At 75.3% G+C, this 55,569-nt stretch carries 53 protein-coding genes, 2 tRNA genes and 2 pseudogenes (1 of these 57 only partly in view); 25 read left to right on the forward strand and 32 right to left on the reverse strand.

What is annotated here, in order from left to right; translation table 11 throughout:
* The first annotated feature begins 19 nt into the window (after positions 1-19).
* Positions 20-95: transfer RNA gene (locus K353_RS12550), tRNA-Arg, on the forward strand.
* Positions 96-200: 105 nt separating this feature from the next.
* Here the strand turns inward: K353_RS12550 and K353_RS12555 are convergent.
* Together K353_RS12555 and K353_RS12560 are read right to left on the reverse strand one after the other, a co-directional pair.
* A complete protein-coding gene (locus tag K353_RS12555; protein ID WP_111553677.1) occupies positions 201-1,400 on the reverse strand; it encodes a globin domain-containing protein in 1,200 nt (399 codons plus the stop codon).
* A 10-nt stretch (positions 1,401-1,410) separates the two neighbouring features.
* Positions 1,411-1,827, reverse strand: coding sequence for a globin family protein (locus K353_RS12560; protein ID WP_158585397.1), 417 nt, complete (start codon positions 1,825-1,827; stop codon positions 1,411-1,413).
* 299 nt (positions 1,828-2,126) lie between these two features.
* On the opposite strand from K353_RS12560, the gene K353_RS36520 reads away from it, so the two are divergent.
* The 3 genes from K353_RS36520 to K353_RS12575 all read left to right on the forward strand — a co-directional run bounded on the left by K353_RS36520 (position 2,127) and on the right by K353_RS12575 (position 8,153).
* Positions 2,127-5,582, forward strand: a complete 3,456-nt coding sequence (locus tag K353_RS36520) for an Ig-like domain-containing protein (RefSeq protein ID WP_111553679.1) — start codon at positions 2,127-2,129, stop codon at positions 5,580-5,582.
* Between the two features lie 211 nt (positions 5,583-5,793).
* On the forward strand, positions 5,794-7,170 hold the full coding sequence (locus K353_RS12570) for an SPFH domain-containing protein (RefSeq protein WP_111553680.1): 1,377 nt from the start codon (positions 5,794-5,796) through the stop codon (positions 7,168-7,170).
* Positions 7,167-8,153, forward strand: coding sequence for a C40 family peptidase (locus K353_RS12575; protein ID WP_111553681.1), 987 nt, complete (start codon positions 7,167-7,169; stop codon positions 8,151-8,153). Before K353_RS12570 ends, K353_RS12575 begins: the two co-directional genes overlap by 4 nt.
* A gap of 72 nt (positions 8,154-8,225) precedes the next feature.
* Here K353_RS12575 and K353_RS12580 read toward each other — a convergent pair whose 3' ends face one another.
* Positions 8,226-9,182 carry an aldo/keto reductase gene (locus K353_RS12580; protein ID WP_111553682.1) on the reverse strand — a complete coding sequence of 319 codons (957 nt, stop codon included), beginning with the start codon at positions 9,180-9,182 and terminating at the stop codon, positions 8,226-8,228.
* Between the two features lie 150 nt (positions 9,183-9,332).
* Here K353_RS12580 and K353_RS12585 point away from each other — a divergent pair, with 150 nt between their 5' ends.
* Both K353_RS12585 and K353_RS12590 read left to right on the forward strand, forming a co-directional pair.
* Complete coding sequence (locus K353_RS12585) at positions 9,333-9,533, forward strand: hypothetical protein (protein WP_111553683.1); 201 nt, start codon at positions 9,333-9,335, stop codon at positions 9,531-9,533.
* Between the two features lie 104 nt (positions 9,534-9,637).
* Positions 9,638-10,486 carry a tyrosine-protein phosphatase gene (locus K353_RS12590; protein ID WP_111553684.1) on the forward strand — a complete coding sequence of 283 codons (849 nt, stop codon included), beginning with the start codon at positions 9,638-9,640 and terminating at the stop codon, positions 10,484-10,486.
* A gap of 42 nt (positions 10,487-10,528) precedes the next feature.
* Here K353_RS12590 and K353_RS12595 read toward each other — a convergent pair whose 3' ends face one another.
* The 7 genes and pseudogenes from K353_RS12595 to K353_RS12620 all read right to left on the reverse strand — a co-directional run bounded on the left by K353_RS12595 (position 10,529) and on the right by K353_RS12620 (position 14,920).
* On the reverse strand, positions 10,529-11,329 hold the full coding sequence (locus K353_RS12595; protein ID WP_233533561.1) for an RNA polymerase sigma factor SigF: 801 nt from the start codon (positions 11,327-11,329) through the stop codon (positions 10,529-10,531).
* A 247-nt stretch (positions 11,330-11,576) separates the two neighbouring features.
* A pseudogene (locus tag K353_RS12600) lies at positions 11,577-12,401 on the reverse strand (SigB/SigF/SigG family RNA polymerase sigma factor); the annotation flags it as partial.
* 203 nt (positions 12,402-12,604) lie between these two features.
* Positions 12,605-12,898 (reverse strand): Dabb family protein, encoded by a 294-nt coding sequence (locus K353_RS12605; RefSeq protein WP_111553687.1) that lies wholly within the window; start codon positions 12,896-12,898, stop codon positions 12,605-12,607.
* Between the two features lie 76 nt (positions 12,899-12,974).
* The gene (locus tag K353_RS34835; RefSeq protein ID WP_199528079.1) at positions 12,975-13,139 is read right to left on the reverse strand and encodes a hypothetical protein; all 165 of its coding nucleotides are present in this window, start codon (positions 13,137-13,139) and stop codon (positions 12,975-12,977) included.
* A gap of 500 nt (positions 13,140-13,639) precedes the next feature.
* A tRNA-Ser gene (locus K353_RS12610) sits at positions 13,640-13,729 on the reverse strand.
* A 10-nt stretch (positions 13,730-13,739) separates the two neighbouring features.
* Positions 13,740-14,330 carry a tRNA adenosine(34) deaminase TadA gene (gene tadA / locus K353_RS12615; protein ID WP_111553688.1) on the reverse strand — a complete coding sequence of 197 codons (591 nt, stop codon included), beginning with the start codon at positions 14,328-14,330 and terminating at the stop codon, positions 13,740-13,742.
* Between the two features lie 29 nt (positions 14,331-14,359).
* Positions 14,360-14,920, reverse strand: coding sequence for a hypothetical protein (locus tag K353_RS12620; RefSeq protein ID WP_111553890.1), 561 nt, complete (start codon positions 14,918-14,920; stop codon positions 14,360-14,362).
* Positions 14,921-15,609: 689 nt separating this feature from the next.
* On the opposite strand from K353_RS12620, the gene upp reads away from it, so the two are divergent.
* Positions 15,610-16,245, forward strand: coding sequence for a uracil phosphoribosyltransferase (upp, locus tag K353_RS12630; protein ID WP_111553690.1), 636 nt, complete (start codon positions 15,610-15,612; stop codon positions 16,243-16,245).
* A gap of 112 nt (positions 16,246-16,357) precedes the next feature.
* Here the strand turns inward: upp and K353_RS12635 are convergent, their stop codons facing one another.
* The 3 genes from K353_RS12635 to K353_RS12645 form a co-directional block, all read right to left on the reverse strand.
* A complete protein-coding gene (locus K353_RS12635; RefSeq protein ID WP_111553691.1) occupies positions 16,358-17,059 on the reverse strand; it encodes a LytR C-terminal domain-containing protein in 702 nt (233 codons plus the stop codon).
* 237 nt (positions 17,060-17,296) lie between these two features.
* Positions 17,297-17,593, reverse strand: coding sequence for a type II toxin-antitoxin system VapB family antitoxin (locus K353_RS12640; RefSeq protein ID WP_014136828.1), 297 nt, complete (start codon positions 17,591-17,593; stop codon positions 17,297-17,299).
* A gap of 133 nt (positions 17,594-17,726) precedes the next feature.
* A complete protein-coding gene (locus K353_RS12645) occupies positions 17,727-18,890 on the reverse strand; it encodes a hypothetical protein (protein WP_111553692.1) in 1,164 nt (387 codons plus the stop codon).
* Positions 18,891-18,984: 94 nt separating this feature from the next.
* Between K353_RS12645 and K353_RS12650 the strand changes: the two genes are divergently transcribed.
* From K353_RS12650 to K353_RS12665, 4 genes are all read left to right on the forward strand, one after another.
* A complete protein-coding gene (locus K353_RS12650) occupies positions 18,985-19,830 on the forward strand; it encodes an alpha/beta hydrolase (protein ID WP_111553693.1) in 846 nt (281 codons plus the stop codon).
* Between the two features lie 148 nt (positions 19,831-19,978).
* Complete coding sequence (locus tag K353_RS12655) at positions 19,979-20,500, forward strand: YbhB/YbcL family Raf kinase inhibitor-like protein (protein WP_111553694.1); 522 nt, start codon at positions 19,979-19,981, stop codon at positions 20,498-20,500.
* Between the two features lie 211 nt (positions 20,501-20,711).
* Positions 20,712-21,221 (forward strand): histidine phosphatase family protein, encoded by a 510-nt coding sequence (locus K353_RS12660; protein ID WP_111553695.1) that lies wholly within the window; start codon positions 20,712-20,714, stop codon positions 21,219-21,221.
* Positions 21,222-21,248: 27 nt separating this feature from the next.
* On the forward strand, positions 21,249-21,842 hold the full coding sequence (locus tag K353_RS12665) for a hypothetical protein (RefSeq protein ID WP_111553696.1): 594 nt from the start codon (positions 21,249-21,251) through the stop codon (positions 21,840-21,842).
* A 102-nt stretch (positions 21,843-21,944) separates the two neighbouring features.
* On the opposite strand, the gene K353_RS12670 is transcribed toward K353_RS12665, so the two are convergent.
* Together K353_RS12670 and K353_RS12675 are read right to left on the reverse strand one after the other, a co-directional pair.
* Entirely contained in the window at positions 21,945-23,057 is a 1,113-nt protein-coding gene (locus tag K353_RS12670; protein ID WP_111553697.1) for a PD40 domain-containing protein, read from the reverse strand.
* A gap of 212 nt (positions 23,058-23,269) precedes the next feature.
* Positions 23,270-24,118: an amidase family protein gene (locus K353_RS12675; protein ID WP_233533537.1), complete on the reverse strand. Its 849-nt coding sequence runs from the start codon at positions 24,116-24,118 to the stop codon at positions 23,270-23,272.
* 18 nt (positions 24,119-24,136) lie between these two features.
* Between K353_RS12675 and K353_RS34840 the strand changes: the two genes are divergently transcribed.
* Positions 24,137-24,685: a hypothetical protein gene (locus K353_RS34840; RefSeq protein ID WP_233533538.1), complete on the forward strand. Its 549-nt coding sequence runs from the start codon at positions 24,137-24,139 to the stop codon at positions 24,683-24,685.
* A gap of 43 nt (positions 24,686-24,728) precedes the next feature.
* Here K353_RS34840 and K353_RS12685 read toward each other — a convergent pair whose 3' ends face one another.
* Positions 24,729-25,703, reverse strand: coding sequence for an NADP-dependent oxidoreductase (locus tag K353_RS12685; RefSeq protein ID WP_111553700.1), 975 nt, complete (start codon positions 25,701-25,703; stop codon positions 24,729-24,731).
* Positions 25,704-25,809: 106 nt separating this feature from the next.
* Here K353_RS12685 and K353_RS12690 point away from each other — a divergent pair, with 106 nt between their 5' ends.
* Complete coding sequence (locus K353_RS12690) at positions 25,810-26,385, forward strand: TetR/AcrR family transcriptional regulator (protein ID WP_111553701.1); 576 nt, start codon at positions 25,810-25,812, stop codon at positions 26,383-26,385.
* A 102-nt stretch (positions 26,386-26,487) separates the two neighbouring features.
* On the opposite strand, the gene K353_RS12695 is transcribed toward K353_RS12690, so the two are convergent.
* Positions 26,488-26,868: a MerR family transcriptional regulator gene (locus tag K353_RS12695; protein WP_111553702.1), complete on the reverse strand. Its 381-nt coding sequence runs from the start codon at positions 26,866-26,868 to the stop codon at positions 26,488-26,490.
* A complete protein-coding gene (locus K353_RS12700; protein WP_111553703.1) occupies positions 26,865-27,851 on the reverse strand; it encodes a YafY family protein in 987 nt (328 codons plus the stop codon). Before K353_RS12700 ends, K353_RS12695 begins: the two co-directional genes overlap by 4 nt.
* 168 nt (positions 27,852-28,019) lie before the next feature.
* On the opposite strand from K353_RS12700, the gene K353_RS12705 reads away from it, so the two are divergent.
* The 5 genes from K353_RS12705 (at position 28,020) to gap (ending at position 32,672) form a co-directional block, all read left to right on the forward strand.
* Positions 28,020-28,652 (forward strand): DinB family protein, encoded by a 633-nt coding sequence (locus K353_RS12705; RefSeq protein ID WP_111553704.1) that lies wholly within the window; start codon positions 28,020-28,022, stop codon positions 28,650-28,652.
* Positions 28,653-28,836: 184 nt separating this feature from the next.
* Complete coding sequence (locus K353_RS12710) at positions 28,837-29,739, forward strand: sigma-70 family RNA polymerase sigma factor (protein WP_111553705.1); 903 nt, start codon at positions 28,837-28,839, stop codon at positions 29,737-29,739.
* 36 nt (positions 29,740-29,775) lie between these two features.
* Positions 29,776-30,447 carry an NAD(P)-dependent oxidoreductase gene (locus tag K353_RS12715; protein ID WP_111553891.1) on the forward strand — a complete coding sequence of 224 codons (672 nt, stop codon included), beginning with the start codon at positions 29,776-29,778 and terminating at the stop codon, positions 30,445-30,447.
* 131 nt (positions 30,448-30,578) lie between these two features.
* Positions 30,579-31,535 (forward strand): GlxA family transcriptional regulator, encoded by a 957-nt coding sequence (locus K353_RS12720; RefSeq protein WP_111553706.1) that lies wholly within the window; start codon positions 30,579-30,581, stop codon positions 31,533-31,535.
* A 138-nt stretch (positions 31,536-31,673) separates the two neighbouring features.
* A complete protein-coding gene (gene gap, locus K353_RS12725; RefSeq protein ID WP_111553707.1) occupies positions 31,674-32,672 on the forward strand; it encodes a type I glyceraldehyde-3-phosphate dehydrogenase in 999 nt (332 codons plus the stop codon).
* A gap of 116 nt (positions 32,673-32,788) precedes the next feature.
* On the opposite strand, the gene K353_RS12730 is transcribed toward gap, so the two are convergent.
* Entirely contained in the window at positions 32,789-34,045 is a 1,257-nt protein-coding gene (locus tag K353_RS12730) for a serine hydrolase (RefSeq protein WP_305000297.1), read from the reverse strand.
* Positions 34,046-34,271: 226 nt separating this feature from the next.
* Here K353_RS12730 and K353_RS12735 point away from each other — a divergent pair, with 226 nt between their 5' ends.
* Positions 34,272-34,850, forward strand: coding sequence for a SigE family RNA polymerase sigma factor (locus tag K353_RS12735; RefSeq protein ID WP_111553709.1), 579 nt, complete (start codon positions 34,272-34,274; stop codon positions 34,848-34,850).
* Positions 34,847-35,683, forward strand: a complete 837-nt coding sequence (locus K353_RS12740) for a hypothetical protein (RefSeq protein WP_111553710.1) — start codon at positions 34,847-34,849, stop codon at positions 35,681-35,683. The genes K353_RS12735 and K353_RS12740 overlap by 4 nt, the downstream gene beginning before the upstream one ends.
* A gap of 513 nt (positions 35,684-36,196) precedes the next feature.
* Here the strand turns inward: K353_RS12740 and K353_RS12745 are convergent.
* The 3 genes from K353_RS12745 to K353_RS12755 all read right to left on the reverse strand — a co-directional run bounded on the left by K353_RS12745 (position 36,197) and on the right by K353_RS12755 (position 38,723).
* Complete coding sequence (locus tag K353_RS12745; protein ID WP_111553711.1) at positions 36,197-36,973, reverse strand: ABC transporter permease; 777 nt, start codon at positions 36,971-36,973, stop codon at positions 36,197-36,199.
* On the reverse strand, positions 36,970-37,965 hold the full coding sequence (locus K353_RS12750) for an ATP-binding cassette domain-containing protein (protein WP_111553712.1): 996 nt from the start codon (positions 37,963-37,965) through the stop codon (positions 36,970-36,972). Before K353_RS12750 ends, K353_RS12745 begins: the two co-directional genes overlap by 4 nt.
* A gap of 89 nt (positions 37,966-38,054) precedes the next feature.
* Positions 38,055-38,723, reverse strand: a complete 669-nt coding sequence (locus K353_RS12755) for a DUF4097 family beta strand repeat-containing protein (RefSeq protein ID WP_111553713.1) — start codon at positions 38,721-38,723, stop codon at positions 38,055-38,057.
* Positions 38,724-38,976: 253 nt separating this feature from the next.
* Here K353_RS12755 and K353_RS12760 point away from each other — a divergent pair, with 253 nt between their 5' ends.
* Positions 38,977-39,753, forward strand: a complete 777-nt coding sequence (locus tag K353_RS12760; protein ID WP_111553714.1) for a helix-turn-helix domain-containing protein — start codon at positions 38,977-38,979, stop codon at positions 39,751-39,753.
* 375 nt (positions 39,754-40,128) lie between these two features.
* Here the strand turns inward: K353_RS12760 and K353_RS37165 are convergent.
* Both K353_RS37165 and K353_RS12770 read right to left on the reverse strand, forming a co-directional pair.
* Positions 40,129-40,488 (reverse strand): annotated as a pseudogene (locus K353_RS37165) (DUF6882 domain-containing protein); the annotation flags it as partial.
* 155 nt (positions 40,489-40,643) lie between these two features.
* Positions 40,644-42,617, reverse strand: a complete 1,974-nt coding sequence (locus K353_RS12770) for a lamin tail domain-containing protein (protein ID WP_233533539.1) — start codon at positions 42,615-42,617, stop codon at positions 40,644-40,646.
* A 272-nt stretch (positions 42,618-42,889) separates the two neighbouring features.
* Between K353_RS12770 and K353_RS12775 the strand changes: the two genes are divergently transcribed.
* Positions 42,890-43,816: a LysR family transcriptional regulator gene (locus tag K353_RS12775; RefSeq protein WP_111553716.1), complete on the forward strand. Its 927-nt coding sequence runs from the start codon at positions 42,890-42,892 to the stop codon at positions 43,814-43,816.
* A 7-nt stretch (positions 43,817-43,823) separates the two neighbouring features.
* On the opposite strand, the gene K353_RS12780 is transcribed toward K353_RS12775, so the two are convergent.
* The 3 genes from K353_RS12780 to K353_RS12790 all read right to left on the reverse strand — a co-directional run bounded on the left by K353_RS12780 (position 43,824) and on the right by K353_RS12790 (position 47,518).
* Positions 43,824-45,065 carry a metallophosphoesterase gene (locus tag K353_RS12780; protein ID WP_370447594.1) on the reverse strand — a complete coding sequence of 414 codons (1,242 nt, stop codon included), beginning with the start codon at positions 45,063-45,065 and terminating at the stop codon, positions 43,824-43,826.
* A gap of 155 nt (positions 45,066-45,220) precedes the next feature.
* Positions 45,221-46,411, reverse strand: a complete 1,191-nt coding sequence (locus tag K353_RS12785) for a hypothetical protein (RefSeq protein ID WP_233533540.1) — start codon at positions 46,409-46,411, stop codon at positions 45,221-45,223.
* 141 nt (positions 46,412-46,552) lie between these two features.
* A complete protein-coding gene (locus K353_RS12790; protein ID WP_111553894.1) occupies positions 46,553-47,518 on the reverse strand; it encodes a LysR family transcriptional regulator in 966 nt (321 codons plus the stop codon).
* On the opposite strand from K353_RS12790, the gene K353_RS12795 reads away from it, so the two are divergent.
* Complete coding sequence (locus tag K353_RS12795) at positions 47,435-48,313, forward strand: ketopantoate reductase family protein (protein WP_111553893.1); 879 nt, start codon at positions 47,435-47,437, stop codon at positions 48,311-48,313. The genes K353_RS12790 and K353_RS12795 overlap by 84 nt on opposite strands.
* A 331-nt stretch (positions 48,314-48,644) precedes the next feature.
* On the opposite strand, the gene K353_RS12800 is transcribed toward K353_RS12795, so the two are convergent.
* Complete coding sequence (locus tag K353_RS12800) at positions 48,645-50,063, reverse strand: DEAD/DEAH box helicase (RefSeq protein ID WP_111553718.1); 1,419 nt, start codon at positions 50,061-50,063, stop codon at positions 48,645-48,647.
* Positions 50,064-50,376: 313 nt separating this feature from the next.
* The gene (locus K353_RS12805) at positions 50,377-50,580 is read right to left on the reverse strand and encodes a cold-shock protein (protein WP_111553719.1); all 204 of its coding nucleotides are present in this window, start codon (positions 50,578-50,580) and stop codon (positions 50,377-50,379) included.
* Between the two features lie 450 nt (positions 50,581-51,030).
* Between K353_RS12805 and K353_RS12810 the strand changes: the two genes are divergently transcribed.
* On the forward strand, positions 51,031-51,252 hold the full coding sequence (locus K353_RS12810; protein ID WP_100837429.1) for a hypothetical protein: 222 nt from the start codon (positions 51,031-51,033) through the stop codon (positions 51,250-51,252).
* A 326-nt stretch (positions 51,253-51,578) separates the two neighbouring features.
* Here K353_RS12810 and K353_RS12815 read toward each other — a convergent pair whose 3' ends face one another.
* Positions 51,579-52,214 carry a TetR/AcrR family transcriptional regulator gene (locus tag K353_RS12815; RefSeq protein ID WP_111553720.1) on the reverse strand — a complete coding sequence of 212 codons (636 nt, stop codon included), beginning with the start codon at positions 52,212-52,214 and terminating at the stop codon, positions 51,579-51,581.
* A gap of 107 nt (positions 52,215-52,321) precedes the next feature.
* Here K353_RS12815 and K353_RS12820 point away from each other — a divergent pair, with 107 nt between their 5' ends.
* The gene (locus K353_RS12820; protein WP_111553721.1) at positions 52,322-53,008 is read left to right on the forward strand and encodes a hypothetical protein; all 687 of its coding nucleotides are present in this window, start codon (positions 52,322-52,324) and stop codon (positions 53,006-53,008) included.
* Between the two features lie 10 nt (positions 53,009-53,018).
* On the opposite strand, the gene K353_RS12825 is transcribed toward K353_RS12820, so the two are convergent.
* Both K353_RS12825 and K353_RS12830 read right to left on the reverse strand, forming a co-directional pair.
* Positions 53,019-53,348: a carboxymuconolactone decarboxylase family protein gene (locus K353_RS12825; protein ID WP_233533541.1), complete on the reverse strand. Its 330-nt coding sequence runs from the start codon at positions 53,346-53,348 to the stop codon at positions 53,019-53,021.
* Positions 53,349-53,700: 352 nt separating this feature from the next.
* Positions 53,701-55,569, reverse strand: partial view of a WYL domain-containing protein gene (locus tag K353_RS12830; RefSeq protein ID WP_233533542.1) — the 3' portion only. It continues 600 nt past the right edge of the window; the window shows 1,869 of its 2,469 coding nt (coding positions 601-2,469); its start codon lies beyond the right edge, outside the window; the stop codon is at positions 53,701-53,703.

The following is a 55,569-nucleotide window of genomic DNA, read 5'->3' on the forward strand; positions in this document are numbered from 1 at the left end:
TCCGCAAGGGGCCGTCCGAGCGCTCATAGCTCAACGGATAGAGCACTTGACTACGGATCAAGAGGTTGCAGGTTCGAATCCTGCTGAGCGCACCAGCCGAAGGCCCCGGGTTACCGCCCGGGGCCTTCGTCGTGCTTCCGGGGGGTGCCGCCGGTCCCGCCGCCCCCCGCTGTGGTGTCCGGGGGGCGGCGGGAGCGGCGTCAGCCGAGTTCGGTCCGGTTGATCCAGGGCACGTCGCGCTCTTCGAGGAACCACTCCGCGGGGGTGAGCGGGCGGCTGCGGTTGAAGGTGGGCGTGACGGGGTCGTGCCGGAGGAGGCCGGGTTCGGCGCCCTGTTCCAGGAGTTGGGCGCCGACGGCGGGGACGAGGTCGGGCGGGCCGGACAGGTGGATGTCGTGGCCGGAGCAGTCCCCGTACTCGCGCAGGCCCTCGCGCAGCAGCCGGGCGGCCTCGTGGCGGGAGGCGCCGGGGCCGGGCGCCGCGAGCACGGCGTGCAGCCAGGCGTGTTCCCCGACCATCCCGTGCACGGCGTCCAGGTCGTACTGGTCCTGGTCGCCGCGGGCGGCGACGAAGACCGTGGCGGGCCGTCCGCCGTCCTGGGCGAGTTGTTCCAGCAGGGCCTTGACCGGGGCCCAGCCGGTGCCGGCGGCGACCATCAGCAGCGGCCGGTCGGAGCCGGGGGCGAGCACGGCGTCGCCCAGCGGCGGGCCGATCCGCAGGCGCTCGCCGAGCCGGGCCTCGTCGACCAGCGCGGTGGACACCGCCCCGTCGGGGACCCGGCGGACGTGCAGTTCCAGGGTGTCGTCGGGACGGGGGGCGCAGGCGACGGAGTAGGGCCGCCAGACCTGGGGGCGGCGGTCGGAGCAGACCGTCAGGTACTGGCCCGCGGTGTACGGGTACGGCCGGTCGGGCCGCAGGGTGAGCACCGCGAGGTCGGGGGCGGCGCGGCGGTGGCCGGTGATCTCGGCGTTCCACCAGCGCGGGGTGGACTCCGGGACGGCCGCGGCGGCGTCGATCATGGCCTGGGAGATGGCCGTGTAGGCCTCGATCCAGGACTTCTCGATCTCGGGGGTCCAGTAGTGGCCGGAGAAGTGCTTGAGCGCGGCGATCAGGCTGGCCCCGACGGCGGGGTAGTGCTCGGGGGCGGCCTGGAACTTCCGGTGGTCGCGTCCGAGCGCCCCCAGGTAGTCGGTGAGTTTCTCCGGGTCCTCCAGCCGCAGGACGAGTTGGGTGAGCGCGGCGAAGAGGCGGTCGCGCTGTTCGGCGAGCCGGGCCGGGAAGAGCTCTTCGACACCGGGGTTGTTGGTGAACAGGTGGGCGTAGAAGAACTTGGTCAGCTGATCGGCGCGGCGCTCGACGACGGCGAAGCTGGCGCGGATGACCGCGGGGTCGAAGGCCACCGGGGGGCTCTCAGCCCTTGGCTTCTTCGGTCAGCGCCGCGCTCATGACCTCGGTGATGACGCCGTAGAGCGCCGTCCACGCCGCCTCGACCTCCGGGGTCCAGGCGTCGCCGGCGAAGTGCGCGAGCGCGGCGAGCAGGCTGCCGCCGACGGCCGGGAAGTGCTCGGGGAGGGCGCCGTAGCCGGCGTGCCGGCGGCCCAGGCCCTGGAGCACGTTGACCACGGTGTCGGTGTCCTCCAGCCGGGCGACCAGGGTGCCTATCGCGGCCCAGAGGCGGTCCTGCTGCTCGTTCATGTGCTCGGCGAACAGCTTGCGGACATCCGGGTTGTGCTCGAACAGGTGGGTGTAGAAGTAGGCGGTGACCTCGCTGCCGTGGGGCTCGACGACGGCGAAGCTGCTCTTGATGAGAGTGGGATCGATTGTCACGCCCGCCGACTCTACTGATAAACCCACCAATTCGAACAGAGATGGCTGACGGGAAGTCAATCAGTGGGCGGTAGTGCCCGATTGGTTCACGTTCGTGGGAGTTGACGGCGAGTCGGGCGGGTATCCGGATACTGCTGACCGAGTGGCCGCCGATCGGGTGGTGTCGGCGGAAATGAGCAGGTGTCGCGGTATGACCGAAACCAGATCGTGATTACCTTTTGTCGGATCGTCATGACCATTCGGGTGCAGGGCGATCGGACCGCGATTCCGGGGGGCGACGACACCGAGAGGAGAGCCGGATGTGCCGACAGTTCCCGCACCGGGCCCCGGCCCCCGACGTCCGCCCGGCCGACCGTGACCGGGCCCGCCCCCGCATCGGCCGACGCACCGCCGCCCTGATCGCCACCGGGCTGCTCACCGGCCTGGCCGTCCCGCCGACGGCCGCCCAGCAGACCCCGGACGCCTGGTCCGCCGAGCGGCGCGCCGTCCTGCCCTCCGGCCTCACCGTCCAGTTCGACTACGCGGCCGTCCCCGGCGTGAGCGTCGACACCGCCCCCGGCCGGCTCGCCGACCGCCCCGGCGGCGACGGCCCCTACACCGACGGCATCCGCCCCGGCGACCCGGCCGAGACCTTCCGGGCCGCCGAGCGCCGCCCCGCCGCCGACGGCTCCTGGCACACCCTGGGCACCCTCCAGCTCTCCTTCTCCCGCCCGGTCCGCAACCCCCGACTGCACGTCAGCGGCCTGGCCGGGAAGGCCACTTCGAAGGGCGGCGGCACCGGCACCAGCACCCGGCTGACCGTCACCGGCGGCAGCCCCGCCGCCCCCGCCCTGGTCGGCCGCACCGGCTGGCGCGGCTGGACGGTCGGCTCCGGCGAGCTCGCCCCCGCCCCCGACGCCGGGCCGGACGGCAGCGCCGACGGCACCGGCACCCTCGAACTCGCCGGCACCGTCTCGACCGTGTCGCTGCGGGTCGAGCAGCGCTCCACCGCCGAGAACGGCTCCACCACCCCGCCCGCCCCGCTCCGCCAGGCGTACACCGTCACCCTCGACGAGGGCCTCGGCAGCGCCCCGCAGGACTACGGGAACGTCTCCCACCTGGTCTCCGACCTGTTCCTCGGCCAGGACGCCGCGACCACCGCCACCCGGGCCCGCCCCGGGCTGGCCCAGACCGTCGAGCGGCCGCTCCAGCCCGGCCCGCCCGCGAGCCCGCCCCCGCCGGCGCCCGACGCCGGGCCGGTCGCCCCCAGCGTGGAGGTCGACGGCGGGGAGAGCCGCCGCAGCCCCTGGGCCAGCCCGCCCCCGCCGCTGCTCCAGCCCGGCCGCGCCGAGTACCAGGGCGCCGACCCCACGCTGAGCTTCCCCGCCGAGACCGCCGTCGGCCGCTCCTACCACCTGGACGTGCCGGTCAACGCGGGCAGCGGCCCCGCCGTCCTGGCCGGCTGGATCGACTTCGACCACAACGGCCGCTTCGACCCGCTGGAGCGGGTGCAGACCGAGGTCCCCGCCGGGGCGGACCGCGCCGCCCTGGAGTGGCAGGTCCCGGCCGGGGCCACCGGCGGCGACACCTGGGTCCGGCTGCGGCTGGCCCGCAGCGGCGCCCAGGTCGTCGCCCCCGGCGGCTTCGCCGACTCCGGGCAGGTCGTCGACCAGAAGGTCGGCCTCGCGATCGGCGCCGCCAAGCCCCAGGTCGGACTGCCCATCCCCGGCAGCACCACCCGGGAACCCCGCCCCGAGTTCCGCGGCGACGGCGCGGTCGCCGGGGCGGGCATCGCCGTCCAGGAGAACGGCGCCACCCTGTGCACCGCCAAGGCCGGCAGCGACGGTTCCTGGAACTGCCGCCCCGACCAGCCGCTCACCGAGGGCACCCACACCCTGGTACCGGTGGAGACCACCCGCAGCGGCATGGTGCTGCGCGGCGACGAGTTCCGGCTGACCGTCCGGACCACGCCGCCCACCGCCCCCGTCCTCACCCTGCCCGCCTACACCAACGACCCCGGCCTGCTGCTCACCGGCCTCGGCGAACCCGGCTCCACCGTCACCGTCACCGCGGGCATCCCCGGCCGGGACGGCGGCGAACTCTGCTCCACCGCCGTCGCCGCCGACGGCACCTGGTCCTGCCTGCCGGTCGAGAACCTCGCCGACGGCCGCTACCAGCTCACCCCGCGGGCCGCCGACGGCGCCGGCAACCGCTCCGACGGCAAGGCGGTCGCCCTCACCGTCGACACCGCCGCCCCCGACCGCCCGCAGCTCACCGCCCCCGGCAGCGGCGAACTCCTGCACACCGCCCGCCCCCGGATCACCGGCCGCGCCGAGCCCGGCACCACCGTCACCGTCACCGCCGCCACCGGCCACGGCGACGAACGCACCACCGTCTGCAGCGCCGTCACCGGAGCCGACGGCACCTGGTCCTGCACCCCCGCCCGCGACCTCGCCCCCGGCGACCTCACCCTCCTCGCCACCGCCACCGACCCCGCGGGCAACGGCACCCCGGGCGACCCGGTCCCGGTCCACCTCGCCGCGGCGGCGGGCGGGGGCGGGGGCGCGAGCCCGAGTGCGTCGCCGGCGGCGGCGGACGTGCCGAGCGCGTCGGCGTCCGACCTGCCGTCGAGCGCCGCGCCTTCCCCGGCGGCGCCGGACGCGTCGGTGCCGATCGCGGTCCCGCCGACGGACGTCCCGGCCGGTGCGGACGCGAGCCCGACGCCCGCGTCCGCCCCGTCGCCGAGCGCGTCGGCCTCCGCCTCCGCGTCCGCCTCCCCCTCCGCGTCCGGTGCGCCGTCGAGCGCCGTACCCTCCGGCCCGCCCGCGGGGTCGGCCTCCCCGGCGGTGCCGGACGCGCCGGTGCCGCCCGAGGTGCTGCCGATCGTGGTCCCGCCGACGGGCGCCCAGGCCGGTGCGGGCACGAGCCCGACGCCCACGTCCGCCCCGTCGCCGAGCGCGTCGGCCTCCGTTCCCGTCTCCGCGTCCGCGTCCGCGCCGGGGGCGGACAAGGTGGTCGAGCCCGAGCTGACGCTGCCGGTGCCGTCCGACCTGGTGCCGGTCGTCGTGCCGACCCCGGAGGCGTCGACCGCCCCCGCCCCGCCCGCGCCGAGCGTCCTCCCGGACGCGCCGAGCGCACCCGGCGTCCCGGGCGCGCCCTCGCCGTCCGAGGCGCACGCTGGCGCGGTGCCGCCGACCGCCGAGCCGACGGGTGGTCAGGTCACCCCGGTGCCCGCCGTGCCGCCCGGGGCGCCTGCCCGGCCGGTGCAGCCCGCGACGGCCACGCCAAGCCGGGTCGCCCCGCCCGCGACGACTGCGCCGCCGGTCGCGACGCCCCCGGTCGGCACGCCGTTGCCGCCGGTGGAGCCGAGTGCGACCCGGCGGGCCCCGGCGGACGTGACGGTGCCGTTCGCCCCGCCGTCCCCGGCCCCGTCCGGGCCCGCTCCCGCCTCCGTGCCGCCCTCGCCCTCGGCGTCCCCGTCCGCCCAGGCGCCGACCCCGCCGTCCGACGGCCCGTCAGCCCTCGCTCCCGATCCGGGTTCGGGGCCGGAGGCCGACGGCGACTCGGCCCCGGACGATCCGGCGGACGAGGCGGTGCAGGCGCAGCCGCAGTCGCGGACGCCGGCCGCGCCGCCGCCGGACGTGGTGGCGGCGGCGCACCGGGCGGCGGCCACCGGGTGGCGCGGGCTGGCCTGCGGGGCGCTGCTGGTCGCGGCGGGCGTCGGGTTGCTGACTCGCCGGGTGTTCGGCCGGGGGAGTGGCACCCGGCGTCGCTGACGGGCCGTCCGGTCCGGTTCCGATCCCCGGTCGGCCCGCTCGTTCCCGCAGTTCAGGGCGGGCGGGCCGACGCGCATCCGCAGAGCGGACAGACCGACACACTGCCCGCTAAATATCGCATTTGATGACTTATCAACCTAGCCTGAGTCTGGCACTGCCCGTCAGATCCGGGCCGCCCGTTGCGCGACACACTGACCCTTAGGACACGTGCATGGACGTCACCCGCGACTCGTCGCCGCGACCCCACTCCTGGCCCCCCGCCGCACCCCAGCCCCCGGTCGGTGCGACCCAACTGACCAAGGCGGTCGCCAAGGCCGTCGCCAAACCGCTGATCACGGCCGCCCCGCCGGTCGAGGACGACCTCGACCGGGGCGCGGCCACCCAGCCGCTCCCGGTGGTGAACCCGGCCGTCGACCCGGCCCGCCTGGTGCCGGTCGGCGCGGACGAGCCGTCCGTGCTCCCGCCCGCGCCCCGCCCCGCCGCCGAACCGACCGCCGTGGAACCCGCGGCCACCGGTCCGCGCGGTGCGGTCTCCGGCGGGCTCCGCCGGCTCAGCGCGGCCACCGCGAAGCAGCCGCCGGCGCCCCCGGCGGCGGAGGCCGCGACCCACCGCCGGCCGCCGCGCGCGGACCAGTCCCTGCGCGAGCGGCGCGCCTTCGCCCTGCCGGGCTGGCTCCCGCTGCTGGTGCTGCTGGCCGGGGCGGCCGGGGTGCTGCTGGTGCTGGCCCGGGCCGGGGCGCTCCCGCAACCGGCCGGGGTGCCCGACCTGCGCGGCCCGGCCGCGCTGGACAGCGGGCGGGCCGCGGTCGACGACGGCACGGTCGCCGCGGTCAGCGCGATCGGGCTGGTGATGCTGGCCGCGCTCGGCGGGATGCTGTCCAACCCGGGCGGCGAGACCCGGGTGCTGACCCGCTGGGGCCGCTACCGGGGCACCGTCCGCCGCACCGGCCTGCTCTGGGTGAACCCGATGCTGCGCCGCCGCCGGGTGGACGTCCGGCTGCGGCACTGGCGCAGCGAGCCGGTGCACGTCACCGACCGGGCCGGGACGCCGCTGGTGGTGCGGCTGCTGATCGTGTGGCGGGTCAAGGACACCGCCCGGGTGACGCTGGGCATCGCCGAACACGAAACGTACCTGCGCGAGCAGGTGCAGGCCGTTCTCACCCGAACCGCCTCCCTGCTGCCGTGCGACTCCAACTCCGCGCCGGGCCCCGCGCTGCGCGACGGCCAGTGGTTCGCCGACGAGCTGACCCGGGCGCTGGCCGCCGAGACCGCCCCGGCCGGGGTCGAGGTCTACTCGGTGCAGCCGCTGGCCCTGGACTACGCGCCGGAGGTCGCCGAGTCGATGCGCCGCCGCCGGCTCGCCGACCTGGACGCCGGGCTGCGGACCGTCCTGGTGGACGACGCGGTGGAGGCCGCGGCGCTCGCGGTGCGACGCCTGGAGCACGCCACCGCCCACGAGTTGGACGACAGCGCGCGCAGCGCCCTGATGGAGCAGCTGCTGGTCGCGTTCGTCGCCCCGGCCGGGGTCACCGCCTCGGTGCCCGCCCCGGCCGCCCGCCCGAACCGCAAGGAAGGGAAACCCGCGTGACCACCGCGCTCGCCTCGATATCCACCGACCCCACCGACCTTCCGGACTTCTCCGGGGCCCCGCTGCTGGGCTTCGCCGAATCCGACGGTGCCCCGACCTGCCGCTGCGCCCCGTGCGCCCGGCCGGCGGCCCGCACCGGCGGGTCCGGCGCGGCCGAGCGGGCGGGCCGAATACACCGGGCCGTGCGTTCGACCCTGCTGGCCGGCACCGTGCTGGCGGGCGTCGGAGCGGCCGGTCTCGGCCTCGACGCGACCGCCGCGCAGGCCCTGCCCGCACCGTCCGGCCCCGGCTGGGACGGCAAGGTCTACTGGTTCAAGAACGCGGCCGGCGAGTGGCGCTACACCAAGTGGTACGACGTCTACCTCGACCGCACCGGCGGCGCCAAGGGCGCGCAGCCGCAGTCCCCGCCGTCGAAGTCCGCCCCGGCGCAGTCCTCCGGAGGGATCCGGCAGGGCTGGGACGGCAAGGTCTACTGGTTCAGGAACGCGGCCGGCGAGTGGCGCTACACCAGCCACTACGACGTCTACGTCTCCCGGACCGGCGACAGCGGAGCCCCCGCCGGACAGTCCGCCGGACAGTCCGCCGGACAGTCCGCCGGACAGTCCGACGGACCCGCCGCGAGCGGGGTCGAGGCGGCGGTGTCCTACGCGCTGGCGCAGGTCGGCAAACCGTACATGTGGGGCGGCAACGGACCCGACGGGTTCGACTGCTCGGGCCTGGTCCAGCAGGCGTTCCGCCGGGCCGGGATCTCCACCCCCCGGGTCGCCGCCGACCAGTACCGGGCCGCCACCCCGATCGGCTCCGGCCAACTGCGGCGCGGCGACCTGCTGTTCTGGTCCGGCAACGACCGGGCCTCCGGCATCCACCACGTGGCCGTCTACCTCGGCGACGGCACGTACGTCGAAGCCCCGCGCCCCGGGACGAACGTCCGGGTCTCCCGCCTCACCAGCGGCTACTACCCGGACTTCCTCGGCCGCTACTGAGCGCCCGGGAAGACGGCGGCGCCCCTCCCGCCGGGTCGGTGGGAGGGGCGCCGGTGCGGGCCGGGGCGGGGGTCAGGCGGAGGCCTCGGAGAGCAGCTCGAGTTCGGCGCCGGTCAGCCGGAGCGAGGCGGCGGCCAGCAGCGGGGGCAGCTGCTCCGGCGTGCGGGCGCTGGCCAGCGGGGCGGCCACCGTCGGCTGGGCGGCGAGCCAGGCCAGGGCCACCGTCGCGACCTGCGTGCCGTGGGCGGCGGCCACCTCGTCCAGGGCGGCGAGCACCCGGGGGCCGCGCGGGTCGTCCAGGTAGCGGCCGGCGCCCTGGGCGCGGGCGGAGTCGACGACCGTGCCCGGACGGTACTTGCCGGTCAGGAAGCCGGAGGCGAGCGCGTAGTACGGGACGCACGACAGGCCGTGGGCGGCGACCACGTCCGCCAGCGGGCCCTCGTAGGTGTCGCGGGAGACCAGGTTGTAGTGCGGCTGCACCGCGACGTACGTGGCCAGGCCCTCGCGCCCGGCGAACTCCAGCGAGGCGGCCAGCCGCTCCGGGCCGATGTTGGACGCGGCGACCTCGCGCACCTTGCCCGCGCGGACCAGCTCGTCGAGCGCCGTGACGATCTCCTCCACCGGGGTGTCGAGGTCGTCCTTGTGGGTGTAGAGCAGGTCGATCCGCTCGACGCCGAGCCGGCGCAGCGAGGCCTCCGCGCCGCGCTTGATCGTGTCGGCCCGCAGGTTGTCCAGGCCGGGCAGCGAGCCGACCTTGGTGGCGACCACGATCTGCTCGCGGTCGCCCCGGCTGCGCAGCCAGTCGCCGATCACCGTCTCCGACTCGCCGCCGGAGTTGCCCGGCGCCCAGGCCGAGTAGACGTCCGCGGTGTCGATGAAGTTGCCGCCCGCCGCCGCGTAGGCGTCGAGCACGGCGAAGGACTGCGCGGCGTCGGCCGTCCAGCCGAACACGTTGCCGCCGAGCGACAGCGGGGAGACGGCGAGGTCGGAGGGGCCGAGGGTCACCCGGGGGGCTTCACTGGTGGTCATGACGGAGGACAACCCGTTCGGGTCCGGCTTGATTCCGGGAGACCGCGCGTTCACCTCCCGGTCGGCCGAGGTGAGGGGTCCGTGCAGACCGGGCCCGGGACGGGGACCGGGGTGTCGGCGGGCGGCCCCGAAGGGCTAGAGTCCCGTTCCATGGCTGACAACGACTACGACCCCGCCGGCTCGACCCAGATGTTCCGGGCGTTCGTCGACGAGGCCCCGGCCCCGCAGGCCCCGGGCACCGTCACCACCTACGGCAGCAGCTCCTCGTCGAGCCGCACCCCGATGATCGTCATCGGGGCCATCGTGGCCCTGGCGGTCGTCGCCGGCGTGATCTGGCTGGCCGTCAAGTAGCGCCCGCGCCCGCCCGCCCGGGGCCGACCGGACACCCCGGGCGGCCCCGGCGCCCGGCGTGCCTAGACTGACCGGGTCCGCCGCACCGCCGCGAGGAGGCACCCGTGACCGCGCCGTCCACCGAGACCGCCAGAAGCCTCGGCCTGGCCGCCGCCGTCAACGCCCGCGACCTCGGCGGCTACCGCACCGCGGACGGCCGCACCGTGCGCCCGGGCGCGCTGCTGCGCACCGAGGCGCTCAGCCGGCTCGACGAGGCCGACCGGGCGCTGCTCGGCGCGATCGGACTGCGGCACGTCATCGACCTGCGCAGCCTCGACGAGGTCCGCCACCTGGGCGCCGACCTCGTCCCCGGCCTGGCCGAGGCCGTGCTGCCGGTGGACGCCGCGGCCACCCTGAGCGTGCCGTCGGCCGACGGGCTCGGGCCGACCCTGCACCACCTGCCGGTGTTCTCCGCGGACTTCGACCTGTACGTGGAACTGCGCCGGGCGCTGGGCACCGGCGACCCGACGGCGATGCACGCCGTTCTCGGGGACGGGCGGGGCACCGCGATGATGACCTCGATGTACCGCTGGTTCGTCACCGACGCCGTCGCCCGCTCCCGCTTCGCCACCGTGCTGCGGCTGATCACCGAGGCGGACGGCGCGCCGGTGCTCTTCCACTGCACTGCCGGCAAGGACCGCACCGGCTGGACGGCGGCGCTGCTGCTCACCGCGCTCGGCGTCGACCGCGAGACCGTCCTCGCGGACTACCTGCTCACCAACGACCGCTCGGCGGCCCTGATCGCCCGGGTCGACCCGCTGATGCAGCCGCTGGCCCGCGCGGAGGCGGTCTACCTGGAGGCGGCCTTCGAGGAACTGGCCCTGGGCTGGTCCGGCTTCGAGCACTTCTGGCAGGACGGGCTGGGGCTCACCGAACGGCACCTCGCCGCCCTCCGGGCCGCCTGCACCGTCTAGCGGTGGTCCGGCGGGGGCCCGGAGAGGGCCCCCGCCGGGTGCCTATTCGGCGGTGAGGCCCTCGCGGAGGTGGGCCAGCGTCTTGGTGAGCAGCCGGGAGACGTGCATCTGGGAGATGCCGATCTCGTCGCCGATCTGGGACTGCGTCAGGTTGCCGAAGAAGCGGAGCATGATGATGCGGCGCTCGCGCGGCGGGAGCTTGGCGAGCAGCGGCTTGAGGGACTCGCGGTACTCGACGCCTTCGAGGGCGAGGTCCTCGTAGCCGAGCCGGTCGGCGAGCGGGCCGTCGCCGCCGTCGTCCTCGGCGGGCGTGGAGTCGAGCGAGCTGGCGGTGTACGCGTTGCCGACGGCGAGGCCCTCGACCACGTCGTCCTCGGAGACGCCGAGGTAGGCGGCGAGTTCGGGGACGGTGGGGGAGCGGTCCAGGCGCTGGGAGAGCTCGTCGCCGGCCTTGGTGAGGGCCAGGCGCAGCTCCTGGAGGCGGCGCGGGACGCGCACGGACCAGCTGGTGTCCCGGAAGAAGCGCTTGATCTCGCCGACCACGGTGGGCATGGCGAAGGTCGGGAACTCGACGCCGCGGTCCGGGTCGAAGCGGTCGATGGCCTTGATCAGGCCGATGGTGCCGACCTGGACGATGTCCTCCATCGGCTCGTTGCGGCTGCGGAAGCGCGCGGACGCGTACCGGACCAGCGGCAGGTTGAGCTCGATCAGGGTGTCCCGGACGTAGGTGTGCTCCGCGCTGCCGGCCGTCAGCCCGGCGAGCCGGCGGAACAGCGTGCGGGACAGCGTGCGGGTGTCGAGGGCCCGGTCGGGGGCCTCGGCGGGACCGGCCTGGGCCGGGATCGGTACGACGACGGTTTCGGCCTCGACTTCGATGACCGCACTGCCCGGTTCTGTGAACACGCGCCCACCCCCTGGTGACTGGCTGTCGAACGGTCGCCACCGCGCAGTGGTTCCCGGCTGACGGGTCTGACTGCTCAATACCGGCCCACCGGCCCCGGCAAACCCGTTCGTCGCGACTCGTCACCCACCGGTGACACGCGGCAACAGGGACGACTCACTCCTCCCAGGCGTTGCCGGTGCGCAGCCGGGAGAGGATCCGGGACAGCAGCCGGGAGACGTGCATCTGGGACATGCCGAGTTCGGTGGAGATCTGCGACTGGGTGAGGTTGGCGAAGAACCGCAGCATGATGATCCGGCGCTCCCGCTCGGGGAGCTGCACCAGCAGGTGGCGGACCATGTCGCGGTGCTCGACGTCGGTGAGGGCGGAGTCCTCGTAGCCGAGCCGGTCGAGCAGGGCGAGGCCGCCCTCGTGCTCCTGGGCGGCCTCCAGGGAGGCGGCGTTGTAGGCGCGGCCGGCGTCCAGGCAGGCCCGGACGTCCTCCTCGGGGATGCGCAGGTTGGCGGCGATCTCGGGGACCTTGGGGGTCCGTCCGTGGGTGACGGTCAGCTCCTCCATCGCGCCGCTGACCTGCACCCAGAGCTCCTGGAGCCGGCGCGGGACGTGCATGGTGCGGACGTTGTCGCGGAAGTAGCGCTTGATCTCGCCGAGGATGGTGGGCAGCGCGTAGGTGGGGAACTGGACGCCGCGCTCGGGGTCGAAGCGGTCGATGGCGTTGATCAGGCCGATGGTGCCGACCTGGACGATGTCCTCCATCGGCTCGCTGCGGCTGCGGAAGCGGGTGGCGGCGTAGCGGACCAGCGGGATGTTGATCTCGATCAGGGCGGAGCGGACCCGGGCGCGCTCGGGGGCGTCGGCCGGGAGTTCGGCGAGCCGTTCGAACAGGATCCGGGTGAGGGTGCGGACGTCCAGCGCGCCGCGGGTGCCGGGGCGGCGGGAGGCCAGCTCGACGGGGTCCGGCCTGTCCTCGGTCCGGTCCTCCGGAGCACTGCCCTGCTGCGTCCGTACGGACACGTCACCCCTCCCTCGTCAACCACCTCGCCAATTTCCGGCAAAACCGGTCATAGCATCACAAGTCGCTCTGTGGCCGGGCAAGCACCCGGCGGAGGCGTGTTGACGGACCGTCCAGCATTCGGCGGAGTGTGCTGTGGCCCCCGCGCGCGGACGGAGGGCGGGGACCGCAGGATCGTGCGTGTGCGACGGATGGTGGGGGAGGGTCAGACCTCCAGGTCGGCGATCACCCAGGTGGCGAACTCGCGCCACTGCGCGGCGGCGGCCTGATGGGCCGGGTGGCCCAGGTAGGCGGCCAGCGCCTCGCGGTCCGCGACCAGGCTGTTGATCGCGAAGTCCCGGGCGATGTCCCGCTCGGCGAAGTTCCAGCCGCACTCCCACTCGCGCAGCTCGGGGATCAGCGCGCCGAGCTCGGCGAACGCCGCGGCGCCCGCGACGGCCCGCGGGTCCTCCTTGGTGACGCCTTCGTTCAGCTTGAACAGGACCAGGTGCCGGATCACGATGCCGCTCCTCGCGGGTGGGAGGGGGCGCGCCCGGTCGCGGGCGCGCCCCCGACGGACGGACCCCGCAACGGTACTAGCGCACCAGTCCGGTCATGAACGAGCCGACCGCCCTGGCGGCGTCCGAGATGCCCACGAACCCGGACTTCACCAGGTCCGCCGAGCGCTCCGGCGAGGTGATGATCGTGTAGATGACGAAGACGACCAGGATCCACATGGCCACCTTCTTCGCCTGAGCCATCGAACGGGCCTGCCTCCCTGAGTCGGGCCGCCGTCCTCTCCCCGCACGGCCCTGCCACCCGGCAGCTTATCCACCGGACGGCGCAACGGGTGAGGGACGTGTTCACCCGCGGGGACGAAGGTCCCGCGCGGACGGGGCTTTCTCCGGATGTCCCCACCGGGGCGGCGCGGCAGGATGGTTGATGTACCGAGGATCTGGCAGGAATCCCCGGTACGGCGATCCGGAGGTCCCCGCTGTGGGACCGGGCCCCGCGGCTTCCCCCGACGCGGACCCGGTTGTAGGACCTCCGCCAGGGGCAGCGGCTCGTCCCCCCGGAGCTGCTGCCCCCGCCGCGGACCGCGAGGTCCGTCCAGGCTCCGCACTCCCCATGGGCACGGTGGTCAACCGCCCGGGAGTGCGGAGCCTCTCGCCGCACCGCGCGCTTCCCCGGGCCGGGACCGGCCCCGGCACGGCGAAGGGCCCGACCGGAAGCCGGTCGGGCCCTTCGTTCTTCCTGCCAGTGGCGGTAGCGGTGGGATTCGAACCCACGGTGGAGTTGCCCCCACACACGCTTTCGAGGCGTGCTCCTTTGGCCGCTCGGACACGCTACCGAGGGGAACTCTACCGGATCGGCGAGGCGGGGCGAAATCCGTTGTCGGGGGCTTGGCGCCGGGTGTCGAAGAAGGCCAGCAGTTGGGCGGTGCACTCGTCGGCGAGGACGCCACCGACCACCTCGGGGCGGTGGTTGAGGCGGTTGTCGCGGACCACGTCGAAGAGGGAGCCGGCCGCGCCGGCCTTCGGGTCGTGGGCGCCGAAGACGACGCGGGCGAGGCGGGAGAGGACGATCGCGCCCGCGCACATGGTGCAGGGCTCCAGGGTGACGACCAGGGTGCAGCCGGTCAGGCGCCACTCCCCGACGGTGCGGGCGGCCTGCCGGATCGCCACCACCTCGGCGTGGCCGGTGGGGTCGCCCACCGCCTCCCGGACATTGTGGCCGCGGCCGAGCACGGTGCCGTCCGGTCCGAGGACGAACGCCCCGACCGGGACGTCACCGGTGGCGGTGGCCAGTGCGGCCTCCTCGATCGCGAGGCGCATCCGGCCCCGCCACCGGTCGCGGACCGGGTCGGGGCGTTCGGGGGCGGGCAGCGGGGCGATCCGCGGCCGTTCGCCAGGGTCGGCGGGGTCGGTGAGGGGGGCGGGGACGGGCTGCATGGACCCAGTGTCGGGCACCGGGCCCGCCGCTACCGAACGGCCTCCAGGACCTCGCCGCAGCCCAGCGCCTCGGCGATCTCGCCCAGCGCGTCGCCGGGCGCGGCGCCCTCGCCGGCCAGCTCCAGCAGGTCGGCCGCGGCCATCCCGAACTCGGTCAGCAGCTCGGAGTCGCCGATCGGCCCGATCGGGCTCGCGCCCCGCCCGCCGGCCGGCTCCTCGTCCTCGTCCTCGGGGACCGCGCCGTCCTCGGCGTCCTCGTCGTCGAGCCCGGCGACGAGACCGTCGAGGTCGTCGAAGTCGGCCTCCCCGTCCTGTTCGATCAACTCGTCGGTGAGCACCGCGCCGTACGAACTGCGCGCCGCGGCCGCCGCGTCGGAGACGAAGATCCGCGGGTCGTCCTCACCGTCGATGCGCAGGACCGCGAACCACGCGTCCTCCTGCTCGATGAAGACCAGCACGGTGTCGTCGTCCTCGGCCGCTTCGCGGGCCAGGTCGGTCAGGTCGGCCAGGGTCTCTACGTCGTCGAGTTCCGTCTCGCTCACATCCCACCCGGCACCGGTGCGAGCAAGCACTGCAGCGAAGTACGCCACCAGGGACACTCCCAAGATTGGTCTCGGCTGTCGGCGATCTCGGGCGGGTGCGGTCCGGCCGCCCCCGCGCCAGAAGGAGGTCCGCTGTTCGGACCGTCCCACCGCATCGTGACAGAAAGCCCGCCGCTGCGGGGAGTGTTCGGCAGCGCGTCTTCGCAGGTCGTGTCGGAATGGTCGGCTTCCGGCCGCTCAGGGTGCGCGTCCTGACCGCCCGGCCCCTCGCGGAGGGGGCGTCCGGGGCCTCGCGGGGCGCAACTCCGGTGCGGGGTGCGGCCCCCGGCGGTCAGGTCCGGAAGGTGCGCATCCGCAGCGCCTCGCGCATCCGGCGCTCCTTGGTCCGTCTCGGCTGCACCCGGGCCCGCAACTCCCGGGCCTCGGCCAACTCGCGGAGGAACACGGCCCGGCGCTTGCGCCGTTCCGCAGCGGTCTCCGCGGCGCGCTGCGCGCCCTTCTCTGACTCCGGACGGGACTCGTCTGTCGAGCCTGACCCGCCCGCGCCGGCGGTGGATGCCCGCGTCGGGTTGCTCTTCATAGGTCCCGACTTTCCCAGATCGGCCCCGCCGATACCACAGGAGCGGCCCGAATTCCGTGGCTGCGGGCGGATCGCGGCGCATTCCGGCGGGTCGTACCGGTCGTCCCGGTTCGTACGGAGTCGTACACACGTACCCGCGCCCGTTACCGTTGGTGTCATGCGTCTCCACGTCGTCGACCACCCGCTGGTCGCCCACAAGCTGTCCACCCTGCGCGACGAGCGCACGGACTCGCCGACCTTCCGGCGGCTCACCGACGAACTGGTGACCCTGCTCGCGTACGAGGCGACCAGGGACGTCCGTACCGACACGGTCGAGATCACCACCCCGGTCGCCGTCACCCGGGGCACCCGGCTCTCCTACCCGCGCCCGCTGGTCGTCCCGATCCTCCGGGCCGGTCTCGGCATGCTCGACGGCATGACCCGGCTGCTGCCCACCGCCGAGGTCGGCTTCCTCGGGATGGTGCGCAACGAGGAGACGCTGGAGGCGTCGACCTACGCGACCCGGATGCCGGACGACCTCTCCGGGCGGCAGATCTACGTCCTCGACCCGATGCTCGCCACCGGCGGCACCCTGGTCGCGGCGATCCGGATGCTGCTCGACCGGGGCGCCACCGACGTCACCGCCGTGGTGCTGCTGGCCGCGCCCGAGGGCGTCGCGCTGATGGAGCGCGAGCTGGCGGGGCGGCCGGTCACGGTGGTCACCGCGGCGGTCGACGAGCGGCTCAACGAGCACGGGTACATCGTGCCGGGGCTGGGCGACGCGGGCGACCGGCTGTACGGCACGGCCGGCTGAGGACGGTACGGGCGGCAGGACGGCAGGGCGGTAGGAACGGCGGAGGTCCGGCCGGGGCGGGAGTTCCGCCTCCGGCCGGACCTCCGCCGTGCTGCTCCGGGAGCGCCGGGGCTCAGCAGTGGCCGGGCTCCGGGGTGGGGGAGGGCTTGGTGAGTTCGGCGAGGGCGGCGGCGGCCTGGGCCGGGTCGGCGAGGGCGCTGAAGGTGTCGCCGATGACGAAGTCGACGGTGGCGTCGGCCCGGGTGTCCTCGGTGGCGGTCGCGGTGGCGACCTGGGAGGACAGCAGGGTGGCCGCGCCGAGGCCGCCGGGGCCGCTGACGATCTGCGCGGTGCCGGGGACCTTCTTGTCGAGCGCGGCGGGCGCGTTGCCCACCTTGTCGACCACGAAGCCGCGCTTGCGGAGCTCGTCGGCGGTGCGGGCGGCCAGGCCGGACTTGTCGGTGGCGTTGTAGACGTTCACCGTGACGGCGGCGGGCTGCGGCACCGCGGTGTTGCTCGGGGCGGGCGCCGGGGCGCCGGAGACGGCGGCGGCCGCGGCGGCGGGTGCGGCGGCCGACGGGGAGCCCTCCGGGGCGGCCAGCGGCTTGCCGGAGGAGGTGGCGCACGCCTGGGCGGCGGCGTCCTTGGCGTTCTTGCCGGTGAAGACGTCGTAGAGCTGGACGCCGCCGACCGAGACCAGGCCCAGGGCGAGGACGCCGCCCAGCGCGACGGCGACCTTCCGGCCGCGGCGCGGGGGCCGGCTGAGCCTGGGGTAGGCGTTTCCGGTGACGCGGTACTGCTTCCCCTTCAAACCCCGGGGAGTCAACATGCTCATGGTCTGTCTCCCCCATAGGTGCCAGGGTGGGGTGCCGGTGACCGCGGGGCGGCCGTGGGAACGGACCGCGGAACCGCTGTAGTCAGCAGACTAATCCGACAACGGGTGCGCAGGTACTAGATGATCATCATCCGGGGGATGACGGCACTCGAAAGGACGTACCGGTACCGGCACCGGTTGCGCCGTGCCCCGGGATGGTCCCGGATGGTCCCGGCCGGCACCCCGGACGGCGTGCGGTCAGTCCATCTCCAGCACGCGGGCGTGCAGGACCTGCCGCTGCTGGAGGGCGGCCCGGACGGCGCGGTGCAGGCCGTCCTCCAGGTACAGGTCGCCGCGCCACTTCACCACGTGGGCGAACAGGTCCCCGTAGAACGTGGAGTCCTCCGCGAGGAGGGTCTCCAGGTCCAACTGGCCCTTGGTGGTCACCAGCTGGTCCAGCCGCACCGGACGCGGCGCGACGTCCGCCCACTGGCGGGTGCTGGTCCGGCCGTGATCCGGGTACGGCCGCCCGTTGCCGATGCGCTTGAAGATCACACGGAAAGCCTACCGTTCGGGACGCTCCGGGCGCAGCAGGCGGGGCCAACGGTGCGTTGAACGGACCGGGGGACGGAACGGTCTCTATCCGTGCGAACGGCGCATTCCGGTCGCCCGGCGCGGCGGCCGGACCTCACCGCAGGGCCTGGCCGATGCGGTCCAGCGAGGACAGCCGCATCAGGCCGTAGTTGTAGAACTCGACCTCGGGGACCCCGAGTTCGCGCAGCGCGGCGATCTTGGCGGCGAGGTTGGCCTGTCCGTCGCAGTCGGAGGCCATCGGGCGCAGGATGACCGCCATGTCCTGCGGGCGGACGCCGTGCAGGGCGAAGGCGGCGACCTTCTCGCGGACCTCCTCCGGGGTCCTCGCGTAGCCGAGCGTCTCGATCTGGTGGGCGGCGCCCGCGAGGGCGGGCAGGTCGATGCCGGACAGCCAGCCGGTACCGGGGCCGCCGCCGTCCATGAAGGTCAGCCGCATGCCGTGCGCGGCGGCGGTGGTGGCCAGCTCGGCGGCCAGCGAGGTGACGGTCCGGGCGGAGGCGTCCACGTAGGCGGCGAAGGCACCGCCGGCCAGCTCGTCCAGCGGGGTGGGCGCCGGGGCGCGCGACTCGTCGGCGAGGCGGGCCCGCAGCTCGGTGCGGACGGTGTCGCGGACGTGCTCGGCGGGGACGCCCGCGGCGGTCGCGGCGGCCAGGCAGTGCGGGCAGAAGCAGACCGACAGCAGCGCCTCGGTGACCGGGCCCAGCTCCTCGAAGTAGCGCTCGTGGTGGTAGCCGTGCGCCAGGCCGTGGAAGTGCAGCGACTCGGCCCGGATCGCATCCACGCCGTACCGGGCCAGCTCCTCGACCACGGTGCGGCAGTACGCGCGGACCTCCGGGTTGGCCGGGCACAGCTCGGTCAGGTGGCGGTCGCCGAAGGCGTTGGCCGGGGCGCAGTCGGGGTGCGCGAAGCCGAGCCGGTCGTTGTGGCAGAAGACCGTCCAGGCGTGCAGCTTCAGGCCGCGGCGGCGGGTCTCCTCAGCGGCCTCGGCGAACGGGTCACGGGTGCCGATCGCGGTGGACGGCAGCGGGGAGAGCCGGCGGCCGGCCCAGCGGGCCGGGTCCGGGCGGAAGTACGCGGCGCCGGGCTCCAGGTAGCGCAGCACCCGGCGCGGGTTGTGCGGGAAGACGTCGCGCGCCTCGTGGTAGACCGAGGCCAGCGTGACGCCGCCGACGCCCGCCCGGTCGGTAAGGTTGCCGAAGAAGGTGTCGGCCCCTTCGTCGAGCAGGTCGGTGGCGAAGGCGAGGACGGACGTCTCCACGGGGCAACTCCGGAGAAGGAAGTACGGGGAGTGACCACGCTAACCGCGCGCTCCCGTATTGGTCTATACCTGGTTGGGTGAGGAGAGCGGCGGCATGACGGTCTACCGGGGCTTCGACCAGCGGGAACTCGACCGGGAGTACTCGCCCAGCACCAAGGTCGCCGACTTCGACGCCGAACTCGCGGCGTACGCGGCGCAGAGCCGCCGGGCCTACCAGGAACTCGCCGGGCACCGGGAGCTGCGCTACGGCACCGCCGGGCCCGAACGGCTCGACTTCTTCCCGGCCGGCCCCGGCGCGCCGCTGCACGTCTTCGTGCACGGCGGCTTCTGGCAGGAGCTCGGCAAGGAGGACTCGGTCTTCCCCGCGCTCGACCTCGTCCCGCACGGCACCGCGTTCGCCGCCGTCGGCTACGGGCTCGCCCCGCAGTGGACGGTCGAGCAGATCACCGAACAGGTCACCACCGCGGTGCTCTGGCTGGTCGAGCACGCGGCGGAACTCGGCACCGACCCCGCACGCGTCGTGCTCAGCGGCAGCTCCGCGGGAGCGCACCTGGCGGCGAGCGCCCTGCTCGACCCCCGACTGCGCGGGCGGATCCGCGGCGCGGCCCTGCTCAGCGGCGTCTACGACCTGGAACCCGTCACCCTCAGCTACGTCAACCAGCCGCTCGGCCTGGACCTCGACCGGGCCCGCCGGCTCAGCCCGCTGTACGCCGCGCCGGACGCGCTGGCGGCGCTGCCGCCGGTGCTGCTCGCGCTGGGGGAGCACGAGACGGCGGAGTTCGGGCGGCAGCAGGCGGAGTTCGCGGAGACGGCCCGGGAGAACGGGGTACCGGTGCACGAGCTGCTGGTCGGGGGGCGCAACCACTTCGACCTGGTCTTCGACCTGGGGAAGGTGGAGACGGTGCTGGGGGCGGCGGTCGAGGCGCTGTGGCGGAGTTGAGGGGTTGAGGGGCCGGGGGATTGAAGGGCCGGGGGGTGGCGGGAGTGGGGGTGCGCCGGTGGCGGGCTGAGGTGGTGTCACCTGTGATGGGGTGGGGCTCCGTAGACTGCCGGAGGAGTTTCCACACCTTCGATGAGGACGGTGAACGATGACCGGGCGCATTCCGCTTCCGTACGACTTCCTGCCGCCGGTGCCGGCGTTCGAGCTGCGCAGTGCGGATCTGGTGGACGGTGGGGTCATGCCGGACGCGCACGTGCACGCGGCGGGGAACGTCTCGCCGGAGTTGTCCTGGGAGGGGGCTCCGGAGGGGACGCGGTCGTTCGCGGTGACGTGCTACGACCCGGACGCGCCGACCGCGGCGGGCTGGTGGCACTGGCTGGCGGTGGACCTGCCGGCGGGGACCACGGGGTTGGCGCGGGGCGCGGGGGCGGACGACGGGGAGCTGCCCGGCGGGGCGTTCCACGTCCGCAACGACTTCCCGGGGCACCGGTACGACGGTGCGGCGCCGCCGCCCGGGCCGGCGCACCGGTACGTGTTCGTGGTGCACGCGCTGGACGTGCCGACGCTGGAGGTCGGGCCGGACACGCCGGCCGCGCAGGTGGGGTTCCACCTGACCGCGCACGCGCTCGGACGGGGCGTGCTGACGGCGGAGTACCAGTCGGCGCCGTGAGCCGGTCAGGCCGGGACCCGGCGGAGGAACGCCGTCAGGCCGGCGGTCGTCCGGGCGACCCGCTCCTCCGGGGGAGCGACTCGTCCGGGCGGCCGGGCCCTCCGGGACGGGGATCCGGACGGGGCCGGGGTGTCGTCCGGTTCTCCGCCGGTACCGGGCCGGTCCGCGCGTCCGGTGGAGTGTGCTCCGCGGATCGGGTCACACTGGGGGGATGACGGAACAGCGGCGGTTGATCGTGCTGCGGCACGCCAAGGCGGACTGGCCGGACGTCCCGGACGAGCTGCGGCCGCTGGCCGAGCGCGGCCGGACCGACGCGGCGGCGGCCGGACGGTGGCTGGCGGAGCACGAGTTGGTGCCGGACCGGGTGCTCTGCTCCACCGCGGTGCGCACCCGGCAGACCTGGGAGCTGGCCGAGCCGGAGCTCGGCGGCGCGCCCGAACTCGTCCTGGAACCGCGGGCGTACCGCGCCGAGGTGGGTGAACTGATCGACCTGCTCCGGGAGTTGCCTCCGGTGGTGCGGACGGTGATGCTGGTCGGGCACCGGCCCGAGGTGCGGGAGCTGGTGCTGGCGCTGGCCGCGGAGCCGGGGGGCGAGGCGCTGGAGCGGGTGCGGGAGAAGTTCTCCACGGCCGGGGTCGCGGTGCTGGACGTGCCCGGGGAGTGGGGACAACTCGAACCCGGCGGTGCCGAGTTGGTCGAGTACGCGGTGCCCCGAGGGTGAGCGCGGGGGCGTGATAGGGATGGGGCCATGCGCTTCGACCTCGTTCCCAAGCCGCCCGCGGTGGCGGCCCGCCCGCGTGACGGGCGGGGCTACCCGGTGCCCGCGATCACCCCGTGGGAGGACGGGACGCCGCAGTTCGCGCTGACCGACTACGAGCGGTCCGCGGCCTGCGCCCGGGAGCGGCTGTGCTCGGTGTGCAACACGCTGATGCCGCGCGGCACGGTGTGGCGGGTGGTCGGCGGGGCCGAGGCGGTGGCGATCGGCGAGGCGCTGGCGGCCGACCGGCCCTACCGGAACACGGCGCCCACCACGGAGGGCCCCGGCCACCGGGCGTGCATGCTGTACGCCTCGATGGTCTGCCCGTACCTGGCCCGCTCGAACGCCCGCCGCCGGGTGTCGGCCGTCCAGGGCGACGTCCCGGACGGGCTCACCGCGCACGTGCTGCGGGGGGCCGCGCGGGGCGGGACGGGCGCGGTGGTCGGCTTCGCCGAGTACGAGTACGCGATCACCCCGAGCCGGGTGGTGTTCCGCTTCCTCGACCCGGTCGAGTGGCTGCCGCACGACGACGCGGACCAGCAACTGCCGAACCTTCAGGAGGAGTTGGCCAGGCTCGCCCGGTAGCGGGCGACCGGGTGGAGGTCCCGGTCCGCGGACCCTGAATTCGCGGACCGGGACGGCTCGGTGGTGCCGCCCGGGCGGGGGCGGCGGGGCGGCGGGGGCGGCTCAGCTGCGGTAGGCGGGCAGGCCGACGGTGTCGGAGATCTTGACCGGGGCGCCGCCCTTGGCCGGGACGGTGTAGATGCCGTCGGGGGCGCGGAAGGCGACGGTCCTGCCGTCGGGGGAGAAGACCGGCTCGGTGCAGTCCGCGGTGGCCTGCGGGGTGAGGTCGCGCTCCGGGCCGTCGTAGCCGCCGGTCTTGGTGAACAGGTGGTCGTGGCCGTCGACGGAGCGGACGAACACCAGGTCGCCCTCGTCGGACAGGTCGGGCTGGGAGCCCTTGGTGACGGCGCCGCCCTGCTGGCGCAGATAGTCGTCGCGGAGGTACACCTGGCCGTCGTTCCGGTTGGCGTAGGTCGAGGAGCCGTAGCGCCCGGCGCCGTTCGGCCACAGGTTGCCGGTGTCCGGGAGCGGCTTGGCGTCGTCGTCGCTGAAGTTGCCCAGGCCGAGCTGCTGCGGGGCGCCGCCCTCGGCGGGGACGGTGAGCAGCCGCAGGGTGCCGTGGTCCTCGGCGGTGAACTGCAGGTTGTTCTTGGGCTGCAGGTACATGGCGGCGTCGTTCTCGCTGGGGACGAACACCTGCCAGGTCGGGTGGGACCAGGTGACGCCGGACGGGGCCCGGGCGACCAGGACCTGGTGGCCGCCGTCCGGGTCGGAGGTCTCCAGGTTGCCGTTGCCGTCGATGAAGGCGGCGCGCTTGCCGTCGGGGGACCAGGCCAGGTCGCGGACCACGGTGCCGAAGTCGACCACCTGGCCGTCCATCACGACGTAGCGGGTGCCGTCGCTGACGGTCAGTCCGGTGCCCCTGGTGCGGTTGACGGCGGCGGCCCTGGTCGGCGCGGCGGACGGCTGCTGCCGGGCGGGGGAGGACGCGGCGGCGCTCGCCGGGGCCGACGGGGCGGCGGAGGCGGTGGTCGGGGTGGTCGGGGTGCCGCTCGCGGTGCCGGCCGGGGCGGTCGGGGCGGTCGGGGTGGTGCGGGCCGGGGCGGTACCGGCGGGCTGCGCGCCGGTGCTGTCGCCGGACGGGTCGCAGGCGGTCAGCAGCAGGGCGGAGCCGGCGGTGATCGCGGAGACCAGGGCGACGGCGGAGGAGCGGCGGAGGCGGGCGCGCACGGACATGGACGGTTCCCCCCAGGAACGGTGGTCGGTGGTGATCGGTGGGTCGGCCCCCGCCGGTTCTTCCGTTCCGTCGTCCGGGGCGATGACTCAAGTCTCGCCGCCCAATGACCTGGCGGGATGCGCGAATTGTCACCGCGGGGCAACAGGCGTTCGGACACGTCCGAGTGCGCCGCCGGGCGTTCCGCTGCCCGGCTGGTCCGCTGCCCGGCCGGTCACAGCGCGGGCTCCAGGTGGGCCCAGGGGCGGGCCGACTCCAGTTGGGCGGCGAGGGCGAGCAGGGTGCCCTCGCCGCCCAGCGGCGCCACGAACTGCACGCCCAGCGGCAGGCCGTCCGGGGTGCGGTGCAGCGGGACGCTGGCGGCGGGGCGACCGGTGATGTTGGCGAGCTGGGTGAACGGGACCGGCGCCAGGTTGGCGATCACCGCCTCCTCGTACGCCCCGGTCCGGCTGAGCAGGCCCAGCAGGCCGAGCGGCAGCAGCAGCCGGGCCAGCGCCCGGACGGCGGCCGGGGTGTCCAACTCGCCGATGCGGAGCGGCGGTTGGGCCAAGGTGGGGGTGAGCAGCAGGTCGTACCGGGTGTGGAACGCGGCGAGCTGGCGGTTGTACAGGTTCCAGCGCTGGTGGGCCGCGTAGGAGGCGGGCGCGCGCATCCGGCGGCCGGCGGCGGCCAGCACGTGGGTGTCGAGCTCGAAGCCCGTGTTCCCGGCGCCGGTGAGCCGCTTGACGGCGTCCACCGTGACGGCGGTCTCGGTGGCCCACATGGCCAGGAAGTCCAGGGCCAGGCCGCGTTCGTCGATGCCGGTGTCGGCCTCCTCGACGTGGTGGCCGAGCCCCTCCAGCAGGGCCGCGGCGTCCGCGACGGCGGCGACCGCCTCCGGGTGCACCGCGGTGCCCAGCGGGGAACGGGTGGTGAAGCCGATCCGTAGCGAGCCCGGGGCGCGGCGAGCCAGTTCGGCGTACGGGGCGGGCGGGCGGTGCGGCAGGTACGGGCCGGCCGGGTCGGGTGCGCCGGCCAGCACGTCCAGCATCGCGGCGCTGTCCCGGACGCTGCGCGAGAGCACCCCGTCGGTGGCGGCGCCGTGCAGGTGCTCGGCGCGGACATGGGGGCGGTGGGCGAGGACGTGAACGCGCTGACCCGCTCGATCAACGACCTGGCGGAGGTGATGGAGCGGTTCGGCCCGCAGGTCCGGGAGGCGTGGAGCCCGGACGCGCCCGGGGCCGTCGGCCTCGCGGTGACCGGGCGGATGGCGGCGGCGCTGGCCGCACCGGCGGGCGAACTGCGGGAGCGGGCGGACCGGTTCGCCGTCCACGTGGAGCGGATCGACCGGGCGGTGGGCTCCGTGCTGGACCTGCTCCGGACCGCGTCGGCGCCGGGGGAGGTGCCGGGTGCGGACGCGTTCCTCGGTGAGCTGGTGGGCCTGGCCGGGGCGGTCCGCGAAGGGCTGGCCGGGCTGGAGCAGTTCCGGGCGCTGCTGGCCGTGCTGGCCGGGATGAGCGCGCCGCTCCGGCCCCCGGCGCAGGAGATCGCCCGGGCGATCGACCGGATCGGGGAGGTGGCGGTCCGGGCGGAGGGCTGGGAGCGCCGGGGCGCCGCGACGCTGCGGGAGCGGGACGCCCGGACCGCGTAGCCGGCCTACGGCGGGGCGGGGCGGGGCGGGCCGGGGCGGGGCGTCAGTCGGCGACGTGCAGGACCAGTTTGCCGCGCAGGTGGCCCTGTTCGGCGCGGCGGTGGGCGGCGGCGGCGTCGGCGAGGGGGAAGACGGCGGTGACGGCGACCCGGACGGTGCCGGCCGCCACCAGGGCGTCCAGGGCGGTGAGGTCCTCGCCGCTGGAACGGACCTGCCAGAAGCGGTCGTTGAAGGTCAGGCCGAGTTCGCTGGTGGCGTGCTCGCGGTGGTAGTCGCCGAGGAAGACCGGGGCGACCCGGCCGCCCCGGCGCAGGACCGGGAGCAGACGGTGGGCGTCCGGGCCGCCGACGGTGTCGAGGAGCAGGTCGGCGTCCCGGACGGTGTCCGCGACCGGCCCGGCGGTGTAGTCGACGAAGCGGTCGGCGCCCAGCTCGTGCAGGAAGTCCCGGTGTCGGCCGGAGGCGACCGCGATCACCTGGCCGGCGCCGCCCGCCCGGAGGAGTTGCAGGGCGAGGTGGCCGACGCCGCCGGCCGCGCCGTTGACCACGGCGGTGATGCCCGGCGCGGGGCGCAGCAGCTGGGTGAGGTACTGGTAGGCGGTCAGGCCGGCCATCGGGAGGGCGGCGCCGGTCGGGTGGTCCAGGGCGTCGGGCAGGCGGGCCAGGTGGGCGTCCGGCGCGGTCGCGTACTCGGCGTAACCGGCGCCCCGGCCGGGGAAGTTGACCAGTCCGTGGACGCGTTCGCCGACCTCCCAGGCGGAGCCCGGGCCGGTGGCGGCGACCGTGCCGGAGATGTCGCTGCCCGGGATCAGCGGGAGGGCGAGCGGCGGGCGCAGCTCGGCCGGGATGGTGTCGAAGTTCCTGCGGGCGTACCAGTCGGGCGGGTTGACGCCCGCCGCGTGCACCCGGACCAGGGCCTCGCCGGGGCCGGGCACCGGCCGCGGCACCCGTTCGCGGACCAGCACCTCGGGCTCGCCGAAGGCGTGCAGCCGTACCGCCCACATGCTGTCGATCGTCATGGGTGTCTCCCCCTCCGCAGGTCGGAGAGCGCTGCCGTAGAATGCGGAGCGCTGCTCCGGAAAGTTAAACGGAGCATCGCTCCGAATGTCAACGACGGGATGAGTCATGTCTGTTGAGCCGACCGCCCGGGCGCCGCGCGCGGACGCCAGGCGCAACCGGGACCGGCTGCTGGAGGCCGGTGCGCAGGTGCTCGCCGAACAGGGCGCCGGGGCCTCGCTGCGCGACGTCGCCCGGCGGGCCGAGGTCGGACTGGGTACGCTCTACCGGCACTTCCCCAACCGGGAGGCGCTGCTGGAGGCGCTGCTCGCCCGGCGCTTCGAGGAACTGGCGCTCCGGGCCGGTGAGTTGGCGGCCGACCAGGACGACCCGGAGGCGGCGCTGGTCGGCTGGCTGCGGGAGTTCTGCGCGGGCGCGAGCGCCTACCGGGACCTGCCGGGCACGCTGCTGGCCACCCTCCGGGACCCGGCCTCACCGCTGCACGCGAGCTGCACGGCGATGCGGGAGGCCGGGGGCGGGCTGCTGGCCGCCGCCCAGCGGGCCGGGCGGATCCGGGCGGACGTCACCGGCACCGACCTGTTCGCGCTGGCCAACGCCGTCAGCTGGATCGCCGACCAGGCACCGGTGCTGGCCGAGCGGAGCGAGCACCTGTTCGGGCTGGTAGTGGACGGGCTCCGGGTCTGAGGAGGCTGCGGGGCTGCGGGGCTGCGGGTCTGCGGGGCTGCGGGTCCGAGGGGCCGCCGGTACGAGGGGCCGCCGGTCCGAGGGGGCGGCCCGACCCGGGCGTCAGTCGGCGGCGAGGACGCTGCGGTAGTAGTCGATCTTGTCGCGGAGGTGGGTGCGTTGGCGCTCCAGCAGGGCGATCTGGTCGTGGACGGCGGTGTCGTGCCGTTCCAGCAGTTCGATCCGGCCGAGCAGGCCGTCCGGGCCCTCGGTGCGGGCGAGTTCGGCGTAGCGGCGCATGTCGGCGATCGGCATGCCGGTGTCGCGCAGGCAGCGCAGGATGCCCAGCCAGCCCATGTCGTCGGGGCTGAAACGGCGGTGGCCGCTGGTGGCGCGGGTGATGGAGGTGAGCAGGCCGATCCGCTCGTAGTAGCGCAGGGTGTCCAGGCTGAACCCCGAGCGTTCGGCGGCCTCGGCGGGAGTGAGCAGCTGCTGTGTCGTCACCGCCCCGATTCTGCCTGCTCGTTGCCGCCGGTGCAGCGGGTGAAGCGCTCGCCCCAGGCGGCCAGCAGGGCGGACAGCTCGGGCGGGGAGACCACCCGGAAGTCGACCCCCAGCGAGCCGAGGGCCATCGCGGGCCACTCCAGGGCGTCGGCGTCCATCCGCACCCGGCTGCGCCCGGCGTCCACCTCCTCGATCTCGGCCCAGGTGCCGAGCTTCGGCCGGACCGCCGCCGCGGGGGCGTCCACCACCGCCTCGACCCGGTGCGGGCGGGGCTGGCCCTGCAGCCCGGCCCGGACGAACTCGGCGGCGTCGTCGGCCGGGAGGGCGCGCGGCAGGAAGCGGGCGCCGGTGGCGGCGGGGGCGGAGAGGCGGTCGAGGCGGAAGGTGCGCCACGCCTGGCGGGTGAGGTCGTAGGCGACCAGGTACCAGCGGCGGCCGAGCCGGACCAGGCCGTGCGGCTCGGCGTGCCGTTCGGTGGGGGTGCCGTCGGCGGCCCGGTAGCCGAAGCGCAGCCGTTCGGTGTCCCGGCAGGCCAGGGCGACGGCGGTGAGGACGTCCGGGTCGATCGGGGCGGTGGTGTCGACGCGCCAGTTCGCCGGGACGGTCACCGCCCGCAGGGCCTCCACCCGGCGGCGCAGCCGGGCCGGCATCACCTGGACCACCTTGGCCAGCGCCCGTACCGAGGCCTCCGCGATGCCCTCCACCGCGCCGTCCGCCGCCGCCTGGAGGCCGACGGCCAGCGCGACCGCCTCCTCGTCGTCGATCACCAGCGGGGGCAGCGCGGCGCCCGCGGCCAGCTGGTAGCCGCCGTCGACGCCGCGCCGGGCCTCCACCGGGTAGCCGAGCTCGCGCAGCCGGTCGACGTCGCGGCGCAGGGTGCGGGCGGAGACGCCGAGCCGGGCGGAGAGCTCCCCGCCCGGCCAGTAGCGGTGGGACTGGAGCAGGGTGAGCAGGCGCAGGGTGCGGGCACTGGTGTCGGCCATGGGTCCCATCCTCCGGCAATTGCGGACGGAAGGTGGCCGCAATGCTCCGTAGCGTGGAACACGGAGCGAGGGGGACCGCGCCGGGCCGCCGGTACGAGGCACCCGGGCGCACCCCGTCCGCACCGCACCGGCACCGCGACAGCACCGCACTTCGGAGAGGCGACCACCATGAGCACCGAGACCGCGCAGACCACCGAGACCGCGCAGACCGCCGAGGCCGCGCAGACCGCCGAGGCCGCCGAGGCCGTCGAGACCGCGGTCGGCCAGTACCCCGCCGCCGCCGTCGAGGGCCTGACCGGCGAGCACGCCGATCTGATCGCCGAGCTCCGCGCCATCCGGCACTTCCTGCGGCTGACCGCCCGCGGCCTCGACGACGAGCAGGCGTCCCGCCGCACCACCGTCAGCGAGCTGACCATCGGCGGCCTGATCAAGCACGTCACCTCGGTGGAGCGGCAGTGGGCCGCGTTCATCGTCCGGGGCACCTCGGCGATGCCGGACTTCAGCTCCTTCACCGAGGCCGACGTCCAGGCCCGCACGGACGAGTTCCGGCTGCTGCCCGGCGAGACCCTGCGCGGCGTGCTCACCGCGTACGAGGCGGTGGCCCGCGGCACCGACGAGATGCTGACCGGGCTGGCCGACCTGGGCGTCTCGCACCCGCTGCCCGCGGCGCCCTGGTTCGCCCCCGGCACGAGCTGGTCGGCCCGGCGCACCGTGCTGCACGTCATCGCTGAGACCGCGCAGCACGCCGGGCACGCCGACATCATCCGGGAGGCGCTGGACGGGCAGAAGAGCATGGGCTGACCCCTCGTCGGGGCTCCGCCGCGGGGACGGCCCGCGCCGCTGACGGCACCACGTCAGGGCGCGGGCCGTCCCCGTCCCCGTCCTCACCCCCGTCCCTGTTCCCGTTCCGGTTTTTCTTCCGGTTCCGTGTCACACCCGGGCCGTGCTGACACTCTCGGGATGCAGCCGCGGAGAGGAGACGGGCGTGACGACGGACGAGGCCACCGAGGTGTTCACCAGGCACCGGGAGCTGCTGTTCTCGATGGTCTACAACCTGCTGGGGACGGTCGCCGACACCGAGGACGTCCTCCAGGAGACCTGGCTGGCCTGGTCCGGCCGGCACCGGTCCGCCGAGGCCGGGCCGGTGGTCCACCCGCGGGCGTACCTGGTGCGCACCGCCGTGAACACCGCGCTCGCCCGGCGGGCCGAGATCAGCCGGCGCCGGGAGAGCTACTTCGGGCCCTGGCTGCCCGAGCCGCTGATCGCCCCGGCGCAGGAGGACCCGGGGGAGCGGGCCGAGGCGGTGTCGATCGCGCTGCTGGTGGTGCTGGAGACGCTGACCCCGCTGGAGCGGGCGGTGTTCGTGCTGCACGAGGTGTTCGGCTACGGCCACCCGGAGACCGCCGAGATCCTCGGGCGCAGCCCCGCCGCCGTCCGCCAGCTCGCCCACCGGGCCCGCGAGCACGTCCGGGCCCGGCGGCCCCGGTACCGGGCGGACGCGACGCTGCGGCGGCAGGCCACCGAGCGGTTCGCGGCCGCGGTCGGCGGCGGGGACCTGGACGGGCTGCTGCGGCTGCTCGCCCCCGACGTCACGCTCTGGGCGGACGGCGGCGGCAAGGCGACCGCGGCCGGGCCGCGCCCGGTGCGCGGCCGGGGGCAGGTCGCCCGGCTGCTGGTCGGCGGCTCGGCGCGGGCCCCGCAGGGCATCCGGGTCCGGTGGGCCACCGCGAACGGGGACCCGTCGGCGGTGCTGTTCGTCGGGGAGGCGCCGTTCGCGGTGCTCGTGCTGGACCTGTCGGCCGACGGCGGGCAGGTCACGGACATCTACTTCGTGACCAACCCGGACAAGCTGAGCGGCGCCAACAGTGGTGTTGCAGAAAACAATTGACGGAGCGTCAGGATGATCGGGAAGGTGGAGAGGGCGATGAGGCTGACCGTGGTGGCCGCCACCGGCGGGATCGGGCGGCACCTGCTGGCGCAGGCGCTGGAGGCCGGGCACGAGGTGACGGCGGTGGTGCGCGATCCGGCCAAACTGGGCGAGCGGCCCGGGGTGCGGGTGGTGCGGGCGGACCTGGCGACGGCCGGGGCGCCGGAGCTGCGGGACGCGGTGGCGGGCGCGGACGCGGTGCTGTCGGGGCTCGGCGCGGTCGGGAAGGCCGGCGTCGGGGTCGCCGAGAGCGGGACGCGGGCGCTGGTCGGCGCGATGCGGGAGACCGGGGCGCGGCGGCTGCTGGTGGTGAGCGCCGCACCGATCGGGACGGTGCCCTCACCGGGCCGCCCGCACCCGCCCCGGCACGACCCGGGCGAGGGCCCGGTGATGCGGTACGTGCTGACGCCGCTGGTCAAGCGGGTGCTGCGGGCGCACTACGCGGACCTGGCCCGGATGGAGGACGCGGTGCTGGCCAGCGGCCTGGACTGGACGGTGGTCCGCCCGCCCCAGCTCACCGACAAGCCGCTCACCCGCGACTACCGGATCGCCTACGGGCGGAACCTGCGCGGCGGGTCGAAGGTCTCCCGGGCCGACGTCGCGCACTGCATGCTGCGCAGCATCGACGACCCCGACACCGTCGGGCGCGTCCTCGGGATCGCCGACTGACCGGACGCCTCCCGGCCCGCCGGGAGGCACCGCGGTGCGCCCGCGCCGCGGCCGGGGCGCCGGACGCCGCCGTGCCGCCGCCCCGCACCCGCCCGCGCCGCCGGACGCCGTGCCGCGCCTACCCTGGGCGGGTGTCGACTCCTCGTCTGCGCCGGGTGGCCGTGCTGGTCCTGGACGGTGCCAAACCGCTCGACGTCGGAATCCCGGCGCAGGTGTTCTCCACCCGCGGCAGCATGCCGTACGAGGTGCGGGTGTGCGGGGCGGCGCCCGGGCTGGTCGCGGGCGGGGACGGGCTCTCGTACCACGTGGCGCACGGGCTGGAGGCGCTGGAGTGGGCCGAGTCGGTGTTCGTGCCCGGCTACCGGCACCCCGACCGGGACGACCCGCCGCCCGCCGTGGTGGCCGCGCTGCGCGCCGCGCACGCCCGCGGCGCCCGGCTGGCGGCGATCTCCACCGGGGCGTTCGCACTGGCCGCGACCGGCCTGCTGGACGGCCGCCGGGCCACCACGCACTGGCACTACACCCGGGCGCTGGCCGCCAAGTACCCCGGCGTGCGGGTGGACGAGAACGTGCTGTTCGTCGACGAGGGCAGCGTGCTCACCTCGGCGGGCGCCGCGTCCGGCATCGACCTGTGCCTGCACGTGCTGCGCAGCGACCTCGGGGTGGCCGCGTCCAACCACACCGCGCGCCGGCTGGTCGCCGCGCCGTACCGCAGCGGCGGCCAGGCCCAGTACGTGCCGCGCAGCGTGCCCGAGCCGGTCGGCGAGCGGTTCGCGGCCACCCGGGAGTGGGCGCTGCACCGGCTGGGCGGGCCGCTGACCGTGCGGGCGCTGGCCCGGCACGCCGCCGTCTCGCCGCGCACCTTCTCCCGCCGCTTCGTCGAGGACACCGGCTACACGCCGATGCAGTGGGTGCTGCGGGCCCGCGTCGACCTCGCCCGTGAGCTGCTGGAACGCTCCGACTACGGGGTCGAGCGGATCGCCGCCGAGACCGGCCTGGGCACCGGCGCGAACCTGCGCGCGCACTTCCAGCAGATCCTCGGGACCACGCCCAGCGACTACCGGCGGACCTTCGCCAAGGGCGAGTGAGCACCCCCGCCCGGCTTGGCGCGATCCTTGCGCACCATGGCACGGGTGCCACTACCGCCTCCCCTCCCGGCGAGCGACAGTGGAGTGGTCAGCCCCGCCGGAACAGCGGGCGAGAGCCGCAGAGAAGGGCACCACCCCATGACCCGCATCGCCGTCAACGGATTCGGCCGCATCGGTCGCAACGTGCTGCGCGCCCTGCTGGAGCGCGACAGCAAGCTGGAGGTCGTCGCCGTCAACGACCTGACCGAGCCCACCACGCTCGGCCGCCTGCTCGCCTACGACACCACCTCGGGCCGGCTCGGCCGCCCGGTCACCGTCGAGGGCGACACCCTGGTGGTCGACGGCCGCCGGATCAAGGTCCTCGCCGAGCGCGACCCGGCCGACCTGCCCTGGGCCGAACTCGGCGTCGACATCGTGCTGGAGGCCACCGGCCGGTTCACCTCCGCCGAGGCCGCCCGCGCCCACCTGACCGCCGGCGCCAAGAAGGTGCTGGTCTCCGCCCCGTCCGACGGCGCCGACGTCACGCTCGCCTACGGCGTCAACACCGGGGCCTACGACCCGGCCGCGCACACCATCGTCTCCAACGCCTCCTGCACCACCAACGCGCTGGCCCCGCTGGCCGCCGTCCTCGACGAACTCGCGGGCATCGAGCACGGGTTCATGACCACCGTGCACGCCTACACCCAGGAGCAGAACCTCCAGGACGGCCCGCACCGCGACCCGCGCCGGGCCCGCGCCGCCGCCGTCAACATCGTCCCGACCACCACCGGCGCCGCCAAGGCGATCGGCCTGGTGCTGCCGCAGCTGGACGGCAAGCTGTCCGGCGACTCGATCCGGGTGCCCGTCCCGGTCGGCTCGATCGTCGAGCTGAACACCACCGTCGCCCGCGACGTCACGCGCGAGGAGGTGCTCGCCGCCTACCGCGAGGCCGCCGAGGGCAAGTTGGCGGGCGTCCTGGAGTACTCGGAGGACCCGCTGGTCTCCTCCGACATCACCGGCAACCCGGCCTCCTCGATCTTCGACTCGGCGCTCACCCGGGTCGACGGCCGCCACGTCAAGGTGGTCGCCTGGTACGACAACGAGTGGGGCTTCTCCAACCGGGTGATCGACACCCTGGAGCTGCTCGCCGCGGGCTGACCGGCCCGCTGACCGCCCCGGACGGGGCCCGCGCCGCCGTCGCGGCGGCACGGGCCCCGTCCGCCGTTCCGGTCCGTCGTTCCCGTCCGTCGGGCGCTCCGTCCGCCGGGTGCCGCTCACAGCCCGGGCAGGCCGAACGCGGCGGCGGCGACCCGGTACTGGGCGGTGAACGGGGCGCCCCGGCGGGAGGTCGGGGTGAAGGAGTACACCAGGGTCCGGGCGGCGTCCCGGGTGGCGAACACGGCGCTGGTCCAGCCCGGGCGGCTGCCGGTCTTGCCCCACAGCACCAGGCCGGGCGCGAGGGAGAGGCGCATCAGGCCGGCGCTGAGGCAGGCCCGGCCGGCGGTCGTGCCGAGGTCGAGGCCCGGGCCCCGGAAGTTCGGCACGTCCGGGACGGTGAACAGCTCGGCCTGCTGGGCGGGCGGCAGCAGACGGCCGCCGAGCAGAGCGGTGAGGAAGCGCTCCAGGTCGGGCGCGGTGGAGACCATGCCGCCCTCGGCCCACGGCCACGGGCTCTGCCGGGTGACGTCCGCCAGGTCGGTGCCGCCGTCCGGCCGGGGCACGGCCAGCACGGCGTGCGCGCTCGGGTCCGGTAGCGAGGTGTCGGCGGCGTCGGGCACCGAGGTGCGGTGCAGGCCCAGCGGGCGCAGCACCCGGTCGGTGACCTCCCGGGCGAGGCTCCGGCCGGTGACCCGCTCGATCAGCAGGCCCGCCAGGAAGTAGTTGACGCCGTTGTACTGCTGGGCGGTCCCGGGGGCGAACCGCGCCGGTCGGCCGGCCAGCGAGTCGAGCACCTGCTGCGGGGTCCGGCGGTCGGCGGCGTGCGCGACGAACCAGGCGGCGCTGCCGTCGTCGTCGCCGGGCTCGCTGCCGCCGGGCAGCCCGCTGGTGTGGTTCAGGAGCTGGCGCACCGTCACCGGCGGGTGGCCGACCGGCAGCGCCACCGGGAGGTGGCGCTGGACGGTGCCGTCCAGGTCGATCCGCCGCTCGGCGGCGAGTTGCAGGAGCACGGTGGCGGTGAACACCTTGGAGATGCTGCCGACCCGGAACCGGCCGTCCGCCCGCACCGGCCGCCCGGTGGCCGGGTCGCCCGTCCCCGCGGTGCCCGTCCAGCGGCCTCCGGTGCCACCGACCCGCACCACGGCGCTGGTGAGCCCGGCGCCGGACGGGTCGGCGATCGACGCCCGCAGCGCGGCGGCGTCCGGCCCGGCGGCGTCCGGCCCGGCCGGACCGACGCCGAACGCCCCGGCGCCGAACGCCCCGGCACCGGGCTCACCGGCACCGGGCTCACCGGTGCCGGCCGCGTCGGACGCGCCGAGCGCCGCCACCAGCGCGCTGATCGCGGCCGTGCCCGCCGGCTCGCTTCCCGTCATCCTCGTGCTCATCCCCGGCCTCCCCAACTCCCGTGCACTGCTTGCTCGCTGACGTGGAAGAGTCTTCCGCCCGGGCCGCGCCGGGCCATCCGGGGCGGACCCCGAACCGACCCCGAACCGGCCCCGAGCCCGGCCCTGGGGGTGGACCCCGGGGCGGTGGCGGCCCGGGCCGCAGTTCGTCGGCGGGGCTGACAACCTTTCCGCCGGGCCCGGGCGTCTGGTCGGTGTGAGTCGAGAAACCGAGGACGACGCCTACGCCGATTTCGTCGGGACCGCCTGGCCCCGGCACCTGCGCACCGCGACGCTGATCGCGGGTGACCGGCACCGGGGGGAGGAACTCCTCCAGGACTGCCTGGTCAAGCTGTACGTGCGCTGGCGCCGGATACGGGCCGACGACCCGCACGCCTACCTGCGGCGGATGCTGGTCAACAACCACATCAGCTGGTGGCGGCGACGTCGTAGGGAACTGCTCATCGCCGAACCGCCGGACATCCCCACCGGGGGCCCGGCGGCGCCGGAGGCCTCGGACGAGCTGTACCGGGCGCTGCGCGAACTACCGCCCCGCCAGAGGGCGGTGGTCGTCCTGCGGCACTTCGAGGACCTGTCGGAGAAGGACACCGCCGCGGTCCTCGGCTGCTCGGTCGGCACCGTCAAGAGCCAGCACTTCCGGGCGGTGGCCCGGCTGCGCACCGCCCTGTCGGCGGACCGTCCGGCGGACCGGCGCACGGACCGGCCGTCGGACTGGGCGCCGGTCCGGGCGACCCAGCTGATCCAGTCGAAGAACCAGGAGAACATCACCCGATGAACGACATCGAAGACCAGGAGATGTCCCGCGCGCTGCGGGACCTGGCGGACCGTCACGGCACCGCCGGACCGGCCCCGGTGGCCGAGCTGCTGCACCGCGGCCGCCGCCGCCGGGGGCTGCGGCTCGCCGCCGTCACGGGCAGCGCCGCCGCGGTGGCCGCGGTCGCGGTGTTCGGCGCGACCGCCCTCGCGGGCGGCCCGTCGAGCACCGCCGCGGTGGGCCCGGCCGGCCAGGGCACGGCCTCCGTGTCCGCCTCCCTCTCCGCGTCGACCGTCCGTACCGGGCCGACCACGCCCGCGGAGATCGCCGACCTGCTCAGCAGTCGCTTCCCGACCGGTTACCACGCGGACGGCCGGCCGACGCTGGTCGACAGCCGGAGCACGGGCGCCGACGCGGAGGAGCGGAAGAGGCTGGCCGAACTCCAGGGCGGGACCCCGGCACCGAGCCGACCCCTGCCGGAGACGATCGGCGCGGGGTACACCGTCACCAACGGCACGAAGACCGGCACCGTGCAGCTCAGCATCATGCACCTGCCGAACGGGACCGGACAGCCGGCCGACCCGTGCAACAACCGGCCGGGCTGCTCCGCCACCCGGCAGCCGGACGGCAGCGCCCTGGTGCTCTACCTCCCGCCGGCACCGGCGGACCTCCCACAGGTGTGGCGGGCCGACCTGTACCGCACCGACGGCACCGTCATCGCGGCCGAGTCCGGTAACGTCCCGCTCCCCGGACACGGCCAGGACCTGTACGCCGGACCGCCGGTGCTGAACGGCGAGGCGCTCACCGCCCTCGTCCTCGACCCGGTCTGGACGCAGGGGGCCGCCGGACACTGAACCACCTGACCCGGAACGGGGCGGACCACCGCCCTCGGGGCGGGCCACCGACCGGGAGCGGACACCGGCGGTGGCGGGCGATGACGTCCGACGCCCCGGTCGGCCACTGAGGACCGGCCAGCACCCGCAGTACACCCGCAGTACACACGGCTCACGTGGTCCGTGCAGCTCGTGCAGTTCGTTTCCTCGCAGTTCGCAGCAGTTCGCACCAGGTCCGGACCGGCGGCGGCCACGGTCGCGCCGCGCGGCAGCGCCGCGATCCGCGGACCCCGGGCGTCCGGGCGGTCGACCCCCGGCGCCGCAGCGCCCTCCGCGCCACCCGCCTCCCACCGTCCCCCCGCGCACGCGGCAGCGGCGGTGGCGGTCACGGGCCCGCAGGCGTGCGGGGCGCGCACGCGGAACGGCCCTTCCGACGGCTCGTCATCCACCTTCCCGCGCTGCGGCGACCGCGTCGCCGTGCGGGTGGTTCGACGTGCCGTCGGAAGGGCCCCGAGGGTGTGGTGCGGGTGGCGGCTACCGCGGGTCGCGGTCGAACTGGGCGCGGGACCAGCGGTAGCCGAGCACGGTGAGGGCCGCGCACCACAGCAGGGCGATCCACCAGTTGTTGCCGATGCCGGTGCCCAGCAGCAGGCCGCGCAGGGTCTCGATGGCGGGGGTGAACGGCTGGTACTGGGCGACCGGCTGGAACCAGCCGGGCATCGAGTGCAGCGGGACGAAGGCGCTGGAGATCATCGGCAGCAGGATCAGCGGCATCGCGGCGTTGCTGGCGGCCTCCGCGTTGGGGCTGCCCAGGCCCATGCCGACGGCGATCCAGGTGAGCGCCAGGGCGACCAGGGCGAGCAGGCCGAACGCGGCCAGCCACTCCAGCGGGTTCGCGTCGTGCGAGCGGAAGCCGATCGCCACCCCGACCGCGCCGACCAGCACCACGCTGGCCACCGACTGGAGCACGCTGCCGGCCACCCGGCCGAACAGCACCGAGCCGCGGTGGATCGCCATGGTGCGGAACCGGGCGACGATGCCCTCGTTCATGTCGGTCGCCATCGAGACGGCGGTGCCGATCACGGTCGAGCCGATGGTCATCATCAGGATGCCGGGCACCAGGTAGGTGACGTAGGCGGAGCGGCCCAGGCCGCCGCTCATCGCGCTGCCGAAGACGTAGACGAACAGCAGGAGCAGCATCACCGGGGTGAGCAGCAGGTTCAGGGTGAGCGACGGGTAGCGCCGGGCGTGCAGCAGGTTGCGCCGCAGCATGGTGGACGAGTCGCGGACGGCGAGGGCGAGCTGGCTCATCGTGCGTTCTCCTTGGCGGAAGCGGCCTGGGTGGCGGAGGCGGTGGGGGCGGCGGTCTGGGCCGGGAGGGCGGGGGCGCCGGTCAGGGCGAAGAAGACGTCGTCGAGGTCGGGGGTGTGGACGGTGAGTTCGTCGGCCGCGACGCCGGCGGCGTCCAGCCGGTCGAGGACCGAGCGCAGGGCGCGCTGGCTGCCGTCGCTGGGCACGCGCAGGGCGAGCGCCTCGTCGTCGCGGGCGGCCTCGGCGAGTGCGTCGGCCGCGGCGCGGTGGGCGGCGGGGTCGGTGAACCGGAGCCGGACGTGGCCGCCGGGGACCAGGCGCTTGAGCTCCTCGGCGGTGCCCTCGGCCGCGATCACGCCGTCGTGCAGGACGGCGATCCGGTCGGCGAGCTGGTCGGCCTCCTCCAGGTACTGGGTGGTGAGCAGGACGGTGGTGCCCCCGGCGACCAGTTCCCGGATGATCTGCCACATGCCGTGGCGGCTGCGCGGGTCGAGCCCGGTGGTGGGCTCGTCGAGGAAGATGATCCGGGGGCCGCCGACCAGGGTCATCGCGATGTCCAGGCGGCGCTTCATGCCGCCGGAGTAGGTGGAGGCGGGCTTGTCGGCGGCGTCGGTGAGGTCGAAGCGGGCCAGCAGCTCGGTGGCCACCCGGCGGCCCTCGGCCTTGGGCAGGCGGTGCAGGTCGGCCATCAGCAGCATGTTCTCCCGGCCGGTGATCAGGCCGTCGACGGCGGAGAACTGGCCAGTGGCGCCGATCGCGGCGCGCACCTGCTGGGCCTCGGTGGCCAGGTCGTGCCCGCCGACGCTGATCTCCCCGGCGTCGGGGGTGACCAGGGTGGAGAGGATCTTGACGGCGGTGGTCTTGCCGGCCCCGTTCGGGCCGAGCAGGGCGAAGACCGTTCCGGTGGGGACGGCGAGGTCGACGCCCTTCAGAACGTTCTTGTCGCCGTAGGACTTGCGCAGCCCGTTCGCCGCGATGGCCAGGCCGGTCATGGGGTGCTCCTGGGGGTGTGGGGGTCGGTGCGGGGACGGCGGTGCTGAGTTGGGCCGGGTCGGGCCGGGCCGAGCGGGGCGGCGGCGGGTCAGACGGTGCGGGCGGAGACGTCGCCGTGCGCCGTGGTGGCGCGGATGGTGACCGCCGGGACGTCGTCGGCGTTGCGCAGCGCGTTGTCGATGCGGCCGTGGCCGGTGCCGGCGTCCAGCGAGGCGGAGACGCCGCGGGCCACGCCGACCGCGATCGAGCCGGACCGGGTGGTCAGTTCGAGCGCGCCGCGCACCGCCTCGGTGACGGTCAGGTCGCCGCGCTGGGTGCTGAACGCGGCGGGGCCGGTGAGACGGCCGACCTCGATGTCGCCGTCCTGGAGGGTGAGTCGGGCGGTGGACGCCTCGTCGAGCTTGACCGAGCCCCGGGCGCTCTCGAAGGTGACCGCGCCGAGCCGGCCGACGCCGCGGAGCCGGGCGTCCGCGCTCTTCGCCTCGACCGTGGAGCCGGAGGGCAGTTGCACGGTGACCTCCAGCGCACCGGCCGGGCCGAGCAGGCGGTGCGCGGCGGAGTCGGTGACGATCCGCAGCACGCCGTCGGCGTAGCCGACCTCGGTGTGCTCGACGGCCTTCGCGTCGCGGCCCTTGGCGGGGTCGGCGGGGCGCAGCTCGACCACGGTGTCGGTGCGGTCGGCGGCGATGAACCGGACCAGGCCGGCCGGGACGTCCAGGACGACGGTGACCGGGGCGGCGGTGTCGAACTTCTGCATGGTGGGCTCCCTGCTCGCGGTGCGGTGCCGGTGCGGCGCCGCTTCGTTTCTGACATTGGAAACGCTACGTTGCGTTCACAGATCAGGCAACAGGTTTGTTGCAATCGAATGCCATTGACGCAGGTGGAAGCAGGGAAATCATTGCAATGATCCTGGAGGTAACGCAACGTCAGGGGTGGCTTTCGTTGCAATGCAATGGCGGTGAACGCTATGCTGGGCGCGGCAACGTCACGCACCGCAGAAGGAGGTCCCGATGCCGGGAGGCAGGCTCACCCAGCAGGAGCGCCAGCAGATCGCGCTGGGGCTGGCCGACGACCTGGCCTACGCGGAGATCGCCCGCCGGCTCGACCGTCCGACCTCGACCGTCACCCGGGAGGTCATGCGCAACGGCGGCCCGGCCGGCTACCGGGCCGACCTCGCCCAGCGGGCCACCGAGCACCGCACCCACCGCCGGGCCGCGCCGCCCCGCGACCCGCACCCGGCCGACCGCCCCGACGACGGGCGCGACCCCGGCGCGGTGGACGCCTTCGAGGAGGCGATCACCACCGTCTTCATGCAGTCCGGCCTGAGCCGGATGCCCGCCCGGGTGCTGGCCGCGCTGCTGCTCACCGACTCCGGCAGCCTGACCGCCACCGAACTCGCCCGGCGCCTCCAGGTCAGCCCGGCGTCCGTCTCCAAGGCGGTGGCGTTCCTGGACGAGCAGTCGATGATCCGCCGGGAGCGCGACGAGCGCCGCCGCGAGCGCTACGCGGTGGACGACGAGATCTGGTATCAGTCCGCGGTGGCCAGCGCCCACGCCAACGCCGCGGTGGCCGCCACCGCCCGGCAGGGCGTCGCCGTGCTCGGCTCGACCAGCCCGGCCGGGACGCGGCTGGAGAACGTCGCCCGGTTCCTCGACCACCTCTCCGAGATGCTGCTGCGCGCCGCCGACCAGAGCCGCGACGTGCTGTTCACCAAACCCGTCCGGGAACCGGACGGCCCGGCCGAAGGCCCCACGGACGGCTCGGCGGAGGGCTCCACGGACGGCTAGGCGAACGGCTCTGCGGACAGCCGGAGTTGAGCCGTCAGCACCCGCCTGCCGAGCCCTCGACGGAGGTGATCCGGCCCGGCGGGTCGAACGACATCCGGAGGCCGCGCCCGTCGGGCCGTCGGGCCGTCGGGCGGTGATCAGGTCGGGGTCCTCCGTCACCGGTACGCCGTGGTGAGCGAAGTAGCCGCGCACCACGGCCCGGGTGTCGTGACCGGACAGCCCCGCGCCGGTCGGCAGGAAGCGCGGCACCGTGACCGGATCGAGCGGCGCCGACGGCAGTGCCGGGTCCTCGGGCACGAAGTGCACCCGGGTCTGCGGCCCGGCCTCCTGCCCGATGTAGCCGGGCGCGCCGAGCACGCCCATGCCGGTGAAGGCCGGCGCCTCCGCCGCGTGCCGCGGGTCGGCGAAACCGGACAGGTCGATCCCGGGTCCGGCCGACTCCGGTACGCCGTACGCCCGTCCGGACTCCGCGACCTGGGCGGAGGCGGCCGTCACGGGTGCCCCGCCGAAGCCTGGCTCGGCCCAGCCCCACAGCCAGGACCGCCCCTCGGGGTCGTACGTCCCGAGCAGGCCCACCCGCAGCGTCCGGCCGCCGGTCTCGTGGGCGCACTCGGTCAGGTCGGCCGTCCGCGGCGCGGCCGGCAGCGCCCGTTCCAGCGCCTCCAACTGCTCGGCGTCCCAGGCGGCGTGCGGCTCGGCGGCGCGCAGGACGGACCCGGCGAAGGTCGTGGCCATCCGGACACCCCAGCGACCCGGTCCCGGGCGACGGGCCCCGGCCGCGGTGTGCTGCGCGGTCGGGGCCCGGTCTGCTCGGAAGGGGGTGCGCTCAGGAGGCGGTGCGCTCAGGAGGCGGTGCGCTCAGGAGGCGGTGCGCTCGGGAGGCGGTGCGCTCAGCAGGGGAAGGTGCCGCTGTAGAGCGCGTGCCCGTACGAGGAGCTGCCGGAGCCGAAGCCGTAGACGCCGTCGTCGCTCCAGACCGCCTCGCGGAAGCCGTTGGCGCAGGTGGAGGTCGGCGCGAGGGCGAAGCCCTCCAGGTTGTCGACCGGCATGACGGCGGGGTTGGTGTAGGTCACGTCCGGCACGATCGCGCCGCTCGCGCCGACCTTCAGGAAGGTGTGGGTCTCGCCGCAGGTGTTGTCGCAGGTGGCGACGATCCGCTGGGTGCCGGCGTCGAAGGTCACGTCCATCACGCCCGGCTTGCCGGTGGAGACGGTGCCGAAGGTGGTGAAGGTGCCGTTCGAGTTGAGGCCGTAGACGTACAGGGTGCCGTCGTACTCCAGCCCGGCGAAGAACAGGCCGGCGCCGTGCAGCGGGTAGTTCGCCGGGTTGTAGGCGGAGCCGGTGAGCGGGTCGGTCCAGCCGCCGGCGGTCAGCCAGCTGTCCGGGACGTAGCCGACGCCCTCGAAGCCGAGGTTGGCGTCGTCCTTGCTGCCGGTGTCGAGCTGCGGGAACTGCGAGGTCATGTCCCACTGGTGGAGCGGGGTCAGGGTGCTGCCGGTCGCGGCCGGGTCGAACTCCATGATGGTGTCCTTGGGCGCGGTGTTCTTGGTGTTGTCGCGCTCGGAGGTCACGTACAGGTGCCCGTTGGGGCCGACGGTCAGGCCCTCGGAGTCCGGCTCGCCGGTGCCGCCCGCGAAGCGGATCTGCTTGCCGGTGGCGCTCCAGGTGGCGTCCGGGACCCACTTGCCGTTGCTCTTGACCAGCTTGTACAACCAGTTCTTGTTCTTGGCGGCCCACAGCACGGACGGGTTGGCCGGGTCGAAGGCCAGGCCGCTGACGTCCCGGCCCTCGGGGCCGGTGGAGGTGGTGAACGCGCAGACGTTGTCGGCGATGGTGACGTCGAGGCCGCCGGGCCAGGCCGACGTGCCGGCGGGCTTGGCGCCGGTGCCGCCGGGCGCCTCGGGGGCGCAGCCGCTGGTGAGCGAGCCGCCGCCGCCGAGCAGGTGGCCGGTGGGGGTGCCGCCGGTGCCGCCGCCGGGGGTGCTGCCCGCGCAGGAGTTCACGGCGCCGAAGGTCGCGTTCGCGGAGGTCTGGAAGCCGGTGGCGCAGCGCTCGTCGGAGGGCTTGGCGCCGCCGGTCGCCCAGGTGACCGAGTCGACGGTGTTGCCGCTGCCGTCGAGCAGGAACAGCGCGTCGTTGTCGCCCAGCCCGATGGTGGAGTTGAACGTGACGTATCCGCCCGCGGGGATGCTGGTCGCGCTCGGCGAGGAGGACGAGATCGAGGCGGCGGAGTGCGAGGTGTCGCCGTCGACGTACTTCCACGAGCCGATGCTGACGGCGCTGGTGCCGCCGTTGTACAGCTCGACGGTGTCCGAGCCGTCCGAGCCGACCTCGTTGATCCGGACCCGGCTCGCGGCGGGCACGGAGGCCGGGCAGCCCGCGGCGTTCGCGGAGCCGAAGGTGGCCGCGGTGGTGGCGGTGACCCACCCGCCGGTGCCGTCGCCGCCGCAGCGGGCGATCGCGGGCTTGGCCTTGTCGGTGGCCCAGTCGACCCGGTCGACCACCGTGCCGCCGGCCGTGTAGAGCACCACCTTGTCGGAGTCGCCCAGCCCCTTGGGCGAGTTGAAGGTGACGAAGCCGCCGGCCGGGATGCTGCTCGCGGACGGGCTGAAGGACTGCGGGGAGAAGCCGTCGTCGGACATCTTCCAGCCGCTGATGCTCACCGCCGCCGGGCCGCCGTTGTAGAGCTCCACCGTGTCGTTGCCGTTGGAGGTGACCTCGTTGATGCGCACGTTCTGGTAGCCGGACGGGTCGGCCGCCGCGGCGGGCTGCGCGACGAGCAGCCCGGTGGCGATCAGCCCGGAGAACGTCAGGGACGCGGCGCACACGGAGGCGACGCCGACACGCGAGTGTGAGTTAGGCACGGGCCGGAACTCTGGCGACCCGACGTGGAGACAGCGTGTACGGCGGCTGAATCCCGGACGCTCCCCGCCGGAACGCCAGGTTCGGGGGCAGCCGGACCGCCCGGAACCGGCCACCGGCCTCGGCGGCGGCACCCGGTCCCGGCCCCGGCGGCGGCACCCGGCCGTCCGCCGCACGGACGACGGTTGGTCCCGCCGCTGCGTCACCCCCGCCCGGACCGCCGGAGACCGACGACCGGCCCACAACCGTCCGTTGTTCGGTAGGGTGGCCCGCCGTGGACCTCGAAGCCGTGCGCACCTACGTCGCCGTCGCGGAGGCGGGCCAGTTCCAGAAGGCCGCCACCGACCTGGCGATCACCCAGCAGGCCGTCTCCAAGCGGATCGCCGGGCTCGAACGCGACCTGGGCGTCCGGCTGTTCACCCGCACCCCGCGCGGCGCCGAACCCACCATCGACGGCCAGGCGTTCCTGCCGCACGCCCGCGCCCTGCTGCGGGCCGCCGACCGGGCCGCCGCCTCCGTCCGCACCGGTCGACGCCCGCTGCGCGTCGACGTGATCAACTCGCGCGGCGCGGCCTCCCGGCTGATGCGGGACTTCCACCGCGCCCACCCGGACGTCGAGCTGGACATCGTGATGCTGCTCGACATCGAGAGCGCCGTCGCCGCGATCCGCTCCGGCAGCGTCGACGCCTCCTTCCGGGCCGTCGCCATGCCCGGCCGGCCGCTGCCCGAGGACCTGACCGCCGTCCGGGTCGTCGACGAGCCGCTGCACCTGCTCACCGGCCCCGGGCACGCCCTCGCCGCCGCCCGCGCGGTGCCGCTCGCCGACCTGGCCGGGCACCGGATCTGGATGCCCGGCCTCCTCCCCGGCAGCGAGTGGGGCGCCTACTACGCCTCCCTGGCGGACGAGTTCGGGCTGACCATCGAGTCGACCGGCCCCAACTTCGGCTCCGACGCGCTGCTCGACACCATCGCCGACACCCCCGCCCTGGCGACCTTCATGGGCGAGGACACCCGGCTGGTCTGGCCCACCGGGCACGGCCTGCGCCGCATCCCGGTGACCGACCCCGTCCCCGTCTACCCGCACTCCCTGCTGCACCACCGGGACGATCCGCACCCCGCGCTCCCGGCGCTGCGCGCCCACCTCGCCGCCGCCGCGACGGCCGCCCCGGCCGGCGCCTGGGTCCCGTCCTGGGCCCGCTGAGCCGCCGTCACCCGGCGGCCCCGCCGGTCCCCTCGCCCGCGCGCAGCGTCAGCAGGGTGATCTCGCTCGGCGCGAACACCCGGAACGGCGGCCCCCAGAAACCGGTGCCCCGGCTGGTGTAGAGCTGGGTGCGCTCCCCGTGCCGGCTCAGGCCCTGCACCACCGGCTGGTCCAGCCGGACCAGGTACCGGAACGGCCAGATCTGGCCGCCGTGGGTGTGCCCGGAGACCTGGAGGTCGACGCCGGCGGCCACCGCCTGCGGCACGTACTTGGGCTGGTGCGCGACCAGCAGCACCGGCAGCCGGGGGTCCGCCCCGGCCAGCGCGCCGGACAGGTCGGCCCGGTGCCCGTCCTCGCCGGAGGACGCCGCGGTGACGTCGTCCACCCCGGCCAGCACCAGGGCGTCCCCGCCGCGCTCCACCACCACGTGGCGGTTGTGCAGCGCCTCCCAGCCCAGCTCCGCCATCCGGTCCAGCCAGCCCTGCGCCTCGCCGCCGTACTCGTGGTTGCCCGTCACGTACACCCGGGCCAGCGCGGCCCGGACCGCGCCCAGCGGCGCGGACTGCTCCCGGCGCTGGTCGGGCGTGCCATCCGCGATGTCCCCGGCGTGCACCACCACGTCCGCCCCCAGCGCGTTGACCGCCTCGGTGACCTCCGCCGACCAGGCCGCCCGGTCGATCGGCCCGTAGTGGGTGTCGGCCAGCACCACGACCCTGGTCCCGTCCAGCCCGGCGCCGAGCCGCGGCAGGCGGACGTCCAGCCGCCGCACCCGGGGCACTCGCATCGCCTCGTGGTGCCCCCAGGCCAGCAGCCCGGCCGACACCAGGACGACGGCCGCCGCGACCACCCGGGCCCGGCCGGTGCCGCCGACGCCGAACCCGGCCAGCAGCAGGTCCGCCAGGCCGCCCAGCACCGACCAGGTGAACAGCACCCACACCACGCCCAGGCTGGTGTCCGCGATCCGGGCCGCCCGGTCGTCGCGCGCCCGCGAGCGGTGGCCCGCGACCATCAGGAACGGGAAGCCGACCATCCAGGCCAGCAGCACCGCCGTACCCGCCGACACCACCGGCAGCGGCCAGTCGGCCCCGGCGGCCAGCAGCGTCCACCACGGCGGCAGGCAGAGCAGCACCAGGACGAGCACCAGCACGCCCAACCGCCGCACCCCCGCCCGCCGGGCCCGCCCGCCACCGCCCGCGGCGTCCGTCCCGCCCGCCGTGTCCGTCCCGTCCAGGGTCCCGCTCTCCGCCACCGTGCCGCCTCCTGTGCGTACCCCTCGGGCACGTGCCCGGTCAGCAGACGATCCGGGCGGGCTCCGTGCGGGAGGGTGATGCCGAGTCTCGCGCACGCGCGGGGGAGGCGGTAGCCCGTGGTGCGGTGACGGGCGGCGCGGCGGCCGGGGGAGGCTCAGCCGCCGCCGTAGGTGGCCTGGGTGACGGCGAAGACGTTGCGGTTGCCGGTGGTCTCCTGGAGGGACCAGAGCAGGTCGGGCCCGGTGGCGTCCTCCCAGTAGGAGAGGCTCTCGCCGCCGCCCACCCAGGCGAAGGTGGCGGACCCGGCGGTCGGCGTCCAGTAGGAGAGCTTCTTCTCGCCCGAGGAGTTGAACCACCACCGGCCGTTGTGCGAGGCCACGCCGTTGAGGTGGTACCAGGGCAGCCGGAGCGCCTGGCTCGCGGTGGTCGACGCGGCGAAGGTGGTGGCCCCCGGGGCGAACGGGAAGCGGACGGCGCGCGGCTCGCGCTCGGGGAAGTCCGCGCAGGGCGCGGTGGTCGGGCAGGTGTACTCCGTCGTCACGATCGACTTGCTGACCCGGTCCAGCGAGATCGACGACCACGCCAGCGCGGTGACGGAGGACGGCGTGTGCGCCGTGACCGTGCCGACCTGGGGCAGCACGTAGGCGTAGTTGTGCGCGTAGTAGACCGACCCGGACTGGCGGCCGATCTGGTCGGCGGTGCCCCCGGTGTCGGTGTTCAGGATCTTGCGCATGTCGAAGACCCGCATGCCGACCGTGGTGTCGGCGACGTACAGGTGGTCGCCGTACCAGGAGACCCCGCCGGCGTGGATCGGGATGTCCTCGAAGCTGGGCGCGGCCGGGGTGCCGGTCGGCTCGACCAGCAGGATCTTGCGGTACTTGTTCGGATAGGTGGCGTCCCAGTCGACCAGGGTGATCCGGCTGCGCTGGTGCTCGCCCTTGCAGGCGTCCGCCGTGTACCAGCTGACCAGCACCAGCTGGTGTCCGTCGTAGTTGCCGCTGTTCGCGGTGCCCACCGCGTCCCGGCTGGTGGTGATGCCCTGCGGGAAACTCTGGCAGTCGCCGTCGTCGCCGTCGTCGAACCGGAAGCCGGTGGACAGCCCGGCGACCGAGAAGGAGGACGCCAGCCCCTGCCGGTCGTGGTTCGCGTGGTCCATCACCGTGTGCACGGCGCTCGTCCCGAGCGTCGAGACCAGCGCCGCGTCGAGCGCGTCGTACTGGTGGTAGTCCGCGGTGAGGGTGAAGTCGGACGCCGGGATCGTGGTCGGCGCGGTCAGGGTGCCGGCGGCGGTGGCCGGCGGCGCGGCGGTGAGCACACCGGTGAACAGCAGGCCGGCAGCGACCAAAGCCCTTGCTGCGTTCCGTACTTGAATGACCATCAGGTCGTTTCCCTCCCCCGTGGACGGATCAACGGCCCCTCACGCTAGGCGCGCGCCGACGGGTTCGCAACGGGTACGTCCCATTCCGCCGCCCGGCCGCCTCCGCGCTCAGGCTCCCGCCGCCCGGCTCTCCGTCGTCCGGCCTTCCACCGCCCGGCTCTCCGTCGTCCGGCCTTCCGTCGCCCGGCTCTCCGTCGCCCGGCCGTCCCGGCGGGCGCAGTGCTCGGCGACGGTGTCCGCGAAGGCCCGGGCCAGCGGGGAGAGGGCGTCCCAGCGGCGGACCGCCCAGCCCGCCGTGAGCGGGGGCAGCGCCGGGATCGGGACCAGCCGCAGGTCGGGGTGGCCCGGGCCGGTCCACTCGGGCAGGGTGGGGACGACCGCCCGGCCGAGCCCGAGTCCGGCCAGCAGGATCGCGGTGTCCCAGTCCGTGACGCTGGTGTCGAAGACCGGCCGGATGCCCGACCCGGCCAGCCACCCGCCGAGCTGGGTGCGCGCGGTCGAGTTCTCCGGCAGCCCGATCAGCCGGACGTCCTGCAGGTCGGCGGGCTCGACCAGGGCCCGGTCCGCCAGCGGGTCCCCGGCCGCCACCGCCAGCGACCAGGGCAGGTGGACGACGGCGCGCTGCTCCACGTCCCCGCCGGCCGGCCGCAGGGTGATCCAGGCCAGATCGACCGCCCCGGCGGCGAGCGCGTCGAAACAGCCGCGGCTGGACGTCTCGGTCTGGAACTCCAGGCTGGCCCGCGGGAACCGGCGCCGGAAGTCCACCACCGCCGCGGCCATGAAGTGCCGCACGGTCGTCGCCCCGGTGGTGACCCGCACCGACCCGCCCTCGGCCCGGGCGAGTTCCTCGATCCGCCGCACCGCCTGGTCGATCAGCCCCAGCCCCTCGGTCACCGCGCCCCGCAGCAGCCGCCCCGCCGGGTTCGGCGCCACCCCCCGCGGCTGCCGCTCGAACAGGCTGAGGCCCAGCTCCCGCTCCAGCCGCTTCACGTGCTGGCTCACCGCCGACTGCGTGCACCCCAGGTCACGCGCGGCCCCGCTGAGCGAGCCGCTCCGGCAGACCGCGCCGAACACCGCGTCGTCTGCCTGGCCGGAGACCGGACCGCCGCCGTCCTGCGCGCGGACGGACTGCACGTCGAGAGCGAGCAGTACGGGGAGTTCACCGCGGCGGTGGCGGCCGACACCGTGCTGCGCGAGCCGGTCGACGCCCTCTTCGTGACGGTCAAGCAGACCTCGCTCGCCGAGGCACTCGACCGCGTCCCGGCCGACCTGCTCGGTTCGGCGGTCGTGGTCCCGCTCCTCAACGGCGTCGACCACCTCGCCGTGCTCCGGGCCCGCTTCCCCGCCGCCCGGGTCGTCGCGGGCACCATCCAGATCGAGGCCACCCGCACCGCCCCCGGCCGCATCGCCCACACCAGCCCGTTCGCCAACCTGGTCCTCGCCGACCCCGACCAGCGGCTCGAACCGTTCGCGCAGGCGCTGCGCGCGGCCGGACCGGGCGTCGCCCTCGGCCCGGACGAGAGCACGGTGCTCTGGAACAAGCTCTCCTTCCTCGCCCCGTTCGCCCTGCTGACCACCCGGCACCGCACCGACGTCGGCACCGTCCGCGACCGGCACCGCCCCGAACTGCTCACCGTCCTCGACGAGGTCGCCGCGGTCGCCCGCGCGGCCGGGGCACCGGCGGACGCCGAGGACCTGCTCGCCCTCTTCGACCGCTTCCCGGCGACGATGAGGTCCTCCATGCAGCGCGACGCCGAAGCCGGCCGCCCCCTCGAACTCGACGCCATCGGCGGAGCCGTCCTCCGCGCCGGGGCCGCCCACCACGTCCCCACCCCGGCCACCGCCCAGCTGGTCGCCGCCCTCTCCTGACCACCCGACCCGCCGGCGGCACCGGGCCGGACGGCGGAGGCCGGGGAGCGCCCGCCGCGGATGCCGCTCGACCGCGAGGGGCGGTTCGGGCCGCCGCTGATCATGCCGCCGGTCGCGGCGGCGGGCCGGCCGGGGGCCCGCCGCCGCCGGTCGAGGGCTCACGCTCCGGCGTGCGGGCCACGGCGCGCGCCCTCTCGCGCGCACGGAGGGCCCGCCGGGGCGGCCCCACCGGCGACGACGCCGCGCCGTTCCTGTGCGAGCGGCGCCGCGTCCCCGCACCGGACGGCGCTGGGCGGCCACCCGGGCGCCGCGTGACGGGCGCCGCCGGGGTTCACCCGCTGTACGGCCGGGGCGAGGCGCCGCGCGTTCCGCCGGCGGGGCGCCCGTAGCGGTTGCGGCCGGTCGACCGGTTGTTGCGGGGGCGTTCGATCACGGGGTCGGGGATCGCGACCGGCACGCCGGTGGGGACGCGGGCGCCGGTGATCCGGGTGAGCTCCTCGTCGCCGGCCCGGACCCTGGTGGTGACGGGGGTGATGCCGGCCGTGCTCATCATCCGGGCCGTCCCGCGGCGCTGGTTGGGCAGCACCAGGGTGACGACGGTGCCGGACTCGCCGGCCCGGGCGGTGCGTCCGCCGCGGTGCAGGTAGTCCTTGTGGTCGGCGGGCGGGTCCAGGTTGACCACCAGGTCGAGGCCGTCGACGTGGATGCCGCGGGCGGCGACGTCGGTCGCGACGAGCGCGGCCACCTGCCCGGACCGGAACTGCTCCAGGGTCCGGGTGCGCTGCGGCTGGGACTTGCCGCCGTGCAGCGCCGCGGCCCTGACGCCGCTCGCCAGCAGGTTGCGCACCAGGCGGTCCGCGCCGTGCTTGGTGTCGGTGAACATGATCACCCGGCCGTCGCGGGCGGCGATGTGGGCGATCGTGGCGTCCTTGTCGGCGTTCTGCACGTGCAGCACGTGGTGCTCCATGGTGCTGACCGCCCCCGCCGAGGGGTCCACCGCGTGGGTGACCGGGTCCTTCAGGAAGCGCCGCACCAGGCGGTCGACGTTGCGGTCCAGGGTGGCGGAGAACAGCAGCGTCTGGCCGCCCTCGGCGACCTGCTCCAGCAGCTCGGTGACCTGCGGCAGGAACCCCATGTCGGCCATCTGGTCGGCCTCGTCCAGCACGGTGGCCTCGACCGCGTCCAGCCGGCAGAGCCGGCGCTCGATCAGGTCCCCCAGCCGGCCGGGCGTGGCCACCACGATCTCCGCGCCGCGGTTCAGCACCTGCGCCTGCCGACGGACCGGCACCCCGCCCACCACCGTCGCCAGCCGCAGCCGCACCGCCTGGGCGTACGGGGTGAGCGCCTCGACGACCTGCTGGGCCAGCTCACGGGTGGGCACCAGGACCAGGGCCAGCGGGCTGCGCGGCTCGGCCTGCCGTCCGGCGGTGCGGGCCAGCACGGCCAGGCCGAAGGCCAGCGTCTTGCCGGAGCCGGTCCGCCCCCGGCCCAGCACGTCGCGGCCGGCCAGCGCGTTCGGCAGCGTCGCGCCCTGGATCGGGAACGGCGCCGTGACGCCCCGCCGGGCCAGCACCGACAGCAGGGCCTTCGGCAGGTCCAGCTGGTCGAAGGACTCGACGGGCGGCAGCGCCGGGGTGGTGCTCACCGGCATCGCGAACTCGTGCCCGGCACGTCCGGCACCACCCGCCGCGGCGGGCCGGGAGCCGGAGTGCTGGAACGGCGGGCGACTGGGACGGGTCGAACGGTTCATGCGGGAGGCCTTCCTCTGGACGGCGCCTGACGTGCGGTCGGCGCTCACCGAACGGGCGGGAGCGGAAGACCTCGGACCCCGGGCCGCGAGGGCCCGGTGAACCCCGGACCACGGGGTCCGGTACCGATTCGGACGCGGCACCGGTTCGGACACGGCACCGCGTGTTGCCGCGCCTTCGCGCGGGAGGGCCGTCGGCGGCCGGGAACGGGCCGGAGCAGCCGGAGGGGGGGTGGAAACGCGCGAGGGCCCGCACCGGGCGTGATGCACACGGTGCGGGCCCTCCGCCGCCGGGCGGGTGCCGCGGCAGTAGGAACTACAGCGGGCGAATGTTCTCCGCCTGCGGGCCCTTCTGGCCCTGCGTGACGTCGAACTCGACCTTCTGGCCCTCGAGCAGCTCGCGGAAGCCGTTGGCCTGGATGTTCGAGTAGTGGGCGAAGACGTCCGGGCCGCCACCCTCCTGCTCGATGAAGCCGAAGCCCTTTTCCGCGTTGAACCACTTCACGGTGCCATTAGCCATGTAAAAAATCTCCTTCAAGGGACTTTCCGGCATCCGCACGTTACGGAAGCCGAGTCACCGCGATGAGCGCCCGCCCGGAAAAAACGCCGGAAAACAAAAATGCGCCCGCTACACGAGCGGGCGCACACAAAGTTCATGGGAACCACTACTGCAACTACCTCGACTGTAGCAGCCCGGGGGCCGCGGCGGGCGGAAGACTCCATGCCAATTTTCCGGCGGGTCGCCCGGGGTCACCGCCCCCGGGCCGCCGGTCCGGTCAACTGGACTGCCTCCGAGTCGAGTTGCGAAGACCACCGGCCGCCGGGCAGCGCGGCGGCGCCTCCCGGCGGCCGGCTCCCGGGCCCGAGCCGCCCGGGAGTGTCGTCCGACACACCCGGAATTTCGGGCTCCGCGGAATTCGGGTGGCCCGAGGAGTCCCAACCCCGTTCCCCGCGGCGCATACTGGAGTGGATGAAAAAATCTGAAGCAGTCCGCCGGCACCTGCCCACCAGCCCCTTCAAAGCCAGGACCGAGGCACCGCGCAAGCACTTCGCCGTCGGCGACCGCGTCACCCACGACGCCTACGGCCTCGGCCGGGTCATCGGCGTCGAGGGCGACACCGCGGTGCTGGTCGACTTCGGATCACGACAGGAGCGCGTCGTCCAGCCGTTCACCGGCATGTTCAACCTCTGACCCGGCACCCCCGCGCCGCCCGCCCGCACGTCCGCCTCGCGGCGGCCGTGGTTGGGCCGCCGCGGCACTGGCAGGCGCCCGGTGACGCCGGAGTCGGTTGAGCAGCCAGACGGCCCCGGTGTCACCCGCCGACCGTCGGCACCGAGCACCACCGGTGCCGACGCGCAGGCGTGCCACGAACCTTCCCGGGCCCCGGAGTCGACGGCCCGCGGGCGGGCCCGCGCTTCCCGCCGCCCGGGCTTCTCTCCCGCCGTCCGGGCTTCTCTCCCGCCGTCCGGGTTTCATGCCGCCCGGCACCACCCCGCCCGGCCCCACCCCGTCCGGCTTCACCCCTCCCGAACGGGTGCGGCGAAACCGGCGCAGAGCAGCCGCACGCTCCGGGTGAACTTCTCGTCCTGGCCCAGGCGCGGCATCGACGGGCCCATCAGCAGCGGGAACCGCTCGCACAGTTCGGCGTAGCGCTCGGCGGTGACGGACGGCGGTGCGGCGGGCTGGTTCTGCTCCTGGAGCACGAAGCCGGTGACGTGGCTGAGCAGCGTGTCGGCGCAGACCGCGCAGTGGTCGGCGGGCAGTCCGGCGTCGAGGAGGGTGCGCAGCAGGCGTTCCATCAGGGCGAGGGCGCCGGTGCTGAGCGTGCCGGGGCTCTCGGCGAGGAGCTGGGCGCCGCCGGGGTGCTGCTTGATGCTCAGCCGCAGGGCGGTGGCCTGGACCGCCACCCGGTCCGGCCAGTCGGCGCCGGGCGGGAGGGCTGCGAGGGCCGCGCTGCCGGCGTCGTAGGCGGAGCGGCAGACCCGGTCGGCCATCAGGGCGAGCAGTTCCTCCTTCCCGCGCACGTGGTAGTAGAGGCTGCCCGCGTGGGCGTCCAGCCGGTCGGCGACCTGGCGCATGGACAGGTTCTGGTAGCCGACCTCGGCGAAGACGGCCATGCCCGCGTCGACGATGCGCTCCTTGGTGAGCTTCATGGGCCCACCGTACAAGGTTTTCCAACACTGTTCGAAAATCGTGCTAGTTTTGCGCCACGGGTTTTCGAACGGTGTTGGAAACACCGTGACAGGGGGAGGAACGGGACATGGGGGCCATCGTCTTCAACGTCACCACGGCCGCGCTGATGGTCATGATGCTCAACTGCGGCCTCGCGGTGCTCGGCCGCGACACCCTGCGCGGACGACCGCTCCCCTGGGCGGCGATCGCCCTCACCGCGACCGCCGTCGCCGGGGTCCTGCTCCAGCTGACGTGGTCCGGAGCGATGGACGCGCTCGACGCCGACCCCGCGAAGTCCGGCTGGTGGCGCGAACTCACCTCGGTGTTCATGCAGAACGGCGGCCTGTTCGGCGGCCTGTGGAACCTCCTCACCCTGGCCGCCGTCGCCGCGCTCGCCCAGTGGTACTGGGGCGGCCCGCTCACCCTCGTCCTCTTCCTCGCGGGCGTCCTGCTGCCCGGCCGGGTCGACGCCCTGCTCGGCCTCGGCGACGGCCCCGGCACCGACCCCCGCAACTTCGCCGGCAGCTCCGGCGCCACCTACTTCCTGGGCGCCACCCTGGCCCTCGCCCTCCTCACCCGCACCCGCCTCCCCAAGGAGATCGCCCTGGCCGCCGGCGTCCCGGTGCTCGGCCTCGCGATGTGGCTCGCCCAGGACAACGGCCACGGCCTGGTCTCCGCCTACGGCTTCGCCCTCGCCGCAGCGACCTGGGCCGTCCGCCACCGGCTCCGCCCGGCCCGCCCCACCGCCGTCCCTCCCGGTCCGCACCAGCCCTGAGCGGCGGCGGTCAGCGGACCGGCCCGTGGTCGTCGTCGTCCGGCCGGAGTTCGGCGGCGATCTCCAGGCCGAGCGGGTAGGACGGCGTGCCCGAGGTGATCAGCGCCGTCTCCGCGACCCCGATCAGGTCGGCGATCCCGGCGCCCGCGTGGAGTGCGCCCCGGGCGTGGATCCGGGCCGGTTCCGCCCGGCAACGGGCCGGCAACTGGCCGAAGTGGACCAGCTGTTGGACGCGGTCGCCGAGCGGGCTGTCGGCCAGGACGAGGTGGCGCAGCGCCGTGGACGCCTCCTCCGTGGAGGGCCGCCCGAAGCCTCGGGCCGGCCGCAGCCGGTCCTCCACGGCGGGCGGGACGGCTCCGAGCGTCGTGCGGTAGCGCTCCCGCAGCGCTTCGGAACGCTCGGCGAAGGTGCGGTCGGTCAGGCCGCGACCCGCGCGATCGAGGCCCGGACGGCCGCCGGGGCGCCCGCCGGGAAGTCCACGGCCCCGCCGATCGCCGCGGCGGCGATCTCGGCCTCCACGCTCTCCCCGACCGCCACCACCGGGCGCGCGGCAGCCGTCGCGCCCCGGCCGGCATCGTCACCTGCCCCACCCTCCGCGAGCAGCTGACGGCCCGGAACCGGCCCGACCGACGCCGACCCCGGCCACCCCGCCCCGGGCCACCGGGCTGTCCGGCCTGTCCGGGCCACCCGGCCTACCCGGGCATCACGCCGTGGATGCGGGAGAGGGTGAACACCCGCTCGGCGTCCCGCAGGTGGCACCAGGCCCGGAGGTAGGGCGCGTCGAGTTCGAGCCGGCTGAGGGTGCGGACGGTCGTGCTGCCCGAGGTGGCGGTGTACTCGACGGTGATCCGCCGCCCTTCGTCCACGGCGTGGGCCAGCTGGCGGGCGTCGGTGAAGGACAGGTTCCGGGCGCTCCCGGCGATGATCTCCTCGGTGTCGCTGTGGTACGGACGGCCGTCCCAGGGATCGGGCTCCGGAACGTCCTGCGGGGCGTCCACGAGCCGGGCGGCCAGGGCCGGCAGGTCGACGCCCGTCCGGCCGCCCGCGGCGGGGACGGCCGCTCGTCGGGTGCGGGGCCTGCCGCCGGGCGGGCGCGGGGACGGAACGGGGCTCGTCGCCCGCTGCCGCGGGGTCCGCTCGATGCGGACGGACCCGTCGGGCTCCTCGGCGCTGGGGGCGTAGCCCGCGGCGCGCAGGGCCGCGAGCGTCTCGTCCGGCGGGGTCAGGCTGAGCAGCACCGTGGGCGCCAGCTGCCGCAGGCCGAGCCGGGAGAGCCCGCGGTGCGCGGCCAGTTCGGCCAGCAGGGCGGGCTCCGCGCCGTGGACCACGCAGGCGGCGGAGGCGACGCGCACCCGGCCGTGGCCGCGCGCGGTGTCGTGCACCAGGTACGAGAGGGGCTGGGGGAGCGGCCCGCCGGCGGCGGCCAGGTCGGCGACGAGGGCGTCGGCGGTGAGGCCGGTGTCGAGGGCCCGGCGGACGCTCCCGGTGCTGAACCGCCACACGGACGCCGCACCGGAGCTCTCCCGGTCCGCGGCGGAGTCCAGCAGCGCACGGAGGCGCGTCGTCGGGGTGCCGGCGACCACGGCCGTCAGGTCGCTGCCGAAGCGGGCGGTCGCGCTGGCGGCGGGCAGCAGTCGCCGGCAGGCGTCGGCCAGGGCGTCGGCGGCATCGAGGGCTCCGGCGGCGTTGAGGGCTCCGGCGGCGTCGAGGGCTTCGGGAGCGCCGGGAGCGACGGCAAGCAGGGCCGCCCCGAGCGGGGACACCGCTCCGAGCGCGAGCACGCCGAGCAGCTCCGCCTCCCGGATCAGGGTGGCGAACGGCGTGGCGTCCTGGGAGAGCCCGTCGGCGAGCGGGCGCAGCCACCCGAGCAGCTCCCCCAGGGCTGCCGGGCGCACCGCGCCTTCGCCGGCCGGGAGCCGCGCCGCAGCCGCGAGCAGCCCGTGCCGGGCCTGGACGCAGCCCTGGCAGGGCGGTGCTCCGGCAAGCGCCGGCAGGGACTTCCCGTCCTCGTCGCGGCTCCCGCCGGGGGTCCGCGGGAGCTCCCACCACGCCCGGAGCAGCACGGCGAGCTGGCCGGCCGGGTCCTGCTCGGCCCAGGCGTCGTAGGACGCGGTCGCCGCCATCCGGTCGCCGTCCGGGGCCAGCAGGCCGGCCGCGCCCGCCGCCTCCAGCACGAGGCGTACCACGCTCTCGTCGCACCGCGCCGCCCTGCCGATCCGGGACAGCTCGCGCGCGCCGACCCCACCGGACTTGAGCCGGGCCGGCGGCGCGGTGGCGCACGTCCCGAGCACGGCCACGGCAGCGGCCGTGAACGCCATCGCGGCGGCGGAGGCCTCCCGTTCGACGCCGGGACCGGTGACCGGTGCCGACCGCACCTCGGGCGGGACGGGAGTGAACGGGGCGTGCCAGTCGGGGCCGCGCAGCGCGAGCGCCACCTCCGCGGGCATCCGGGCCGGCCCGTAGCGGTGGCGGTCCTCGACCAGCAGCCCCCGCTCCAGGGCCCACCGCTCACCGGGCCGGGCACCGGACGGAGGGCCCCCGAACAGGATGGCGCCCGACCG

Source organism: Kitasatospora sp. SolWspMP-SS2h, from assembly GCF_003259315.1.
Taxonomy (GTDB): domain Bacteria; phylum Actinomycetota; class Actinomycetes; order Streptomycetales; family Streptomycetaceae; genus Kitasatospora; species Kitasatospora fiedleri.

What these genes read in the sequence shown, in the direction of transcription:
- K353_RS12705 (WP_111553704.1), top strand. Translation starts at nt 28,020, where the DNA reads ATGAGCACCGAGACCGCGCAGACCACCGAGACCGCGCAGACCGCCGAG.
- K353_RS12800 (WP_111553718.1), bottom strand. Translation starts at nt 50,063, where the DNA reads ATGAACCGTTCGACCCGTCCCAGTCGCCCGCCGTTCCAGCACTCCGGC.
- K353_RS12690 (WP_111553701.1), top strand. Translation starts at nt 25,810, where the DNA reads ATGTCTGTTGAGCCGACCGCCCGGGCGCCGCGCGCGGACGCCAGGCGC.
- K353_RS12650 (WP_111553693.1), top strand. Translation starts at nt 18,985, where the DNA reads ATGACGGTCTACCGGGGCTTCGACCAGCGGGAACTCGACCGGGAGTAC.
- K353_RS34835 (WP_199528079.1), bottom strand. Translation starts at nt 13,139, where the DNA reads ATGGCTCAGGCGAAGAAGGTGGCCATGTGGATCCTGGTCGTCTTCGTC.
- K353_RS12660 (WP_111553695.1), top strand. Translation starts at nt 20,712, where the DNA reads ATGACGGAACAGCGGCGGTTGATCGTGCTGCGGCACGCCAAGGCGGAC.
- K353_RS12670 (WP_111553697.1), bottom strand. Translation starts at nt 23,057, where the DNA reads ATGTCCGTGCGCGCCCGCCTCCGCCGCTCCTCCGCCGTCGCCCTGGTC.
- upp (WP_111553690.1), top strand. Translation starts at nt 15,610, where the DNA reads ATGCGTCTCCACGTCGTCGACCACCCGCTGGTCGCCCACAAGCTGTCC.
- K353_RS12715 (WP_111553891.1), top strand. Translation starts at nt 29,776, where the DNA reads ATGAGGCTGACCGTGGTGGCCGCCACCGGCGGGATCGGGCGGCACCTG.
- K353_RS12750 (WP_111553712.1), bottom strand. Translation starts at nt 37,965, where the DNA reads ATGACCGGCCTGGCCATCGCGGCGAACGGGCTGCGCAAGTCCTACGGC.
- K353_RS12665 (WP_111553696.1), top strand. Translation starts at nt 21,249, where the DNA reads ATGCGCTTCGACCTCGTTCCCAAGCCGCCCGCGGTGGCGGCCCGCCCG.
- K353_RS12580 (WP_111553682.1), bottom strand. Translation starts at nt 9,182, where the DNA reads ATGACCACCAGTGAAGCCCCCCGGGTGACCCTCGGCCCCTCCGACCTC.
- K353_RS12685 (WP_111553700.1), bottom strand. Translation starts at nt 25,703, where the DNA reads ATGACGATCGACAGCATGTGGGCGGTACGGCTGCACGCCTTCGGCGAG.
- K353_RS12755 (WP_111553713.1), bottom strand. Translation starts at nt 38,723, where the DNA reads ATGCAGAAGTTCGACACCGCCGCCCCGGTCACCGTCGTCCTGGACGTC.
- K353_RS12760 (WP_111553714.1), top strand. Translation starts at nt 38,977, where the DNA reads ATGCCGGGAGGCAGGCTCACCCAGCAGGAGCGCCAGCAGATCGCGCTG.
- K353_RS12570 (WP_111553680.1), top strand. Translation starts at nt 5,794, where the DNA reads ATGGACGTCACCCGCGACTCGTCGCCGCGACCCCACTCCTGGCCCCCC.
- K353_RS12635 (WP_111553691.1), bottom strand. Translation starts at nt 17,059, where the DNA reads ATGAGCATGTTGACTCCCCGGGGTTTGAAGGGGAAGCAGTACCGCGTC.
- K353_RS36520 (WP_111553679.1), top strand. Translation starts at nt 2,127, where the DNA reads ATGTGCCGACAGTTCCCGCACCGGGCCCCGGCCCCCGACGTCCGCCCG.
- K353_RS12745 (WP_111553711.1), bottom strand. Translation starts at nt 36,973, where the DNA reads ATGAGCCAGCTCGCCCTCGCCGTCCGCGACTCGTCCACCATGCTGCGG.
- gap (WP_111553707.1), top strand. Translation starts at nt 31,674, where the DNA reads ATGACCCGCATCGCCGTCAACGGATTCGGCCGCATCGGTCGCAACGTG.
- K353_RS12740 (WP_111553710.1), top strand. Translation starts at nt 34,847, where the DNA reads ATGAACGACATCGAAGACCAGGAGATGTCCCGCGCGCTGCGGGACCTG.
- K353_RS12815 (WP_111553720.1), bottom strand. Translation starts at nt 52,214, where the DNA reads ATGAAGCTCACCAAGGAGCGCATCGTCGACGCGGGCATGGCCGTCTTC.
- K353_RS12810 (WP_100837429.1), top strand. Translation starts at nt 51,031, where the DNA reads ATGAAAAAATCTGAAGCAGTCCGCCGGCACCTGCCCACCAGCCCCTTC.
- K353_RS12805 (WP_111553719.1), bottom strand. Translation starts at nt 50,580, where the DNA reads ATGGCTAATGGCACCGTGAAGTGGTTCAACGCGGAAAAGGGCTTCGGC.
- tadA (WP_111553688.1), bottom strand. Translation starts at nt 14,330, where the DNA reads ATGCAGCCCGTCCCCGCCCCCCTCACCGACCCCGCCGACCCTGGCGAA.
- K353_RS12820 (WP_111553721.1), top strand. Translation starts at nt 52,322, where the DNA reads ATGGGGGCCATCGTCTTCAACGTCACCACGGCCGCGCTGATGGTCATG.
- K353_RS12585 (WP_111553683.1), top strand. Translation starts at nt 9,333, where the DNA reads ATGGCTGACAACGACTACGACCCCGCCGGCTCGACCCAGATGTTCCGG.
- K353_RS12655 (WP_111553694.1), top strand. Translation starts at nt 19,979, where the DNA reads ATGACCGGGCGCATTCCGCTTCCGTACGACTTCCTGCCGCCGGTGCCG.
- K353_RS12700 (WP_111553703.1), bottom strand. Translation starts at nt 27,851, where the DNA reads ATGGCCGACACCAGTGCCCGCACCCTGCGCCTGCTCACCCTGCTCCAG.
- K353_RS12730 (WP_305000297.1), bottom strand. Translation starts at nt 34,045, where the DNA reads ATGACGGGAAGCGAGCCGGCGGGCACGGCCGCGATCAGCGCGCTGGTG.